At 59.3% G+C, this 53,471-nt stretch carries 69 protein-coding genes and 1 tRNA gene (2 of these 70 cut by a window edge); 14 read left to right on the top strand and 56 right to left on the bottom strand.

Annotated elements, in window-relative coordinates; translation table 11 throughout:
- The 6 genes from LF252_RS02365 to LF252_RS02340 form a co-directional block, all read right to left on the bottom strand.
- A protein-coding gene (locus tag LF252_RS02365; RefSeq protein ID WP_226267012.1) for a curli production assembly/transport component CsgF crosses the window boundary here: on the bottom strand, window positions 1-227 show its 5' portion. Its footprint begins 196 nt before the window's first position; 227 of the gene's 423 nt are visible here — the first part of the coding sequence; the start codon lies at window positions 225-227; its stop codon lies beyond the left edge, outside the window.
- A 30-nt stretch (window positions 228-257) separates the two neighbouring features.
- Complete coding sequence (locus LF252_RS02360; RefSeq protein ID WP_226267010.1) at window positions 258-884, bottom strand: curli production assembly/transport protein CsgE; 627 nt, start codon at window positions 882-884, stop codon at window positions 258-260.
- 317 nt (window positions 885-1,201) lie between these two features.
- Window positions 1,202-2,035: a glutamate racemase gene (gene murI / locus LF252_RS02355; protein ID WP_226267008.1), complete on the bottom strand. Its 834-nt coding sequence runs from the start codon at window positions 2,033-2,035 to the stop codon at window positions 1,202-1,204.
- Between the two features lie 27 nt (window positions 2,036-2,062).
- On the bottom strand, window positions 2,063-3,988 hold the full coding sequence (locus LF252_RS02350) for a RecQ family ATP-dependent DNA helicase (RefSeq protein ID WP_226267006.1): 1,926 nt from the start codon (window positions 3,986-3,988) through the stop codon (window positions 2,063-2,065).
- Window positions 3,989-4,084: 96 nt separating this feature from the next.
- Window positions 4,085-4,885: a hypothetical protein gene (locus LF252_RS02345; protein ID WP_226267003.1), complete on the bottom strand. Its 801-nt coding sequence runs from the start codon at window positions 4,883-4,885 to the stop codon at window positions 4,085-4,087.
- Window positions 4,886-5,256: 371 nt separating this feature from the next.
- Entirely contained in the window at window positions 5,257-5,913 is a 657-nt protein-coding gene (locus LF252_RS02340; RefSeq protein ID WP_110979954.1) for an ABC transporter ATP-binding protein, read from the bottom strand.
- A 269-nt stretch (window positions 5,914-6,182) separates the two neighbouring features.
- On the opposite strand from LF252_RS02340, the gene sucC reads away from it, so the two are divergent.
- Window positions 6,183-7,388, top strand: a complete 1,206-nt coding sequence (gene sucC / locus LF252_RS02335; RefSeq protein WP_226267001.1) for an ADP-forming succinate--CoA ligase subunit beta — start codon at window positions 6,183-6,185, stop codon at window positions 7,386-7,388.
- Between the two features lie 170 nt (window positions 7,389-7,558).
- Window positions 7,559-8,395, top strand: a complete 837-nt coding sequence (locus tag LF252_RS02330; RefSeq protein ID WP_226266999.1) for a transglutaminase-like domain-containing protein — start codon at window positions 7,559-7,561, stop codon at window positions 8,393-8,395.
- Between the two features lie 95 nt (window positions 8,396-8,490).
- Here the strand turns inward: LF252_RS02330 and LF252_RS02325 are convergent, their stop codons facing one another.
- A complete protein-coding gene (locus LF252_RS02325) occupies window positions 8,491-8,985 on the bottom strand; it encodes an organic hydroperoxide resistance protein (RefSeq protein ID WP_226266998.1) in 495 nt (164 codons plus the stop codon).
- Window positions 8,986-9,133: 148 nt separating this feature from the next.
- On the opposite strand from LF252_RS02325, the gene LF252_RS02320 reads away from it, so the two are divergent.
- Both LF252_RS02320 and LF252_RS02315 read left to right on the top strand, forming a co-directional pair.
- Window positions 9,134-9,205, top strand: a tRNA-Arg gene (locus LF252_RS02320).
- Window positions 9,206-9,461: 256 nt separating this feature from the next.
- Window positions 9,462-9,935 carry an RNA polymerase sigma factor gene (locus LF252_RS02315; protein ID WP_226266995.1) on the top strand — a complete coding sequence of 158 codons (474 nt, stop codon included), beginning with the start codon at window positions 9,462-9,464 and terminating at the stop codon, window positions 9,933-9,935.
- Here the strand turns inward: LF252_RS02315 and LF252_RS02310 are convergent.
- Genes LF252_RS02310 through LF252_RS02250 form a run of 13 tightly spaced genes read right to left on the bottom strand, consistent with a single transcriptional unit; the run spans window position 9,932 to window position 17,633 of the window.
- Complete coding sequence (locus LF252_RS02310) at window positions 9,932-10,480, bottom strand: glycoside hydrolase family 19 protein (RefSeq protein WP_226266993.1); 549 nt, start codon at window positions 10,478-10,480, stop codon at window positions 9,932-9,934. The two genes, LF252_RS02315 and LF252_RS02310, sit on opposite strands and share 4 nt — an antisense overlap.
- Window positions 10,481-10,482: 2 nt before the next feature.
- Window positions 10,483-10,737 carry a hypothetical protein gene (locus tag LF252_RS02305; protein ID WP_226266991.1) on the bottom strand — a complete coding sequence of 85 codons (255 nt, stop codon included), beginning with the start codon at window positions 10,735-10,737 and terminating at the stop codon, window positions 10,483-10,485.
- Window positions 10,734-11,051, bottom strand: coding sequence for a hypothetical protein (locus LF252_RS02300; RefSeq protein WP_226266989.1), 318 nt, complete (start codon window positions 11,049-11,051; stop codon window positions 10,734-10,736). Before LF252_RS02300 ends, LF252_RS02305 begins: the two co-directional genes overlap by 4 nt.
- 16 nt (window positions 11,052-11,067) lie before the next feature.
- The gene (locus LF252_RS02295; protein ID WP_226266987.1) at window positions 11,068-11,355 is read right to left on the bottom strand and encodes a hypothetical protein; all 288 of its coding nucleotides are present in this window, start codon (window positions 11,353-11,355) and stop codon (window positions 11,068-11,070) included.
- 3 nt (window positions 11,356-11,358) lie between these two features.
- Complete coding sequence (locus LF252_RS02290) at window positions 11,359-11,637, bottom strand: hypothetical protein (protein WP_226266985.1); 279 nt, start codon at window positions 11,635-11,637, stop codon at window positions 11,359-11,361.
- A 3-nt stretch (window positions 11,638-11,640) separates the two neighbouring features.
- Window positions 11,641-12,126 (bottom strand): DUF6712 family protein, encoded by a 486-nt coding sequence (locus tag LF252_RS02285; protein WP_226266982.1) that lies wholly within the window; start codon window positions 12,124-12,126, stop codon window positions 11,641-11,643.
- On the bottom strand, window positions 12,116-12,484 hold the full coding sequence (locus LF252_RS02280; protein ID WP_226266980.1) for an SH3 beta-barrel fold-containing protein: 369 nt from the start codon (window positions 12,482-12,484) through the stop codon (window positions 12,116-12,118). Before LF252_RS02280 ends, LF252_RS02285 begins: the two co-directional genes overlap by 11 nt.
- Window positions 12,477-13,781, bottom strand: a complete 1,305-nt coding sequence (locus tag LF252_RS02275; protein WP_226266979.1) for a phage portal family protein — start codon at window positions 13,779-13,781, stop codon at window positions 12,477-12,479. Before LF252_RS02275 ends, LF252_RS02280 begins: the two co-directional genes overlap by 8 nt.
- Window positions 13,782-13,796: 15 nt before the next feature.
- On the bottom strand, window positions 13,797-14,267 hold the full coding sequence (locus LF252_RS02270; protein ID WP_226266977.1) for a hypothetical protein: 471 nt from the start codon (window positions 14,265-14,267) through the stop codon (window positions 13,797-13,799).
- 4 nt (window positions 14,268-14,271) lie between these two features.
- Entirely contained in the window at window positions 14,272-14,808 is a 537-nt protein-coding gene (locus LF252_RS02265) for a hypothetical protein (protein ID WP_226266975.1), read from the bottom strand.
- Window positions 14,801-15,250 (bottom strand): hypothetical protein, encoded by a 450-nt coding sequence (locus LF252_RS02260; RefSeq protein WP_226266972.1) that lies wholly within the window; start codon window positions 15,248-15,250, stop codon window positions 14,801-14,803. Before LF252_RS02260 ends, LF252_RS02265 begins: the two co-directional genes overlap by 8 nt.
- A gap of 1 nt (window position 15,251) precedes the next feature.
- Complete coding sequence (locus LF252_RS02255) at window positions 15,252-16,277, bottom strand: hypothetical protein (protein ID WP_226266970.1); 1,026 nt, start codon at window positions 16,275-16,277, stop codon at window positions 15,252-15,254.
- Between the two features lie 42 nt (window positions 16,278-16,319).
- Window positions 16,320-17,633, bottom strand: a complete 1,314-nt coding sequence (locus tag LF252_RS02250) for an XkdF-like putative serine protease domain-containing protein (RefSeq protein WP_226266968.1) — start codon at window positions 17,631-17,633, stop codon at window positions 16,320-16,322.
- Window positions 17,634-17,732: 99 nt separating this feature from the next.
- Here LF252_RS02250 and LF252_RS02245 point away from each other — a divergent pair, with 99 nt between their 5' ends.
- Window positions 17,733-20,528, top strand: a complete 2,796-nt coding sequence (locus LF252_RS02245; RefSeq protein WP_226266966.1) for a coiled-coil domain-containing protein — start codon at window positions 17,733-17,735, stop codon at window positions 20,526-20,528.
- 45 nt (window positions 20,529-20,573) lie between these two features.
- Here the strand turns inward: LF252_RS02245 and LF252_RS02240 are convergent, their stop codons facing one another.
- The 34 genes from LF252_RS02240 to LF252_RS02075 all read right to left on the bottom strand — a co-directional run bounded on the left by LF252_RS02240 (window position 20,574) and on the right by LF252_RS02075 (window position 43,695).
- Window positions 20,574-21,098, bottom strand: coding sequence for a DUF4468 domain-containing protein (locus tag LF252_RS02240; RefSeq protein WP_226266964.1), 525 nt, complete (start codon window positions 21,096-21,098; stop codon window positions 20,574-20,576).
- Between the two features lie 33 nt (window positions 21,099-21,131).
- On the bottom strand, window positions 21,132-21,449 hold the full coding sequence (locus LF252_RS02235; protein ID WP_226266962.1) for a hypothetical protein: 318 nt from the start codon (window positions 21,447-21,449) through the stop codon (window positions 21,132-21,134).
- 81 nt (window positions 21,450-21,530) lie between these two features.
- The gene (locus LF252_RS02230; RefSeq protein ID WP_226266960.1) at window positions 21,531-21,722 is read right to left on the bottom strand and encodes a hypothetical protein; all 192 of its coding nucleotides are present in this window, start codon (window positions 21,720-21,722) and stop codon (window positions 21,531-21,533) included.
- Window positions 21,723-21,857: 135 nt separating this feature from the next.
- The gene (locus tag LF252_RS02225; RefSeq protein WP_226266958.1) at window positions 21,858-24,056 is read right to left on the bottom strand and encodes a hypothetical protein; all 2,199 of its coding nucleotides are present in this window, start codon (window positions 24,054-24,056) and stop codon (window positions 21,858-21,860) included.
- Window positions 24,057-26,036 (bottom strand): hypothetical protein, encoded by a 1,980-nt coding sequence (locus LF252_RS02220; RefSeq protein ID WP_226266956.1) that lies wholly within the window; start codon window positions 26,034-26,036, stop codon window positions 24,057-24,059. It lies immediately after the preceding gene.
- Window positions 26,036-26,548: a hypothetical protein gene (locus tag LF252_RS02215; protein ID WP_226266954.1), complete on the bottom strand. Its 513-nt coding sequence runs from the start codon at window positions 26,546-26,548 to the stop codon at window positions 26,036-26,038. Before LF252_RS02215 ends, LF252_RS02220 begins: the two co-directional genes overlap by 1 nt.
- Window positions 26,549-26,633: 85 nt before the next feature.
- Entirely contained in the window at window positions 26,634-28,766 is a 2,133-nt protein-coding gene (locus LF252_RS02210; RefSeq protein ID WP_226266952.1) for a fibronectin type III domain-containing protein, read from the bottom strand.
- Window positions 28,767-28,770: 4 nt separating this feature from the next.
- Window positions 28,771-29,382: a hypothetical protein gene (locus tag LF252_RS02205; protein ID WP_226266950.1), complete on the bottom strand. Its 612-nt coding sequence runs from the start codon at window positions 29,380-29,382 to the stop codon at window positions 28,771-28,773.
- On the bottom strand, window positions 29,382-29,861 hold the full coding sequence (locus LF252_RS02200) for a hypothetical protein (RefSeq protein WP_226266948.1): 480 nt from the start codon (window positions 29,859-29,861) through the stop codon (window positions 29,382-29,384). Before LF252_RS02200 ends, LF252_RS02205 begins: the two co-directional genes overlap by 1 nt.
- Window positions 29,862-29,918: 57 nt before the next feature.
- Entirely contained in the window at window positions 29,919-30,641 is a 723-nt protein-coding gene (locus LF252_RS02195; RefSeq protein WP_226266947.1) for a hypothetical protein, read from the bottom strand.
- Window positions 30,634-32,085, bottom strand: coding sequence for a phage terminase large subunit (gene terL, locus LF252_RS02190; RefSeq protein ID WP_226266946.1), 1,452 nt, complete (start codon window positions 32,083-32,085; stop codon window positions 30,634-30,636). The genes LF252_RS02195 and terL overlap by 8 nt, the downstream gene beginning before the upstream one ends.
- On the bottom strand, window positions 32,085-32,384 hold the full coding sequence (locus LF252_RS02185) for a hypothetical protein (protein WP_226266945.1): 300 nt from the start codon (window positions 32,382-32,384) through the stop codon (window positions 32,085-32,087). The genes terL and LF252_RS02185 overlap by 1 nt, the downstream gene beginning before the upstream one ends.
- Window positions 32,377-33,186 (bottom strand): terminase small subunit, encoded by an 810-nt coding sequence (locus LF252_RS02180; RefSeq protein ID WP_226266944.1) that lies wholly within the window; start codon window positions 33,184-33,186, stop codon window positions 32,377-32,379. The genes LF252_RS02185 and LF252_RS02180 overlap by 8 nt, the downstream gene beginning before the upstream one ends.
- Window positions 33,179-33,688: a hypothetical protein gene (locus LF252_RS02175; RefSeq protein WP_226266942.1), complete on the bottom strand. Its 510-nt coding sequence runs from the start codon at window positions 33,686-33,688 to the stop codon at window positions 33,179-33,181. Before LF252_RS02175 ends, LF252_RS02180 begins: the two co-directional genes overlap by 8 nt.
- The gene (locus tag LF252_RS02170) at window positions 33,688-33,939 is read right to left on the bottom strand and encodes a hypothetical protein (RefSeq protein ID WP_226266940.1); all 252 of its coding nucleotides are present in this window, start codon (window positions 33,937-33,939) and stop codon (window positions 33,688-33,690) included. The genes LF252_RS02175 and LF252_RS02170 overlap by 1 nt, the downstream gene beginning before the upstream one ends.
- A 63-nt stretch (window positions 33,940-34,002) precedes the next feature.
- Window positions 34,003-34,176: a hypothetical protein gene (locus tag LF252_RS02165; protein WP_226266938.1), complete on the bottom strand. Its 174-nt coding sequence runs from the start codon at window positions 34,174-34,176 to the stop codon at window positions 34,003-34,005.
- Window positions 34,173-34,466, bottom strand: a complete 294-nt coding sequence (locus tag LF252_RS02160) for a hypothetical protein (RefSeq protein ID WP_226266936.1) — start codon at window positions 34,464-34,466, stop codon at window positions 34,173-34,175. The genes LF252_RS02165 and LF252_RS02160 overlap by 4 nt, the downstream gene beginning before the upstream one ends.
- Window positions 34,467-34,502: 36 nt before the next feature.
- Complete coding sequence (locus LF252_RS02155; RefSeq protein WP_226266925.1) at window positions 34,503-34,958, bottom strand: hypothetical protein; 456 nt, start codon at window positions 34,956-34,958, stop codon at window positions 34,503-34,505.
- Window positions 34,940-35,134: a hypothetical protein gene (locus LF252_RS02150; RefSeq protein ID WP_226266922.1), complete on the bottom strand. Its 195-nt coding sequence runs from the start codon at window positions 35,132-35,134 to the stop codon at window positions 34,940-34,942. Before LF252_RS02150 ends, LF252_RS02155 begins: the two co-directional genes overlap by 19 nt.
- The gene (locus LF252_RS02145; RefSeq protein WP_226266920.1) at window positions 35,134-35,394 is read right to left on the bottom strand and encodes a hypothetical protein; all 261 of its coding nucleotides are present in this window, start codon (window positions 35,392-35,394) and stop codon (window positions 35,134-35,136) included. The genes LF252_RS02150 and LF252_RS02145 overlap by 1 nt, the downstream gene beginning before the upstream one ends.
- A gap of 2 nt (window positions 35,395-35,396) precedes the next feature.
- Window positions 35,397-35,885 carry a hypothetical protein gene (locus LF252_RS02140; RefSeq protein ID WP_226266918.1) on the bottom strand — a complete coding sequence of 163 codons (489 nt, stop codon included), beginning with the start codon at window positions 35,883-35,885 and terminating at the stop codon, window positions 35,397-35,399.
- Window positions 35,882-36,805, bottom strand: coding sequence for an ATP-binding protein (locus LF252_RS02135; protein WP_226266916.1), 924 nt, complete (start codon window positions 36,803-36,805; stop codon window positions 35,882-35,884). Before LF252_RS02135 ends, LF252_RS02140 begins: the two co-directional genes overlap by 4 nt.
- A complete protein-coding gene (locus LF252_RS02130) occupies window positions 36,753-37,727 on the bottom strand; it encodes a hypothetical protein (RefSeq protein ID WP_226266914.1) in 975 nt (324 codons plus the stop codon). Before LF252_RS02130 ends, LF252_RS02135 begins: the two co-directional genes overlap by 53 nt.
- 68 nt (window positions 37,728-37,795) lie before the next feature.
- Window positions 37,796-38,365, bottom strand: a complete 570-nt coding sequence (locus LF252_RS02125) for an ASCH domain-containing protein (protein WP_226266912.1) — start codon at window positions 38,363-38,365, stop codon at window positions 37,796-37,798.
- An 8-nt stretch (window positions 38,366-38,373) separates the two neighbouring features.
- Complete coding sequence (locus LF252_RS02120) at window positions 38,374-39,231, bottom strand: DNA adenine methylase (RefSeq protein ID WP_226266910.1); 858 nt, start codon at window positions 39,229-39,231, stop codon at window positions 38,374-38,376.
- 414 nt (window positions 39,232-39,645) lie between these two features.
- Window positions 39,646-40,428 (bottom strand): hypothetical protein, encoded by a 783-nt coding sequence (locus LF252_RS02115; RefSeq protein WP_226266908.1) that lies wholly within the window; start codon window positions 40,426-40,428, stop codon window positions 39,646-39,648.
- A 2-nt stretch (window positions 40,429-40,430) separates the two neighbouring features.
- Window positions 40,431-41,219, bottom strand: coding sequence for a hypothetical protein (locus LF252_RS22740; protein ID WP_262904827.1), 789 nt, complete (start codon window positions 41,217-41,219; stop codon window positions 40,431-40,433).
- A gap of 2 nt (window positions 41,220-41,221) precedes the next feature.
- Entirely contained in the window at window positions 41,222-41,947 is a 726-nt protein-coding gene (locus LF252_RS02105; protein WP_226266906.1) for a hypothetical protein, read from the bottom strand.
- Window positions 41,948-42,016: 69 nt separating this feature from the next.
- Window positions 42,017-42,265: a hypothetical protein gene (locus LF252_RS02100; protein ID WP_226266904.1), complete on the bottom strand. Its 249-nt coding sequence runs from the start codon at window positions 42,263-42,265 to the stop codon at window positions 42,017-42,019.
- Window positions 42,265-42,429, bottom strand: coding sequence for a hypothetical protein (locus LF252_RS02095; RefSeq protein ID WP_226266902.1), 165 nt, complete (start codon window positions 42,427-42,429; stop codon window positions 42,265-42,267). Before LF252_RS02095 ends, LF252_RS02100 begins: the two co-directional genes overlap by 1 nt.
- 31 nt (window positions 42,430-42,460) lie before the next feature.
- The gene (locus LF252_RS02090; protein WP_226266900.1) at window positions 42,461-42,865 is read right to left on the bottom strand and encodes a hypothetical protein; all 405 of its coding nucleotides are present in this window, start codon (window positions 42,863-42,865) and stop codon (window positions 42,461-42,463) included.
- A 10-nt stretch (window positions 42,866-42,875) separates the two neighbouring features.
- Window positions 42,876-43,106 carry a hypothetical protein gene (locus tag LF252_RS02085; RefSeq protein WP_226266898.1) on the bottom strand — a complete coding sequence of 77 codons (231 nt, stop codon included), beginning with the start codon at window positions 43,104-43,106 and terminating at the stop codon, window positions 42,876-42,878.
- Window positions 43,107-43,109: 3 nt separating this feature from the next.
- Complete coding sequence (locus LF252_RS02080) at window positions 43,110-43,463, bottom strand: helix-turn-helix domain-containing protein (RefSeq protein ID WP_226266896.1); 354 nt, start codon at window positions 43,461-43,463, stop codon at window positions 43,110-43,112.
- Window positions 43,464-43,515: 52 nt separating this feature from the next.
- A complete protein-coding gene (locus LF252_RS02075) occupies window positions 43,516-43,695 on the bottom strand; it encodes a hypothetical protein (protein WP_125429059.1) in 180 nt (59 codons plus the stop codon).
- A 129-nt stretch (window positions 43,696-43,824) separates the two neighbouring features.
- Here LF252_RS02075 and LF252_RS02070 point away from each other — a divergent pair, with 129 nt between their 5' ends.
- The 5 genes from LF252_RS02070 (at window position 43,825) to LF252_RS02050 (ending at window position 50,024) form a co-directional block, all read left to right on the top strand.
- Entirely contained in the window at window positions 43,825-44,508 is a 684-nt protein-coding gene (locus LF252_RS02070; RefSeq protein ID WP_226266894.1) for a LexA family transcriptional regulator, read from the top strand.
- A 93-nt stretch (window positions 44,509-44,601) separates the two neighbouring features.
- The gene (locus tag LF252_RS02065; RefSeq protein ID WP_226266892.1) at window positions 44,602-45,960 is read left to right on the top strand and encodes a site-specific integrase; all 1,359 of its coding nucleotides are present in this window, start codon (window positions 44,602-44,604) and stop codon (window positions 45,958-45,960) included.
- Between the two features lie 330 nt (window positions 45,961-46,290).
- Window positions 46,291-46,584: a hypothetical protein gene (locus LF252_RS02060; RefSeq protein ID WP_226266881.1), complete on the top strand. Its 294-nt coding sequence runs from the start codon at window positions 46,291-46,293 to the stop codon at window positions 46,582-46,584.
- Between the two features lie 417 nt (window positions 46,585-47,001).
- Window positions 47,002-47,484, top strand: coding sequence for a fasciclin domain-containing protein (locus LF252_RS02055; protein ID WP_226268702.1), 483 nt, complete (start codon window positions 47,002-47,004; stop codon window positions 47,482-47,484).
- A gap of 212 nt (window positions 47,485-47,696) precedes the next feature.
- Window positions 47,697-50,024 (top strand): endonuclease, encoded by a 2,328-nt coding sequence (locus LF252_RS02050; protein ID WP_226266878.1) that lies wholly within the window; start codon window positions 47,697-47,699, stop codon window positions 50,022-50,024.
- A gap of 223 nt (window positions 50,025-50,247) precedes the next feature.
- Here the strand turns inward: LF252_RS02050 and LF252_RS02045 are convergent, their stop codons facing one another.
- Both LF252_RS02045 and LF252_RS02040 read right to left on the bottom strand, forming a co-directional pair.
- Window positions 50,248-51,135: a universal stress protein gene (locus LF252_RS02045; protein ID WP_226266859.1), complete on the bottom strand. Its 888-nt coding sequence runs from the start codon at window positions 51,133-51,135 to the stop codon at window positions 50,248-50,250.
- A 145-nt stretch (window positions 51,136-51,280) separates the two neighbouring features.
- A complete protein-coding gene (locus tag LF252_RS02040; protein ID WP_226266857.1) occupies window positions 51,281-51,577 on the bottom strand; it encodes a GNAT family N-acetyltransferase in 297 nt (98 codons plus the stop codon).
- Between the two features lie 131 nt (window positions 51,578-51,708).
- Between LF252_RS02040 and LF252_RS02035 the strand changes: the two genes are divergently transcribed.
- From LF252_RS02035 to LF252_RS02020, 4 genes are all read left to right on the top strand, one after another.
- A complete protein-coding gene (locus LF252_RS02035) occupies window positions 51,709-52,173 on the top strand; it encodes a hypothetical protein (RefSeq protein ID WP_226266855.1) in 465 nt (154 codons plus the stop codon).
- A 41-nt stretch (window positions 52,174-52,214) separates the two neighbouring features.
- Window positions 52,215-52,487, top strand: coding sequence for a hypothetical protein (locus tag LF252_RS02030; RefSeq protein ID WP_226266854.1), 273 nt, complete (start codon window positions 52,215-52,217; stop codon window positions 52,485-52,487).
- Between the two features lie 158 nt (window positions 52,488-52,645).
- On the top strand, window positions 52,646-52,993 hold the full coding sequence (locus tag LF252_RS02025) for an ArsR/SmtB family transcription factor (RefSeq protein ID WP_226266853.1): 348 nt from the start codon (window positions 52,646-52,648) through the stop codon (window positions 52,991-52,993).
- Between the two features lie 55 nt (window positions 52,994-53,048).
- On the top strand, window positions 53,049-53,471 hold the 5' portion of the coding sequence (locus LF252_RS02020; protein WP_226266852.1) for a VOC family protein. The gene runs 102 nt beyond the window's last position; the window shows 423 of its 525 coding nt (coding positions 1-423); it begins with the start codon at window positions 53,049-53,051; its stop codon lies off the right edge, out of view.

Below are 53,471 nucleotides of genomic sequence, written 5' to 3'. Positions count from 1 at the left end.
AGGTTGTTGGAAAAATCACTCAGCGGGTCCGTTGTATTCTGAGCGGAACGGGCGGGGTCCTCCTGGGTATTCTGGGCGGTAGCGGCACTTAGCAGCCAGGCATAGTTGAAGCTATTGCCGCCCCCAAAAGCCGGATTCTTAGGCTCATACACAAAATCCTGGGCCTGCGCGGTGTGGCTCATCAGGCCAGCTACAATTCCTATGAGTACAGTAAACAACAGTTTCATAGCTATTTGAAATGAAGGTGAGAATGGTGGTTAGTAGGTTTCCAGCCCGCGCAGCTCTCCTCGTTCCAGCTGGCGGCTCACATTTTGCTGTTCCTGCAGCAGGGCGTAGGCCGCATAAATGGCCTGGCCAGCAGCTTCCTCAATCAACTCATATTTGGGCTGCAACGGCATTTCCAGCAACTCCGTGTCATTCACCGACACGGCCACTATGGCGCTGTTGCCCCTGGCCGGCCGCTCAGATATGACAATGGTAAAATCCTGCAGGCCAGTGGGTGGCTCCCACTGTGCGTAAAAGACATCGTAGAAATCATGCCCGATTTTGGTAATCGTCTGATCAACGACCAGCCCGCTCGATTCGGGGCCACGGCCTCCCCCGGACTGAGTGCGGGCCGAGTCCGCGCGCAACAGCAGTTGCAGGGCTTCTTCCAGCTTCTTGGCCGACAGCGGAGCGGCCGTGGCTTCGCGGGCGGGAACCTGAACTGCTTTGCCATTTTCGTTGGCCCGAGCGGGCCGTTTGCGCTCAGCCTGCGCCCAGGCCTCCGGCGGCATTATTAGAAAGAATAGCACCGAACTCAGGCCCCATACCCACGGCCGCCACCACAGCACCGGGCGCGGCGAGGGTTTCTTGGCAGAATTTTGCTTGGAGGATGGACGCATAAGGCAATACGAAGTCAGCAGCCCCAAAATGTGAGGCTGGCGTACCAGTTGAAAAAGAAGCTGAAGTACTGTAGGCTTTGCCTCCTAACAGTTTAACGGCATAAATGTAATTATTTGAAAGAATAGTGCAAGTAAACAATCGGAAATATTTGTATCAATTTTATTTTAAACTGAATAATACCGACACCACATACACTAAGAGAATCTTCATACGGGCAGTAATACAGCCTTGACAAGAGCCTTACTGTTGGCATGAGGACTTTGGGAAATAGCATACCGGCCAGCCGTCAGACTCAGCCAGAATATCTTCTACTATCCTATTCCCACAGCGGATAGTGCTCCAAATGCACTTCCTGCTCAAAGAAGATGCGCGTGCTTTCCTCAAACGAGCGGGTGAAATCGGACACGTAGAAGTGGTGAGCGGGTAATGAGGCTGTGGGCGCAGCCAATAACTGATGCTGCTGCAGATAGCGACGCACATGGTCGGCTACTACATCCGAGGCATCCAGCACAGCAGTACGACCCTGGTAGAATTCCGCAATCTGCTTTTTGATGAGCGGGTAGTGCGTACAGGCTAGCACCAAGGCCTCAATATCATTCAACGCCGGGTTAGATAAGTAAGATTCGATGACGTTGCCAGCAATGCTATTGTCGAAGAAGCCTTCCTCAATCATAGGGGCCAGCAGCGGCGTGGCCAGGCTGCGCAACTCTACTCCGGCATCTAGGTCATCAATTTTCTTACGGTACACGTTGCTGTTCACCGTCTGCTTCGTGCCGATGAGACCCACGGTGCGCCCGGCGTATTGCTGCCCTACGTGCGCCACAATGGGGTCGATAACGTTGAGTACCCGTGCTTTTGAACCCACGTACTCGCGCACCAGTTCGTAGGCCGCCGCGGAGGCCGAGTTGCAGGCAATCAGAATGACTTTGCACTGCTGCCGCAGCAGCACGTCGCATATCTTAACGCTGTAGGCCTGGATAGCGGCCGTGCTTTTATCACCGTAAGGCAAGTGGGCCGTGTCGCCGAAGTACACCAGCCGCTCGTGGGGTAGTACCCGGTTAACGGCCCGCGCCACCGTGAGGCCGCCAATACCACTATCAAAAACGCCAATGGGGCGCGTCGTCAGGTCAGAGGATGATGTTGATGCCATTACGGGCCTAAGGTACAAGAGAACGAACTAAGCCACTAGCCGCCCATCCTCGGCGTAGCGCAACTGACCAAGCTCCACCAGCTCTCGTAATAGCTCGGTGACGGTGGCGGCTTGACCGGGGGCAAACTGTGCAAGTACCTGCCGGGGCGTTTGGGAGAAAGTTTGCACCAGCGTGAGTAGTTGCGCCCGCAACTCGGGCGCTGGGGTAGCTGCCTGTTGGGCTTTCTTTTTAGCCAGGCACCAGTCGCACACCCCGCAGGCGGGCGCGTCCAGCTCTCCGAAATATTCCAGTAGCAGCTGTTGGCGGCAGCGCCCCCCGGCCGCGTACCGGATTACTGCTTCGGTTTTTTGCAGGGCTAGGTCGCGCTGCTGGAGTAGGCGCTTCTGCTCCAGGGGCAATTTATCAGCATCGTAGCGGGGGGTGGTAAACAGGGCCTGCGGCGACTCATGGCGGGGCTGGAACTGGATGATGCCGGAGCGGTGCAGAAAGAGCAGCATCCGGCGCAGCTCCACCACGCTCAGCCGTAGGTGCTGGGCCAGGCTGTTCTCTGAAATGCGCTGAAAACCAACGAATAATTCGCCACCATGGAACCGTAGCAGGCTTTTGATCAGCTTATCGTGCTGGGCATTGGCTACCTGAAACCGATACAAGTCGGTATGGTCAATGGGGATGTGCACCCGGGCAGGATTGTTCACGGCTTCGTTCAACTGCACAAACCCTTCACGCTCCAGCATACGCAGGCTATTGTGGGCATCCAAGGCCTTGATGCGGTACGTTTCGGCAAACTGCTGGATATCGAAGTCGAAGGCTACCAGTTCACCGCCCCCCACGGCCGTGCGCGAGAAGTTGGCCAATGCTTGGTACACGCGGCGCACCGTGTCGAGAGGCGGGAAGCTCTGCTGGGTGCGGCGGCGCAACTCGTCGGCATCATTAGGGCCCTGCAGCACCACGGCAAAGGCATATTTTTCGTCGCGGCCGGCGCGGCCCGCCTCCTGGTAATACGCCTCCAGATTATCGGGGGCATCGAGGTGCACCACCAGCCGCACGTCGGGCTTGTCGATGCCCATACCGAAGGCGTTGGTGGCCACAATGCAGCGGGTACGGTTTTGCATCCAGTCCTGCTGCACCCGGCTGCGCTGCTCGGCGGGCAGGCCGGCGTGGTAGGCCGCGGCCGCCATACCCTGCTGTTGCAGGTAAGCGGCTGTATCTTCCGTCTGGCGGCGGGTACGGGCGTATACAATACTCGTTTTATCGGCCCCCACCCCCTTTACTACTTCCAGCAGCCGCCGCAGCTTGTCTTCAGTAGCCAGCGCCGAATACGAAAGATTGGGCCGGGCAAAGCTTTGTTGAAATACCCTGTGCGAAGCGCTGAACTGCAGCTTCTCCACAATATCCAGCCGCACGGCCTCGGTGGCAGTGGCAGTGAGGGCAATACACGGCACCCCCGGCAGCAACTCCCGCAACTCCCGGATGCGTAGGTACGGCGGCCGAAAGTCGTAGCCCCACTGGGAGAGGCAATGCGCCTCATCCACGGCCAGCAGGCTCACTTTCATCTTCACTACCCGGGCCCGAAACATATCCGTTTGCAGCCGCTCCGGGCTCACATACAGAAACTTCACGGGACCGTACACGCAGTTATCCAGCGTCTGATCAATTTCCTGGTGGCTCATGCCGGCGTACACGGCCTCGGCTTTGATGCCGCGCTTCCGCAGGTTCTCCACTTGGTCCTTCATCAGGGCAATGAGCGGCGACACTACCACGCACAGTCCGGGGCGGGCCAATGCCGGCACCTGAAAGCAGATGCTCTTGCCCCCACCGGTGGGCAAGAGCGCCAGCGTATCCTGCCCAGCCAGCACTGAACGGATTATATCCTCCTGTAAGGGCCGAAACCGGGTATGCCCCCAAGTATGGCGTAGTACGTGCAGGATATCGTCGGTGGGCTGATCGGTCATAGTGCCGGCAAAAGTACGGCTGGACCGCCGCAATACGCCATGAAAAAGCCCGCTACCTAATGGCAGCGGGCTTTGCGCTTTTGCAACTGGGGCGGGTTAAGCCGCAGCAGCAGCACCGTTTTCACGGTCGTCAATGGCTTTCTTGAGCTTGGCAATGGCCTGAGTGGCCCGCTCTTCGTCCAGACGGTTGATGTTGAGCAGCATCTTCGTTTTCTCAGGGCGGGTAATCACCGGATGGTTTAGCAGCCGGATGATTTCCTCCTTCTGGGAGGCCGAAGCGTAAGCCGGAGCAGCAGCCTCAGCGGCAGCAGGCTCAGCAGCTACGGCTTTCATAGGGGCCGGAGCCTCGGCGGCTACTGTCACCGGGGCGGCGGGCACAGCGGCCATGGCAGGCTGCTGAGCGGCCGGCGTGTTGCCGCCGTATTCCATTTCCTCGGCCGGAGTGGGCTCGTAACCAGCAGCGCGGATAATCCAAGCCAGGATGTTCCGATAGGCTTTGCCAATGGCCCGCGTCTGGGCCATGCTCATGATGGCAAATTCCTGGTAGAACTTCTTGCCCTGCTCTTTATTGGAGCAGATGGCGAAGCCCGCCCCTACCGTGTGGCCGCTGCGCATATCAAACAGCGTCACCTTGGCCTGGTACTTAATTTCCTGCTCGTTGCTGACGTTAATAACGTGGTCCACAATAGGCACAATGCCCAGGCGTGAACCGGCGTACTGCCAGCCCTCAACGTTTACAAATTCTTTACCCTGCACCGTGGTGCTGAGCTTATTGTCTTTAATGAATTTGGCAAGGTCCGTCGCCAGATGCAGCGTTTCATCGGAGCGCGAGATGTCGTAGCTCTCGATTTTGGTTTTGCGAACCTGCTCTTTGGTGGTCTTCGTTGCTTCGCTCATGGCGTCTTTCCTTTAGTGTCCTGTAATACCGTGTTTGTTTACGTGAAGATAACGAACCACCCGCTGAAAAGGTGCAAAAATTCAGCTGTTTTTATATAATTTTTATCCTTGATTTACAGATACTTATAAATAATATTTCCAAAAATTTTAGCTAAGACTGTTTTTTAGCTTTTCACCCACCCCTATTCTTAACGTGAGGGCGGCACAAAGGGTGATAAAACAGAAAACCCGCTGCTCTGTGCCGGTCACAAAGCAGCGGGTTACAACGTGGCCCGGGGCGGTTCGGGCGCACGACCATTGCGCAAAAAAAGTACCTACTCCCGAAGGGGCAGGTACTCAGAAAAACGCAACTCGACTATAGATAGTTCCAATTACCCTTCCCAGATGTTGCCATCCTTCATGGTAATCTTGCGGTCGGCCATTTCGGCCAGTTGGTCATTGTGGGTAACGATGACAAACGTCTGGCCCAGCTCCTTGCGCAGCAGGAAGAAGATCTGGTGCAACTCCTGGGCATTCTGGGAGTCGAGGTTGCCCGAGGGCTCGTCGGCAAAGATGATTTCGGGGGAGTTGATGAGGGCCCGGGCCACGGCCGTGCGCTGCTGCTCACCCCCGCTCATTTCGGAGGGCTTGTGGTCGGCGCGGCGCTCTAGGTTCAGCATGCCAAGCAACTCGCGGGCCCGCACGCGGGTTTCTTTCTCTGAGCGGCCCGCCAGGTAAGCCGGCAGGCACACGTTTTCGAGGGCCGTAAACTCGGGCAGCAGGTTATGAAACTGGAAGATGAAGCCGATGTGGCGGTTTCGGAAGCGGGCCAGATCAGAGCGCCCTAGCGAGCTAACCGACTCACCATCGAAGAGCACTTCACCCGAGTCGGGATTATCCAGAGTACCCAGAATATGTAGCAGGGTGCTTTTGCCGGCCCCCGAGGAACCTACGATTGACACAATCTCCGATTTTTCAATCGTGAGGTCGATGCCTTTCAGGACTTCCAGCGTATTGTATTTCTTGCGGACGTTGATGGCTTGCAGCAAAACGAGCTTCGTGTAGGGAGTGGAGCCGAAAGATTGAAAACAAATCTACGCAAAGTAGGGCGTAGCGGGTTATCCGTTACCAGTTACGGGTGCGGGTGGCCGGCTGGAGGGCGCGGGCGCACCGAGTAAGGGCAGCATCGTTTGAGGCCTGAATTGGGCCGGGAAACGAAAAATCCTCGGCCCAGTAACCGGCAACTGGCAACTGGCAACTGAAAACTGCCTACTTTCGCGCCTAGTTAACCACCCCGAAACCCCTCTTCACTGACTCTATGAACATTCACGAGTATCAGGGCAAAGACATTCTGAAGCGCTACGGTGTGCGCGTGCAGGAAGGCATCGTGGCCGATACGGCCGAGGAAGCCGTGGAAGCTGCCAAAAAACTGACCGAGCAAACTGGCACCGGCTGGCACGTGATTAAGGCACAGATTCATGCCGGTGGCCGCGGCAAAGGGGGCGGGGTGAAACTCGCCAAAAATCTGGAGCAGGTAAAAGAAATTGCCGGCCAGATCATCGGCATGCAGCTGGTGACCAAGCAAACCGGCCCTGAAGGCCGCAAGGTGCACAAAGTACTGGTAGCCCAGGACGTGTACTACCCCGGCGAGTCGGAAACCAAAGAATTCTACATGAGCGTGCTACTGGACCGTACGTCCGGTAAGAACGTTATCATCTACACCACCGAAGGTGGCATGGACATCGAGGAGGTAGCCGAGGCCCACCCCGAGAAAATCTATAAGGAGCACGTGGACCCCCGTGTGGGCCTGCGCCCCTTCCAGGCTGCTAAAATTGCCTTCAACCTGGGCCTGACCGGCGCGGCACAGAAGGAAATGGTGAAGTTCGTAATGGCCCTGTACAAAGCCTACGACGAAACCGACTCGGCCATGTTCGAAATCAACCCCGTTCTGAAAACCTCGGACGACAAGATTCTGGCCGTTGACGCGAAAGTAACCCTCGACGAAAACGCCCTGTACCGCCACAAGGATTTCGTGGAGTTGCGCGACACCAACGAGGAAGATCCGCTGGAAGTAGAAGCTTCGGCCTCGAACCTGAACTACGTGAAGCTCGACGGTAACGTGGGCTGCATGGTGAATGGCGCTGGTCTGGCCATGGCGACCATGGACATCATCAAGCTGAGCGGCGGTGAGCCGGCCAACTTCCTCGACGTAGGGGGTGGAGCCAACGCCCAGACCGTAGAAGCTGGCTTCCGCATCATCCTGAAGGATCCGAACGTGAAAGCCATCCTCATCAACATCTTCGGGGGCATCGTGCGCTGCGACCGGGTTGCCAACGGTGTGGTAGAAGCCTACAAGAACATCGGCGACATCAAAGTGCCCATCATTGTGCGTCTGCAGGGCACCAACGCCGAGGAAGGCGCCCGCATCATTGATGAGAGCGGCCTGAAAGTGTACTCGGCTGTGTTGCTGAAAGATGCCGCCCAGAAAGTGAAAGAAGTACTGGCTGAGCAAGGAATCTCCTAAGCTATCCGAACTTCGACTGTTTATAAAAAGCCCGTCTGATTATCCGGACGGGCTTTTTGTTAATTTAGGCCTCAACCTCAGAGCGGTAGTCTCCGTTGAAAGCAGTTCACTTACCTGGAGCTATGCATTGCAAACCGTTTACGCTTTTGTTGCTGGCCATAGGGTGTAGTTTGCCTGCCTTTAGCCAATCGGCCTCGGTGCTGCTGAGCAGCCCCAAGCTGCCCTATCTCTCCACCGCCGACCCCGTTACCTACCCTTTCCAGTTCAGCCCCCCAACCACCGAATACTTAACCCGCTTTCGGGAAATGTATGGCCTGGATGAAGTGGTAGCCAATGAAACTACCGACCTGGGCCGTGCCCGGGCGCTGTGCCAGTGGGTTCATTTTCGGCTGGACCACGACGGCCACAAGCAGTTTAAGTCGCAGGATGTTTTTGCCATTCTGAAGGCCGCGCAGGCGGGCCAGCAAGTGCAGTGCGTAGAGTTTGGGCTGGTACTGGCGGCCGCCTTCAATGCCATTGGTATTCCGGCCCGGCCGCTGTACCTTAAAGCGGAAGACGTACAGACCCGGGCTTCGGCTGCCGGACATGCCCTGGCCGAAGCCTGGCTGCCCGACCAAGGCAAGTGGGTGATGGTAGATGCGCAAGCCAATTTGATTCCGATGCTGGGCAGCACGCCCCTGAATGCCGTGGAGTTACAGCAGGCCCTGGCCGCCGATACAGAGGGCCTTACCGTGCTATCATCCACTAACGAAAAAGCCCGGTCATACTTTAAGTGGGTGAACCAGTACCTGTTCTATTTCGATACGGTAATGGATAACCGCTACGGGGTAAAATCGGCGCGAACAGGGCTGATGCTGGTACCCATGCACGCGCACAAGCCCGTGGTTTTTCAGCGTACTGAGGCCATTCACAATATCCGCTACACCAACTCCGTAACGACTTTCTACGCGCCGCCTACTCAGTTTGGTACAATAACCGCCAAATCGGGCAGTTCACTGGCCCCATAAGGTTCAACGTACAGCAGTAGAGCAGCCGCTCATACAACGCAACGGCCCGCTTACTTCTGTAGTAGGCGGGCCGTTGCGTTGTATGAGCGGCTGCTCTACTGCTGTACGTTGCTTTTCTCGGCTACGCCGGCGTTTTCTTCGGGCTGCACCGGAATTACTTCGCCCTGCACGCGTAGCTCCACTTCCATGTTGCCGCGGGTGCCTACCGAATACGGACAGATTTTGTGGGCCTGCCGCACCATCTCAATGGTTTTGTTCCGGTCAAACGCTTTCAGGTCAACATCCAGTACTGCCGAAAGTCCGTAGCCCTCGCCCTCCTGGAATAACGCCACGGAGCATTTTACTTCGGTTTGGGGGTCGAGCCGGTCGCCGGCCCGCTGGGCAATTACCAGTAGTGCCTGTTGGAAGCAGGAGGAGTAGCCGGCGGCAAATAACTCTTCGGGGTTGGTGGCGCCTTTTTTGCCCCCCAATCCCTCAGGCACCGACATATCCAAGTCGATGATACCTGTGGCTGAACGAACGTGGCCGCTACGGCCGCCAATTGCCGTAGCTTCGGCAGTATATAAAGTTTTCTTTTCGGTGCTGGCCATACAGAACAGGTTGGTGAAGGAATAGATGGGTATGCTAACTGTGCTGAGCTACGGAAGGTTACTAAAACAGAGTGCAGGATTTTGCAGAAAAACACGCGTGTCGTTTGGCAGCGGCGGGTTTTCTGTCTAGTTTTGCCACTCATTACCGGGTCGCGTAGTACAACGGATAGTATAGGAGTCTCCGAAGCTCTTGATCCAGGTTCGATTCCTGGCGCGACCACACTTAGCAGCTTAAACCCCGATTCTACTTCAGAATCGGGGTTTTGTTTTTCTGGTGTGCGACGCAGTGTGCGAGAGTACATAAAAACGCCCCGACCTAACCGGCCGGGGCGCTGCATTTCCACCTGTAGAGTGCCACGAGAAATATTAAGTACAATTCCCCCAAAGCTGGGCGGGAAGCGGGGTAACTTCAACCTCTATCCCTTCCCATGTCCGCCGAGAAAGCCACCGTATTTTTATCTTCTATTGCTCCTCACATGCTTCGCCTGGTCAGTTATGCCCGGCACGTGATTGGCCACCAGCGGGCCGATGCCGAGGAGCTGCTCCACGATGCTATCCTAACCTGTCACCGTCGCATCGAGGCCCGGGGCTTTACCGGCGAAGACGACGCCATGGTGGGCTACCTCTACCAGCAGATTAAGCACGAGTACGATTGCCAGCGCCGTTCGGCCCGCCGGCATCCGGAGCACGAGCTGCCGGGCCAGGTGCCCGACCATCTGGAGGAGGTCCCCGCTCCGGCCGGGCCTTGCCCCGATGCCGTACACGTATTCCTACACCAGCACTTCTCCCCCGCCGATTGCGAGTTGTGGGAGTATCACCTGCAGGGCGTCACGCTGGAGGAAATCGGCTTTCTTACCGGCTCGACGAAAAGCACCGTACACCGGCACCTCGATAAAATCCGGGAAGCGCTGCGAAAGGAGTTCCGCACCTGGGACGAAGACCAGGACTAGGCCGGCACGACCCCGCCGGGAACACCCAGCGCCTTCGCCGCCACCAGAAAGCGCCGCTCCCGGTCGGCGTAGCCGTTGGTACCACCGTTGATGCGCTTGGTGATGGTGAGAAAGAAATTCCCATCGGCCAGCTCGTTCAGGCTTCGGGTGCTCCAGTACCACCCGGCCGACAGCGCGGCGTACAGTGGCTGCTCCAGCAAGAGCGGGTTGCCCACGAAATCGACACCGAAGGCCTTGCCCAGCGCGAAGTAGTTGGCCCGGCCCGTTATCTGAATAAGGCCCCGGCCCCGGAACCGAACACCGTCGCCGGACTGGGTGTTGCCCAAATCCTTCCGGCCTTCGTAGGCGGCCCCGCTGGCATATTCGCGCACGGCATCGAGGCCGCACGATTCGTGGCCAATCTGAGCCAGAAAGTGGGCCACCCGGAGCGGGGTATTAATCTTATACCTGGCCAGCGTCTGGTTAATCGGCTCCAGGAACTTGTCGGCTTCAGCGGCCGTGCAGCCTATAAGGGCGGCCTGCAGTTGTGCTTTCGTGAGTTGCATACTCAGGTAGTAGGTGAGGCCGGGGTATCGTCGCAAGTGAGTTGCGCCATAGCCGCCACGGCCGTAAAAAAGACAATGCCCCCGCTTACAACTTCCTTCAGCGTGCCGGCATCCAACAGGGCCAGCAGCGGGGTAAGCGTTACCGCTGCAGCGAGGCTCCGCTTCTGGACTTTTCGCCAGAATTCAGGCTTTGGAGCCCGGAGCCGGTACCATACTTCTCGGAGGTGCCGCACCAGGCGGCGAACTAGCTTTTTCATGGAGCGAGGGAGAGGTAGACAAGGGAGCCCAGCACGGTGCTCAGGCCGGCCACCAGCCAGCCCCGCCGGCGGGCCCGGCCCTGCCAGAGCTGGGAGCGTTGCTGGCTCACGTCGAGCCGCCGGCTGAGCAGCTGCGTGGCCCGGGCCGAGGAGTCGGCCGCCGAGCGGAGCGTGGTTACCTGCCGGCGCCGTAAACTGTCGGCCGCGGTGAGCTGCACGAGCAGGCGGGTTTGCACCTGGTGGGCCTCCCGGAGCACGTCATAGCGCCGGAGGGCGTCGGTAACGGTGGCCGCCTGGCTCTGTGGCAGGCACACGAGCGGCTCAGGAGCCTTAGCGGGTTTTACCGTAGGTTGACAGGTAGCGCGTAACGCGCTCAGCAGGCCAAGTAGAAGCAGGAGTGCGGCTAATTTCTTCATTGCGGGTTTGGAAGGTTTGCAGCTCCCGGCGCGTGCGGGCCTGGGCGCTGTCGTATTCGGTGAGCTGAGCCTGTTGCCAGGAGGCCAGGAGCCGCAGGCTGTCGGCTTGGCGCTGTAGCCGCTCCGTGCGGGCAGCTTCGGGGTTGTGCTTTGGCTGGCAGGCAGTGGCCAGCAGTACCAGGGCGAGTAGGGCGTGCTTCATCGGCTAGATATCGGCGGGGTTGGGTGGTGGGATAATGCCCTTGCCGATAAGCCAGCGGGTAAGGGCGTCATGCGACTTGCGTAGGCTGGCATTCTCCTCGTCGATGCGCTCCACGTGCTCGGCCAGTCGGCTCGTTTCGGCTGCATTCTTATTGAGTGCTTCCGTCAAGCTCTTGACGTTGCCCACCAAGTCCTTTGCGTTGTAGGCCAGCAGGCCGAACGTGATGGAGCAGATGGTGCCCAGCAGGCCTAGAATAAGTTTGAGTATTTCGGCAGTGGACACAGCTTAGAGGACAATGCCAGCAGTACGCCGGCGGATGGGAGTATAAGGAGGGGCTTCGGGGTAGGTGGTGCGGCGGGCCTCAATCCACTTTTTCAGGTCGGCGGTGCGGTCCTCGGCTTCCGTCTGAACGGATTTCTTTAGCTCGTTATAGGCCGCCGGGCTTAGCGGCTGGCCACTATCAACGAGGCCGGAGTTCGTGGTGCGCAGGTTCAGGAAGGGCAGCGAGAGCAGGTACACGTACTGGGCCAGCATCGGCAGCAGTTCAGTATGCAGCTCGTCGAGGCGGTCGGGCATCGGTACCGCCGGTTGGGCCTGCTCGGCCTGGTAGGCGTCGCATAGCAGCTCGTAGAGTGGCTGACCTAGAACCGGAACCAGGTACTTCTCCTGGGCCCGCACAATGCGGGGCTCGAAATAGCTCGGTGCCACGTTGGCCTCGACGTCGGTGTGGGCGGCAATGTCAGGCTTAGCCTGCAGTAGTTTAGTTTCCATCGAGGGGGGCGGCGTAATTGAGCACCTTGCCTGTTTTGGTATCCAGATAATTCAGAATGCTCACCACCTCCACCGACCGGAAAGAGCGCCACTGCTTTTTACCGTAGTCGTAGTAGGTTTTCGTGGTGCGCGAGTACGGCCGGAAGGATTTGGGCTGCTTGCTGGCCGGCACCAGCTGGAGGTTGCGCGTGCCCTCGGCCAGCCGAAGCCGGCCCTTGGGGCTCCCTCCTTTGGCCGAGCCATCCGTAACCGTGCGGTACACAAAGCGCACGGCCGTTTTGCCCAGCAAATCGAGCAGGTACTCCTTATTGCCCCACTTCTTGCGCTGGTGGAGCGCTACCCGGAGCGTTTTAACCATTGCGGAGCGCCTCCATCACCGTGCGCTGCAGGCCCTGGCCCCCGTCGTTTTGGTCAATCTGGCCCCCGTCGCCCATCTCGGCCTTTTCGGCATCGGTCAGCTCCGGCTCATCAATCCACTTGCGCAGACGTGAGGGGGGCAGAATCTGCTCGAGCAAATTTTCCGAGAACGTCATGCGCACCGGTAGGCTCGTCGTGATGTCGAGGGCCTCCACTGCTTCGGGCTCCACGTCGCAATGCTCCAGCAGCCGGCGGAAATCTTCCAGGAGCTCCTCCTGCTCTGGCCGGCACTCTGTATTGTAGAACAGCTCGTAAGCATTGCGCAGCTCGTTTCCGTTGCCACCGAGAGAACCGGTACCGGGAATGCCGGCAATCACCGGCGAGGTGAAGCCGTTGGCGGTAAGAATCTTCTGCTGGCACAGGTCCGAGTAGGTTTCGTACAGCGTATCGCCGCTGGCCGTAGTGTAGCTCAGCAGCTTGGTAGCCTCCGGGTCCGTGATACCCGTCATTACCATCAGTGACTTGCCGCGGGCCCCGGTGAACTTGTCCTGAATCTTCTTCTCGAACTTCTGGGCTGCCTCTTCCGGTGTCAGGCCCTCTCCTTCCGGCTCCTCCTTCGTTACCAGGATGGTGTTCACAGCGAAGCGGTTTTGCACGTTGGAGAGGTGAAACTCCGATAAGTCGCGCTCCAGCTGGGCGTAGTTGATAGCCGACCAGTATTCGGGCTCCGGATAATACTCGATGTCGTCGCTCTCGGTGTAGCTGACAAAGAGCTGGCGCTTATCCTCGGCCAGCGTGTCCGGATTGAATGCCTTAATAGGCACCGGCTTGTTTTTGCCTGAAGGCTTGCTCCAGTCGCGCGAAATGAAATACTCCTCTACCTCCCCTTCCTCATTCCACTTGCCTGAGCGCACCTGCTTAAACCGCTGGTAATGCAGCTCCGCTATGCCGGTGCCGCCCTGATTGGCAATCACCTGCACGGCCCACCCCCGAAACGTGCGCTTGTCGAGGGCCAGCTGCTTGAGCAGCTTATGGTGGCTGTTCTTTCCGTCGATTTTCTGGAGCAGAGCAAACAGCTTCGGAGCCTTGGCCTTGTCCACCGAAAACCCGCTGCCAGCAATGAGCCGGGCGGCCGTGTTGATGCAGCGGGCCAGCGTGGTCGAGCCCTTTTTAATGGCCAGCAACTCGTCGAAAAACGTGTTATTGGCTCCAACCTTCACCCAATCACCGGTACCCGTAGTTTTCACCACAGGCGGGGGCGGAATCACGAGCGAGAGGGCAACGGAAACGACTTGCATGGAAGCGGGAGGTACTTAAGAAAGGAGGTTGAGAAAGCCCGGAATCAGAGCGGCGGCTACCCGGTCGGCTTTGCGGGTGGCCTGGCTGGAGAGGCTCACGCTTAGCTCCACGCCGGGCGTGTCGGCTACATCGAGGCTGAGGCCGAACTCAGCCCCGGCCCACCACCAGCGGCCCGACAGGTCCTGAGCCAACGCGTGCACCGGACCGGTGGCCAGGTCGAGGGCGTGGCCCACGAGGGAGCCGGTGGTGTCGGCGGCCGAGAGGCTGAGCTTCTGCGTTACCAGGTCGCCTTGAGCAGTGAGCTGGCCCTGCTCCGAGAGCTGGCCAACGGTGCGGCCCACCAGGAGCAGGCCGCCGGCAACGGAAAGGCCCAGCGTACTCACCTCCTGCCGGTCGGGGGTAGAGTAAAAGAACTCTACCCCCGGTTGGAATGGTGTGAGCAGCAGGGCCCGGATACCCATTGCCGAATAGGTAGCCCCGGCCATGGGCTTAGGCTACCAGTTTGGCTTTGATTGCATCGAAAGCCGCATCCACGATTTCCAGCGGGCGGTTGTTTTCCGCGCCGGACACCGCAATGTCGTAGCCGTTCAGGTCGCCGGCGGCGGCACCAGTGCTACCGTCGTTTTTCTCCGCCTGCAGGCCGTTTTGGATGCCGGCAATCCAGCGCTTACCGCGCCGGTCGGTCACGATGTAGGTGTGCGGCTCCAAATCCATTGCCATAGCGGCGTCGTGCTTCACCTGGGAAGCACCACCCAGCACCAGGCCGAGGGTTTGTTTCACGTAGGTAGAAGCGCCAAACTGCGTAGCAAAGTCAAGTTTTACTTTGTCTTTGTCGGAGTCGAGGGCTACCACCTTCAGGTCGGCGTTTACTACGGCCGTGGCCACGCTCCCGTCCTGGTTGTAAGTGTAGGTTACCGCACGGGTAACACCATCGGCCAGGAACGTAGCAAAGGCCAGCACCGTCACCAGAGCACCGCCCTGGCCATATTTGCTTTCTTGTTTTACCGAGCTAGTGAGCTTAGGCATTGTCAGGTAAAATTTCGGTGATGGAATCGGCGTCACCGCCGGCGGCAGCCAGGGCCGCATTTTCGTCGAAGTAAGCCGCACCGGCTACCACGTAGCCTTTCTCCAGCCCGTAGCGCTGGAGCAGCTCCCGGATTTCGGCGTGTGGGTCGGCGGGTTGCTGCTCCTGCTCAGCTGGAGCCTGCTCGTTGGTGGGCTCAGTGTTCGGGTGGGCCTGTTTGTAGGCGTCGAAATCCTCCTGCAGCTGCTGGAGCTTTTTCTCGGCCTCGATGCGGCCATTCTTTTCCCGGGACACTGATAGCTTTAGGCCCTTCACCTGCTGCTCCAGCTTCACCTCAGCTTCCGGCTTCGTAACAGGCTGGTTCGAATCGGCTACCGTATCGGCTGATTGAATCGGAGCGGCGGCTTCCGTCGCCCCGGTCGTTTCGTTGGGTACCTCGCTCATCTTAGATGTAGAGCACCTTGCGCGAAGAATTGAGTACCGTGGTGTCAGCAGCGGCTACCATCTTGAAAAAGAGGTCGTCGCTCATGTTGTTCACCTTGTCTACCTTGAATTCGGTGGTATCCGATTCCAGGTCGGTCGCGTGCACGAAGTCTCCTTGCTCACCAGCACGGCCAGCGAAACGAGGGCCACCAGTAGGCACAAATTCTACCGGGATGTTGGCGAAGGTTACTACCGTATCCTCGCCCTGACCAGTAATCTTGAATTTGTCCTTGAACTCCTGGTTCAGATTGCACAGCTCCATGGTCTGGTAGTCCTCCAGTGGCGCGAAAATGCGCACGAGGCCTTCCTCCAGCTCGGCTTTGTCGATTTGCGCGTAAATGCGAGCATACTCGGCCACAATGTTTGATGTGTTGACACCACCAGCAACGGCCACCACGTGCTTTACCACGCCACCACCAACAAGCGAGTTGTTAGCGGTAATGAGCTTGGCAATCAAACCGTCGAACTCGCCTTCCTCCTGAGCAGCGGCCCACGCCTTCTGAGCAGCGGGAATAGTGCCGGAGTTGGCAATAGCATCCTTCGTTTCGGCCGTGATGCTCTGGTAAATCAGCTCCTCGTAGCTCTTACCCATGCGGGGAATGAGGTACGAAGTGGTAGCCTGTTCGAACTCGGTGGAGCCAATGTTGGCAGCACCCGCCTGCATGGACTTCCCGAAACGGCTGGAGCGCAGGTTGTCCATCGTCCAGTTATCGAACGCCATTACCTTTTTCGGCAACACCTTCCGGTCGCCGAACTTGATGCGGTCGGGGCCGTTGTTGGCTGCCAGCGTATCCACGTCAGACTCGCGGATTTTCTCTTTGTAGCGCTGCCACTTCACCTTACCAGAGATGGAGGTAAGCACACGCTCGTTTTTGATGTTGTCTTCCGGGCGCAACAGCTTCCGCTTTGCGGTCCGGTTGGCCTCCAGCACAGCAGAGTGAATTTCCTGTGCGGTTTCGCCGGTAAAGTGGATAGGATTGTACTCCATGAGTGATTTGGCCCGAAGGCAGGTTGAAAAAAGGGTTAGGAATTAGTTGGATTGGGCCTTTTTACCGTTCGCCCGGGCCGCACTCAGGCGTTGTTTCCATGTTGGCACTTCAGCGGCTGCCTCCTCGGCTTTCTCGGCTCCCTTGTCGCCGGCCAGCTTCACGGGGGTAGTTGCCGGCTTGGCCTTGAGCTTCAGCTCTGCCTCGGCCAGCTTGGCGGTGAGGTTCTGGATTTCGGCATCCTTACCACTGATAGCCACCTCCTGTGCCGTGATTTGAGCCGACATGGTTTCCTGCGTTTCGTACCACCACTGGTCGGTGGTGACCTTGAACATCACGCCCTTGTCGGTTTTGTATTTGCCGGTTGGCAGCAGCGTACCATCGGCCTTGTAGAGCTTTTTGCCGATGGGGTCGTGGGTGATAACCTCCCCACCTTCCAGCGTAATGCTGGAGGCCTCCACCGCCGTAGTGGCCGGGGCCTCGGTGGTAGCATCGGCCAGCTTCTGCTCAGCCGCCGGCACGGCAGCCGCGGCGGTGGCCGTGGTGTCGGTAGTGGACTCGGCCGCAGCATCGACCTTCTTACCGTCCTTTACTGCCAGCTCGCCACCGCCCTTGAGCTTGTAGGTGCCATCGGCCAGCAGCTCGCCACGGTTGCCCTCCGCATCGAGGGTAAATACCTCGCCGGTGGTGTCGTCAACCTCTACCTGGCTGTCGTCGTCGAGGGTAAGCATGGCCAGGCTAATAGCGCCGATAAAGGCCATAAATCGGGCAAAAATGCCTTTGGGTTTTTGGGGCATGGATTGAGTTGGTTGAATGGAAGAAAGCTGTGCGGAGAGAGTGGTATAGGCCAGCAGGCCCTCCATGGAAAAGCCCTTGACGTTGCCAGTTTCCACCTCATCGGCCCAGAGCTTGGCATCCGTCACCTTGTAGCTGGCCATCCACGTGCCCACGGGTACCTGCTCGGCCGTGAAACCCAGCGCGTAGGCCTTATCCTGGCTGGCATCGGTTACCAGCCAGGACTCTTTGCAGAAATTGCCCTCCAGTGCGGTGTCGTGCTGCAGGTTGGTGGCGTGCGTGTTCTGCTGCTCGTGAAAGCGCTCGTGCATCTGCTCAATCACCTCGGCCGAGAAGGTCAGGTAGTAGAGCTGGCCCTTGTCGTCGAGGCGGGCTATCTGCTTGTCGGGAATGAGTACCGGCCCCGTGAGCACCTGCTTCTTGGCATCGGCCTTCAGGGCCACGGGTAGCGTTTGCTCAGCCGACAAGGCCACGAAATCCACGCCGATAGCGGGCTTATCCACGAACGATACCAGGCTCACTCCTACTTCCGGAGCGGCGGGTGCGAACTGAACGGCGTACACGGGGGGCTTTTTCTGCGGCATGTTGCCCCTATCACGCCGGCCCCTCCGATTTTTCCCACGGGGGCCGGGAAAAAAGCATCCGGCGGCCGTGATAGGGGCATGATAACCAAAGCCTACAAAATCACGATTGACGGGCAGGAGGCTCTCGCCACCACCGGCCAACTGAAAAAGGAAATCGAGCGGCTGGAGGAGGAGCTGGATAAGGTCCAACTCGGCTCGCCGGAGGCCGACGCCTACGTGCGCGAGCTGGGCAAAGCCAAGGCCGCGCTCAAAGGGCTGGAGGAGTCGGTAGACGTGGCCTTTGATAAGGACAAGGCCGGGGCTTTTGTCGATGCTGCCGCCGGCCTGGCTGGTGCATTCGAAGTCGGGACGGTAGCAGCCACCAACTTCGGGCTAGTCTCGGCCGAGAGTGCTGAGGCCTACCAGAAACGGCTCACTGAGCTCATTGCCGTAGTGCAGGGCCTGGAATCCGTGCACAAGCTCACCACGTCGGAAGTAAGTACCGCCCTGAAAGGTGCCTGGTCGGATGCCAAGCGCGTTATTCTCGGCTACCTGGGTATCGGGGAGGCCGCTACGGCCAGCGGCACGGCCGCGGCTACGTCCGGCAAGGTGGCCCGTCTGGCACTGGCCAGCATCGGTATTGGTGTGCTGCTGCTGCTACTCGGCTTGGTCGTAACCAATTGGGATAAAATCACCGGCGCCGTAGAGCGCAACCGGGCGAAAGTGGTGGAAGCCCTCAAATACATCAGCCCGCCCCTCTATGGGCTAATATCGTTGCTCGACGAGGTAACCAAACGCTTCGGCGGCCTGAGCCAGCTGGCCTCCGGGCTGGGCTCCGCCCTGGTAGAGAGCTTTAGCGCCGCCGGCGACGTGCTGGGCAAGCTGCTGCAGGGCGACGTGACCGGCGCACTCAACGAGGCCCAGAAGTTCGGCACCCGAACCTCGGAGGCATTCGACAAGGGTGTTTCCGAGAAAAATGCCGAGCTGGCCGAGGAGCGGGACCGGGCGGGCTCAGCCCAGCGGGCCGAGAGCCTGAAGCGTCAAATTGCTGAGGAGGAAGCCGCCGGCCGGGACGTATACGAGCTAAAAAAGCGCCTACTCGGTGAAGAAATCAAGCAGCTGGATAAGTCAGCCGCCGACTACGCGAGCAAGCTGGCCGATAAGCAGTCTGAACTCCGGGCCCTGACCAATGCCCACAACAAAAAACTGGCCGACGACGCCGAAAAAGCCCGTAAGGAGGAAGAAGCCAAGCAGAAACAGGCCACCGAAAAAGCCCAAAAGGAGGCCGAGGACCGGTATAATAAGCTTCGGGCTACCCAGAAAGAGGCACTGGAGAGAGAAGCGGCTAACAATGAGGAGTACCGGAAACGCCTGGTGGCCACGGCCCGGGCCTACGGCGGCACCCAGCAGGACATTTTACGGGCGGAAATCAATGCGGCGTTAGCTGCTCAGGCCGAACTCGTGGCCAACGGCAAGCGCTTCGGCTCCGAGTACCTTGCCCTGCAAGCCGAAATCCGGGAGAAGGAGCAGCAAATCGTAGACGCCAACCTAGCCGCCGCCAAAAAAGCCCTCGATGACCGGGCCGCGCTCCAGAGTAGGGAGCTGGCCCAGCTAGACGATATGCAGTTTGGCCGCCTCAGCCGCCTGCAGCGGGCCGGAGCTGGTGAGCGGCAGCTCGACCAGCAACGCCTTGAAGATTTGCGGGAGCGGCAAAAACTAATGGAGAAATTTGGGCTAACTGCTACGCGAGCTTTTCAGGAAGTTCTTAACTCCATCGACGAGCTAGAGAAGAAGCTACTTCCAAAAACCCTTACCCTCGGCCAAACTATCCTCAAGGCTCTTTTCGGCCTGTCCGACGATGCAGCCCGGGCATTGGCCGGGGCTTTAACCGAAATATTCGGGCAAGTCTACCAGGCTGCTCAGATTTTCAACGACCTGTATTTCCAGCAGGCCGACGAGCGCCTGGCTCAGCAGATTCAGAAGTACGACGACCAGTTGGCCGCGCTGCAGGACAGAGGCAAGGTTATCGAGCAGGAGCTGGCCGACGCTACCCGCACGCGCGAACAGCTGGAGAAAGACGTAGACGCCCAGCGCGGTGCTCGTCGGGAGGCTACCGTGGCCCGCATTGCGCGTGAGCGTACGGAGGAGAACCGCCTAGCTCGGGAGAAGGCCCGCAACGACACCGAGCAACTCAAAGCGGCCAAGCTAAAGGAGGATGCCGAGAAACGCCGGCAGGAGCTCCAGAAGAAAAGCCAGATACTCTCTGAGTCGGCCCAGCTCGCCGCCAACGGTGCCACGGCCGCCGAGGCTATTCTGGCTGGGGTGCGGGCTGTGTCCGGAGCCAACGCTATTCCATTCCCGGGGAACCTGGTAGCGGTGGTGTCTGCGCTGGCTGCCACGGCCACGGCCATTGCCAGCGCGAAGAAGCTGGGCGCAACTATCAAAGGTGCTAATGGCGGTTTGCTGGAGGGCCCTTCGCACGCCCTGGGTGGTATTCGCGGTACTGGTCGCTTTGCCAACGTAGAGGTGGAGGGCGGCGAGGCGCTAACCAACGCCCGGGCCACGTCCAACAACCTCGGCACGCTTGCTACTATCAACAAGTATGGGCACCGGATTCAGTTTGTCGCCATTCCGCGGGCCCTAGTCAAAGGTGCAACCGGTGGCCAGCTCTCGGCAGATGGTGGGCTCAACGTGGCGGGAGCCGATGCCGGCGGCATGGTGTCGGTACCGGTGGGCCAGCTGGAGCGCACGAACCAACTGCTGGAGCAGCTCGTGGGCCACGCTGCTACCACGGCCGCTAAGGAGCCATTCGTGTTCGATGGGCCCAACAGCCGGCGTATTACCGACCGGGCCGACCAGGAGAAGGCTGATGCCGGCGGCGGCCGGTTGTTTTAAGCATGAAAAAGCCCCCAAGTGCTGTACTTGGGGGCTTTTTCGTGCTTAAAAGGATGCCTCTCTTTTCGTTACCGAGGCTCTTAGCTCGGTAGTGAGTGCTTGAAAGTCGCTATTGAGCCGCTCCCACCACATGTCGTAGGTCTTTTTCGACACCGGATTGGCCGGAATTACCTGTTCTAGAGGGGTGCCACCCTCCCGTATATCGGTGATTTCATAGCGCATTTTGCCCTCTTTAAACTGGAAATTGAGCATGTGCTGGTAGTTTGAGGGGGCTCCGGTAGCCACGTTCCGGAAGTTGAGCCGGCCCTGAGCTACTAGTTGGCTGTTATTAGGGTCTTCTACCTGAATAACTGCCTTCGCGCTATTGTAATGGCTGGCCAGCCATGCTTTCGTCTTGAGGTAGAGCTGGGCTTGTGTAGCACCAGGCACCTCAATAACACCTGTATAGCTCACTTTATGCGTGCTGCTATCCACAGGAAAATTTCGCAGGCCCTTATACTCATACTTTTGAGCTGAAGCAGCGCCAGCGAGGGCCAGCAGGCACACGAGCAATACGGATAGTTTTTTCATGGCTGCGAGTTTAGCAAAAATGCTACCAACAGGCTACTCCTCAATAATTTTGGAAATAGTCCCTCGCCAGCCAGTCAACCCATTACCTGCCACATCAAACGCCGCTACAACGTTTCGTGGATAATCTATATCGACCGTATAAGAGTGCGCCTTATTACGAATACTGGCCATAGCTTCCTGCATATCGTAATCTGGATGGTAGAGTACATTCTGCGGCAGGTTCGTAATTATTGGCTCACCCGTTTGGGTATGAAATCCAAAAAAGGAATCCTGAAAACCTGATTCTTCAATCAGTAGCTGCCGAATCTCGGCTTGACGGTATTCGAGTTCGAACGTTAAGATTACAGCCATTTGCAATTGTGTATTTGAGCCCCAACGATACGAAAAAGCCCCGACCAAATGGCCAGGGCTTAATAAAGGCCAGAATGCCTATTAACCTTTTTGAAGGATGAAGGTCAGATTTAACCCAACCCAACTATTATGGTGTACAGGAGAGGATATAACATCCTTAACAAAGAATCCTTGTTCTAAAGCCTCATTAACTTCAGGAAAATTGAGTGCTTGACTGTCCTTATCTCTAGGACCGTTTATGTTGACATTCAAACTAATTACTTTCTGTTCCATTCTGTAAAGTGGTTATGTTCTGACGGTACCAACATACAAAAAAGCCCCGACCTCATCAGTCGGGGCTTTTTGTAGCAGAATGGCAACAGGCCAGAACCTGCTTGGCGGCCACCCCGCCAACACGGTAGGCCAAAGCTAGTAGAATTCTTCCACCAGGTATTCCTCGCCAAAGAACTCGATGCCCTGAGCCTCGCCGCCGGGAGTGGTCGGAGCCGGCACCCCGCCGCCCACGGCCACCGGCACGCGTAGCAGGAGCTCCAGCTGTGTATCTCCCTCCCCTCCTACCGTGAAGCTAGGCACGTTGCCCAACCGGTAGAGGTTACCGCCCATTTGCACGGAATGTGCCGGCGTCAGCCGAGCATACAGCCCGGGCGTAAGCGCTACCCCGATGCGTAGGCGATGGCCCCGGAGCAGCTCCTCAAACAACCCGGCGTAGTGCCGCTGGTAGAGGCCGCCGGGGCCGCTGAACTGCCAGGAGGTAGGGAAGTCAGCCAAGCCAAATAAGGCCGTAGGCTTGAACGCGAAGCTGAGTACCCGGCTAGCCAGTGGTGCAACCCCTCGATACACGAGCAGGCGGGGCGCGTAGGCATAATTCCAGCTTACCTCACTTTGTGGCGTCTGGAGCGCGTCGGGACTGGCCAGGCAGGGCAAGAGCACCCGGCCGCCGGCCTCGTTACGGTATTCCCGGTTGAGCGTTGGAGCCCATGGCAGCCGAATAGCCTGCTCCTCCTGCTCAACGCCCACGGGCACGCGGGCCGGCTGGTAGGTATAATCGGCAAAGCCCTTGCGGCCCTGCAGCAGTGCGTCGCTTTCGTCATCGGCCCAGCCGAGCACAATGCGCCGGGCCGGCAGCGCCGGCAGGTACTCGCCTTCTTCCGGATTGCACCGACCGGTTAAGTCCACGGCCAGTGCCGCCGGCAGCTCGTACCGTTCCCGGTAGTGGAAAGTAAGGGTACGAGTGGTGGCATCGGTGGTAAAGCGTAGGTTGCGGCTACTCACGAAGCCCCGTACGAAGTCGCGCTGGCTCATCGCCGGCAGCAGCTTGGCCACGTCGAGCCTCGTGGGCCAGGCCTCCCGCGGCTCCACTTCGAACTCCCACGCCTCGAAGGTGAGGCGTAGCCCCTGGGCCTCCTGGCTGGTGATGGGCGGCTGGAGCTGCGTACGCACCACGGCTACTACCCGCTGGCCCGTTTCCAGATACAGGCCGTTTTCGCTCAAGGTGTCGGTATCGAGGTCGAAGGTGCCGGCACCAGTCAGCTCCAGCTCATGGAGCACCTCGCCCTCGTCGAGCGTCTGGCCGGCCAGCAGCCGCACGAGCTGGAGCAGCACGGGCTCCACCGGTCGGGGCTTTACCAGGCTCAGCACCTGCAGGCGGGCCCGCAACCGGTAGCCTCCATCGAGCCGAACCTCATACACGTTCCGCTTTGCGCCGTTTGCTCCAATAGCCAAGCTACGCCACCGCGCGGCCGGGTTGTAGCTTGGGGTGGGCTGGAGACCCCAGAAGAAGGCCAGCGCCCCCGTATCGGGCTGGGTAACGGGCACGAGCAGCCCGCTAGCACTCAGGTCAAAGATGTTGAAGGGAGCCGCCGGCACCCCGCCGGCACCGCGCACCTTCAGCAGCTCACCCCAATTCCAGGGCACCTCCGAGCCGGTGAAGGGCAGCAAGGCCTCGCGTACCTCCTCCTGCTCCAGCACCTCGCCCCTGATGCTCCAGCCCACATCGGCAAAGATTTGCCGGAGAGTGCGCACGAAGCTCACACTTGGCAAATAGTCGTCTACCTCCAGCGGGGCTCCGACCTTGTTGGAGGGTGGCACCGTCTGCTCCTGGCCCTCGACCACGGCCCCGCCCTGGTAGAAGTTGCCATAGGCCACGAAGGGAAATTGCACGTCCGTAGCCGAGGCCGACAACGCCAGCCGGGCGTCGAAGCCGTGCCGGCCCTGGTACACGAACGGGGCAAAGGCCAACTCCTGCAGGGTTTTCGTACCGATAGCCTGAAACACGTCTACCTCGTCGGAAACGAGCTTGCCCTGGTAGCCACCCTTGATACTGGTGAGCTGCCACAGGCCCCGAAAGAACAGGTTGCCATTCACATACAGGCGGGCCGCATAGGGCACCAGCGGCGCGAACTTATCGAGGGTTTGCGGGTCGCGGTGGTGGGCAAACACCCGGTCGTTTTGCCGGGTGTAATCGAGGCTGAGCGTGTAGCTACTCTCGGCGGCCCGGCTGTCGAGGCTGGCCACGTCGGTACCAGGCTTCTGCATGCGCAGCAGCTTGCCCACGTTCAGCGGTAAATCTACCGGCTGGTCGTTGAGAAAAAGGCGGATATCCTCCATTTAGTTGCTGAGCGTGTACGTGGGCGGGGCCGGGGCCACGTCGAGGGTAAGACTGTACTTGTTTTCGGGCTCGTTGTAGTCGGGGCTGAAGCCTGTTACCACCACAGGCTCCCGCTCCTCGCCGGCGAGCAGATACACCTCCGGCGAGGCGGCCAACTCCTGGCACAGCCAGTCAAGCCCCGCGCGGGTAAGCGGCCCGCTCGCGAGCTTGCGGGCCTCCTCCAGTTCTACTCGGCGCACGGCCTGGCTCGTACCACGGCTAAAGAGTTGGGCGGCACGTTTTGGCGTTGGCTCAGTGAGGCCCTGCAGCCAGACCGTTTCGTAGGCCCCGCGCCGGCTCAGGAAGTGCAGGCAGGCCCGGGCGGGGCCGTGCTCTAGCACGGCCTTGAGCTGCTCCTGTCCATCCACCGACACGGTATAGGTGCTCCGGAGCGCCGCGGCCGGGAGTTGGCTAAGCAGGTCCCCCCACTCCACCGCCTCCACTCCGCCGGCGGCTACGGCATCAACGGTGATGGTGCTGAGCACGCCGGTGCTCGTGCGCGTGGCCAGCTGGGCCCGCACGGCCGCGCCTTCTTCGCATAGCACGTAGGCCCGCTCCAGATACACTGCCCGGCCAACCGGCACCCGCCCGCCCGGCATTGGGACCGACAAGGCCAGCACCGACGCCAAGGCCGGCACCGGCACTACGCCCTCCAGCCCCCAACATACCTCCGTATCGGCTACCACGAAACGCCGGCGCAGGCTTTCCCCTTCCGGCTGGTAGGCCTCACCGAAGCGCACGAAGTAAGCCACCAAGCGGTCGGTAGTCGTAGCCCTGCTGTGCCCGACGAGCGGGAGCAGTGCCGGGCTCAGGTCGAACTCGTAGTGGTTGCCCGTGCGGTAAAGCTGCTCCAGCCTATCGACGAAATAGGCGCTGGCTACCTCTACAACTCCGCCGAACGTGGCTACCGGCACTGCCCAGATTTCCACGTAGCAGCCCCACGCGGTTTTCGTCTGGCTCCGGAGCGCATCGACGCCGGGCGTGTTGGTGAGCGTAAGCCCGCCCTGCTCGTCGGACACCTCAGCCTCAATGTTCAGGGCCGAGCCTTCGACGAGGGCCACCAACTCTATTCGGCCTGGGTCGGGCTGGCTTACCCGGTACCGGGCGCTAATGACAACCGAACTGGCCAGCACGGCCGCCAGGGTAATAGCCGAGTTGAACTGGCCCGGGCCAGGCGTAACATCTACGGCCGTGAAGGTTTCGCCCAACACCGTCAGCACGGTATCAGCGACCAAGCTCTCGACCTCCACTACCAGGCGGGCCCGCACCGGCGTACGGCCGGTTTCGGCCGACTCCATGGCAAAGAGCAACGGCCGGCCCACTACAGCCAGCCGGGGTAGCGTGCTTGCAACGAGGCGGGGCACGTAGGTACACGTCCCGTCGTCTTCGGTGGCGTCGGGGTCGTAATTGGTGGCGTCAGGGTCGGTGCATCCGGGAACGGGTGCTGCATCGTAGCCACATGCCGGGCTGTTGGCCTGCACAAGCGTAGCCACGGTGCCACCGCTACCGTTGGCCGTGATGCGGTACCGGTCGTAGCTATCAGCCTGGCCCGTTTGGCCACCAGCGTTCCGGCATTCATAGCGTAAGAAAGTGCCAGCAGAAGGCGGGGGGAGCCAGCCACATGTTTCGCTGTTTTCAATCGGCTCGATACGAAAAGTACCGTCGCCGTTGTGGTAGAATCCGCGGTACGTTGTGCCTTGGCAATCATTGTGAAACTCCTCTGATGAAGGGAGGCCACCGGATTCAGGCGGTGGTGGAGCGCCTTGGTATCCACCAGCATACAGCACATCGGTTTCCTGCGTGGCTACTACTTGGCCGGTTTCGATATCGAACTCGTAGCGAGTGGGCTCGTAGCGCGCGGTATAGACTCCAGGATTTTGCGGGTCGTCGGTTTGGTCAAATGGGCCAGCAAACGACCGGTAGAGAAAAATCTTAGCCATTAGGCAGGGCGTTTTTTAAATACCTGGTCAAGCTCCAGCGTGATGCTCGAAAGCAGGTCTTCGTTGAGGTAGATATCGAGCAGCTGCTGGCCTTCATCGAAAGCCGGCGTGAGAAAGTGCCGGCCGCGGATACCATTGCGGTAAATGGCATTCTGAATAATGAAAGCCAGCTGATTCGCGCTTTTGAACTGGCCACCCTTGCGCCGGTTGAAAATCTTGCGCTTGCGCATCCACGAGAGTAGCGCATCGAGAGGCACCTTCTTGGTAAACTTCGGCCGGCCCCGGTCGAGGTATTCCAGGTAGTCGAGGGCGTAGAGCTCCAGCGCAGCCGAGGCCGTGAACTGGCCACCGGTGCTCCGGGCCTGCACGGCGCGGGCCTGCAGGCTCTTGAGCAGTGGAGAGGTGCGGCGGTCAAGAGGGAAGCGGCCAGACTCCAGCACGAAGTAGATGTGCTGAACGATGGCCTCCCCCACCGCCTCCAGTACCTGTTTTATGTCGCGGTAGGTGGGCATGCAGGTATCACGCCCGGCCGGGTAGTTTTTCCCGCCGGCTATAAAAAAGCCCCGCTGGGTGGAGCAGGGCTTTTTGCATGATGAGTTACGCGCTTATCACAATGGATGCGTTTCGATTATTGCCGCTTACATCGGGCAGAACTGAGCTGTCAGCTGACGCTCCAGCCAGGTCGTAGTGAAACAAGAGGCTATCTGTCGGAAGGTTAGCTGACAGGCTGGCTTTCTCAGCAGCGGTCCAGGGGCGGGAATAGCCCCGAATATCAGCAAACTGACCCTCGGCTGAATAGTAATTTGTGCCGACGGGTGACCCGCGTCGGAACAGACTCAGCGCGAAGCTGGCCGCTTTTGCCTCGTCGGTGAACTCCAGTACAACCAACTGCCAATTGCCCGTCGCAATCTGGTTCAAGCCGACCTGCGTAACCTGCGTCACAGCCTGCCCATTGGAGAGAGCCGAACAACCGGGCTCGTACAGCCCCTCTACCCGGTCGATGTAGGCCCACAGAACTGATTCCTTGCCAGGAGAGCGAGAGTCCCATAGCAGGAGGTTGAAATCGTAGTTAGAAACCGCCGGGAAGGGGTCGTGCTTATACCAGAACGCCACCGTCTTGATGTTCGTCAAGTCGGGCAGGGTAACGCCTGAACCGTTCCCCGATAGCGTGATAACGCGTGAGGTGGGGCCGACCGTCTCACCGGGAGGAGGCGTTACTGTGCAGCTAATAGCGGCAATGGCCGCCGTTTTAGCAGTTTGGGTAGCCAGCGTGGTAGCTTCCGTGAGGGACGTGTAGGAAACGGCCTGACGCGTTTTGGTAACGGAGGCTCCCGTGCCACTGCCGCATTTGGTGGTGTAGTCCTGTGCCGTGGTGGTGTAATCCGTAGGCGGGCTGACGTAGCTGGGTTTGCTACGGGGCAGCCCGTACAGTTCTCGGTAGATGTCGTAGCTGCCGTGCTGGTAGAAACTGTATCCGTCATAGTGGGCGGTATCGGCCAAGTTGTAGTTGCCGGCATCGACGTACACTACTCGGCTATCCAAGTTCTGCAATGACAGCACGTTGGCCCGCATCTGGGGCACGTTGTTTTCAATGCTGGCTTTGGGAATAACTACGATAATCTTGCTCTGCGGTGTCAGAACGCCATCGGCGGTAAGGTCGTCGAACAGCTGCTTGGTTTTGGCAGGCCAGGTGTTGGTTGAGCCGCCGGTTTCACCCTGGTTGTGCAAATAAGTGGGATTCCAGGCGATGCCTTCAGAGGCGTAGATAGCCTTCAGTGCCAGCGCGGCTGTTACAAACTGGCTGTACCAGGTATCGGGGCTGGTGTTGTAGCCGTTTTGGGTGCCAGTCTCTCCGCCTACTTTAGACAGTTGTTCAATGGTGCGTCCGCCTACGCCCAGCTTTACGATGTCCAGGGTTTTGCCCGGTTGGTATTTTTCCACTGCATCCGCCAAGCCCAGCTCAAAGCCAAAACTGTGGTCCTCTGCAAAACCCAATGGTACATTTCCCCCGTACTGGTTGACTCCAAACTCCAATTGAGACAGGAGCATGTGTTCCCGATGGTACATGTTGGTGTTCAGGAACTTTCGCACCAAGTTCAGCGGCAATAATTGCTCGGAATATAGAGACGCCTTTTTCTCCGGGCCTTCCAGGTTGGATTGTCCATAGCCAAGCAATGCACCGCGGTTGACTATGCTTGCCGCCGGCGTAGCAGTTGCCACGGCTCCCCCGGTCGAATATCCCACCGAGTTCTGGGCCTGGGCCCGGAAGTTGTACGCAGTGCCATTGGTCAGCCCCGTATAGGTGTACGAGAGGCTGCTGCTGCTGCCGTGGGTACTCCATGTGCTGCTGCCCTGCGTACGATACTGGTAACGGTAGGAGTTGATGGTCGCGCCTCCGTTGGCCGGCGCTTCGATGACAGCGGCAACCTGCGCGTTACCAGGTGTCACATCAATTTGGGTCACGTCGGCGGGGACGGTAGGCGTGGGTGTGGTACCGGCATCTATAACCGTTACCGGGCCGGGCCAAATAGCCTCGATAGAGGGCATACTGCCTGCTAGCCGAGCCTTCAGGTTCGTGTAGTTGCCCGCTGGAATACCGGTAAAGACGATGCGAAACGAGCCGTCCGGCTGTTGCAAACCAGCCTGCCATACCAACGTAACCGGGTGCTGGAATTCAATGGCCTTCGTTGTGTTTGCCCGCGAAGCGGACAGTGTAAGCGTGTTGCCCATGGGGTTAGGAAGCGGTTACGGTGAAAGTTGAAATGGCATCAGAGCCCTGCACATCTAGGAAGGTGATGGAGCCCGTTTCGGCGACGGGCCCGGTGAATGGCTCCTTGTTTAGCACGAACGGCCCTGCAGGCTGGCTACCCGAGGCCGCTACCCGGAAGCCTACCTCACCAATACCTATTGGCCCGGTAAGCCCCTTCAGATATATGCGCCCGTTTTGCATGTAGGCATTCTCGCTGGTCAGTGGCACGATGCCGGCCACACCAGGCCAGCCGAAGCCCTCATATTGCACCAAGGCAATGAAACCCGGCACGAGCAGGGCCGAGAAAGTATTAGTCACATCATCCACCTGGCCCTGAGCAGGCTGGCCTGGCGCTACTGGCGCCAGGGTCTGTAACTTCCGAAGCACGTACTCCCAGGCCTCGGCAGAGGTGGCTAGGCCCGGGTGATTGCCGAATTGATTGGTGACAATGGGTGTAAATCGGAAGGCAGTTACCATCTTCTCCAGCACTTCGCGAGCCTCCTCTGCACGAGTCGGCCCGTTTGCGGTGTGCTCTGGCGTGCCCTTGGTCCGGAACTTGGCCCGGATAAGAGTAATTAGTGGGTCAAGTAGGGGCATCAGACAGGGGTATAGCGCGTGCGCAGTGCGTCGCGGTTGACAGCAGAGGGATAAGTGAAGCTAATTTCGGCCCGCCAGCCGCTGGCCTGGTCGGTGCCCGCGTCGGTAAGGCTTACCGCCGAAACCCGCTTTACATCGGTAAGCACCTCCTCCAGCCGGAGGATTTCCACCAGCTCCTCCAGGTAGCCGCCGGTGGTGGCCAGGATAGCCGCTTGCCGGCGTGTGCCTTCGTTGGTGCCGTGCTCGTCGGGCATGTCGAGCACCTGCAGGGCTACTTGGTAGGCATCGAGGCCGGGCTGCTCCTCTCCTACCTGCATTTCTGCTTCGAGAAATACTTGGGGGTACGGGTCGGCCCCGCTGGCCTGCTCGTCGGGGTAGCCGACGTGGAAGTGGGCAATGGGCCGGTAGCGGCTCACCACGTCTTCGAGGTAGGCGAAGATGCGGGCGGCTCCGGAGTCGAGTGGTGGCTGGTCGGACATGCCCGTATCACGCCGACCGGGCCGGCATTTCCCGCTTCAGCTCGTAGGCCATATCCTCTAGTAGTTCCTCAATCGGCCAGCTACGGAGCGCACGTATCGTTTCGCCAATCCGGCGGCTATGCCAGAGCAGCGCTGCCGTAAACCCGCCTTCGCTGGCTGAACTGAAGTCAGGGCCAGCATCTGATTCAGCGCCGTTTCCGCTTGCGTCGTCGCGAGGGAAGAGGCTTGGATGCGAAGCGCGGGCATCATCCAAGCCGACAGAAAATTTAGCACGTACGGCCAAGCCTGCTCCATGCTCAGGCTGGCCAGCGCCTCGGTTGCCTCCCGTACTGCCTGAGCATCCTGCTTGCCGCCCGTGCGCACGAGCAGCACGGCCAGCAGGTTCGGCGCCGCAATGGCAGCACTCCCGCCGGCGGCGTCGAGGAAGGATAGCAACGCTTCAAACTGGCCGGTATTGAGCCGGGAGAAATCCCCCTGCCAGGTGTACTCAATGCCGCGGTGCACGAGCGTAGCCGCCGGCGTGGCTTCCGGAAGGCCGGCAAAGAACCACGGCATTTGCTGGCCGAGGAAAACAGCCAGGCTCACGTCGGCCTCCAGCACCTCACCGGGTAGAGCCGTGAGGGCCTGCACGGCCGAGAGCATGCTCAGCTCCGGCCGGCGCTCCAGCTGCAGGCGGGCAAACTCCTGAAAAGCCGACACCGGCACCTCGTGCCAGCCGGTCGGAATGTGGCCAGCGTACACGGTGCCCGTGCCCTGGTCGGTGATGGTGATACTACGCATAGTTGAATTTCTTTTTGCTCTGATTGCGGGAAATGGCTTGAGTAAGCGTATCCAGCATGTCGTCGTGGGCAGCCGTGGGGAAGGCCGCGCACTGATTGATAAAGGCCTCATTCCAACTCCCGTCGATGAGTACCACGCGCTGGGCCTCGATGAAAGGCGAGGCCGCCTGCACCCGCTGGGTTTTGTCTCCGGAGGGTGGCGGGGCCTCCACGATGTTGAGCTGAGAGTTTTTCCGCAGCCAGCTCACAATGTCCTTACCGTTGGCCTTGGGCTCGATGTGGAGCTTACTCTGCCGGCCGCACCCATGGGTTTCGGCCAGCTTCGGCAGCAGCTTCACCAGCTCATTGAACTCCTCCCAGTATTCGCCAGCGTACCGCACGTAGAGCGTCTGGCCCACGTAGGCGGTGATGAGCACGGCCGAGGGGTCGTTTTTCTGGTTGTCGGTGTAGGCTCCATCGTAGTCGAGGTGCCAGACAGCCGCCCCCGCCTCCGGCAGCTTGAGGAACTCGGCAAACGTGATGGTCTTAAACCAGGCCTTTTTCAGAATGCCGCCCTCATCGGGTGCCGGCATCTGCAGGATTTGCCCAGCGTAGCCGTAGCTGCCGAGGTCTTCCTTCATCGTGGCCAACTCCACTCGGCCGAGGCGGTTGGCATCGAGCAGCCCATTGGTGTAGCGGGCTACCAGCTCGACCGGCCGCACGTTCTTGCCCAGCTCACCGGTTTTGCTGTCCGGGGTCAGCTCACCCGGCAGGCAGATGTGGCGAAGGGTTTTCTTCTTCTTCAGCCACAGGCCCGCCGGGTCGAGCTCGTGTACCCGCTGCATCACCATAATCGACACCGTGCGCTTCTTATCAGTTTTCCGGCTCGACACCGTTTGCACGTGCTTGGCCGACTGCTTGCGGTGCTTTTCGTTCTCAGCCTTCTCCGGGTTAGTGGGATCGTCGATAATGATAAAGTCGGCGTGCACACCGGTTACGCGGGCCCCGCTGGAGGTAATGAAGCGCTGGCCGCCGGCGGTGTTACGGTAGTTGGTCTTACCGTTCTGGTCGGCCTTGAACTCGATACGTCCGGGAAACAAACGCTGGAACTTGGGAGAGCTCAGACAGTCGCGCGACTTCAGGCCGTGGCCTATGCTCACGTCGGAGGCAAAGCTGGTGCTGATAATGCGCATGCTCGGCTCCATTAGCCACAGCCAGGCCGGGAAGAGCTGAGTAATGGTGGTACTCTTGGAAGTGCCCGGTGGTATGTTTACCAGCACGTCGCCTTGAGCCTCGCCCCGCTTCCACCGCTCGTACACCGCCTGCATTTCGTCGCACAGGTACTCAATATGCCAGTTAGGCACGAGCTCAACCGCCTCGATGGTTTCCCACATTTCGAGGAAAAACCAATAGAAGCGCTGGTAGCACTGTGCGGCTATAACGGTATCGAGGGGTAGCAGCTCCACTACTCAGTCTTCAGGAAGTCGGCGTAGGGCTGCAGGTGCTTCACGAGGGCAGGCTGGCCACCACTGCGGTACACCTGGCGCAGCTGCCGCAGGTGCCGGCGCTTGGTAAACTTGGTTACAATGAGGTAGAGCTTGTGGCCAGCCAGCGGCTTGCCCTCCGTAGTGAGCAGGCCCGGGTATTCACTGGCCAGCACCGCGCCGGTTGTAGGCTTTACTTTGAGAAACGCCGGCTCCGGCATCCGGGCGGCAAACTGGCGTAGTGCGTCGTCGAGGGCGGGCGTGATTGTGTGCTTAGCCATTGGAGAGAATTGCATGTGCGGCACGCATAGCGGCCAGCTGTTCGGGGTTGAGTTTCTTGGCCAGCTCGGCCGGGTCATATGTGGGAGCCAGCGACTCACCGCCGCTGGTCACGTCTATTTTGCTGGTGAGCATGCCGCGGTGCTTGGCCAGGTTCACCAAGGCGGCGTCCTGGTCGCGTAGGGTGAAGGAGGTACCACGGGGGCCGCTGGTGATGCTGGCCACCAGGTCGAGCAGGCCGAGCGCCTCGGCTTTGGCGAGGTCGAGCTGCATCTCCCATTTCCACTCGGGCGGGCCTTCGACAAAGCGCACGGCTTCTGGTTCCTTTTCTAGCTCCACCTCCAGCCGGAGCAGCTTCATCTCGCGCCGCTCGTGCTCCCGCTTCTCCTGCTTCCGGAACTTCTCCCGCCGCTCTGGGTCACGAATAAGCTCCTCCGACCGAATAGCCACCTCCTGCTCGAACTCCACAGTCTTGCGGTACTCCTCCACCACCTGAGCCAGCTTCTTCTCGATGCGGGGCTTATACTCCACCTTCGCCCGGGTGTAGAAGTCGGCGAGGTTGGCCGTGGCCAGACGCTGCCAGCGGGCGGCCACCTCCTCCGGGCTCATGCACTCTTTGAGCAGGTGCTTGATTGCCGCTTGGATGTCAACAGATGTTAACAGGCGGGAGCCCTGCTGCCTTGCCGTTTTCTCGCTGTATCCTGCCTCCTGTGCCGACTTCGTGGCATTGAACGATAGCACGTACGCCTCCACGAACTTGCGTCGCTGAGGGGACAGATTTTGCACGGGGGATTTCTCAGCCATGGCACACCAGCGTTACAGCAATACCCACACACCACACCAACACCCCTCCGATTGCCAGGAGAGTGCGCTGGGTGCCATCGAAATCATTGCGGGCCGTGGTGGTGGGGCTTTGGTAGCCGTAGCGGTACTCACGCCACGCCATTCTCAACGCCAACTGGTCGAGGTTGCCCCAAGTGGGAATTCCCGCCGCCTCGTCGAGTGTATCCGTGCGCTGGTAATATTCTGCACACGAAATCCAGAGCCGGGTGAAGTTGTAGGCCTCATCGTGCACCATGGGGAAACACAGCACCGCCGCGGCCAGCTCGGCCCCGACGTACCACCAGCTCCCGCTCCAGCCATATACCAGGATAGCCGCCGGCACCAACAGCAGCACAGTCAGGCGCTGGGCCACCATCTCCGCATGCTCATTGCGCGAAAACGCTTCTGCTCCTCGACGGGAATACAGAACGGCCTCCACCACTCCAGACAGAGCAGCGAAGGCCGAGTACAGTACAACAAGCATTATTTCGCCTCCTCCTGCTCTGCCTTGGCCTCTTCTCTGGCCAGTAGGTAGCCGAACACCATACAGCCGAGGGCACCGACGAGCAGGCCAGCAAAGCCGCTCCTGAGCACCATCTGCCAGGAATAGGAAGCGGGGGCCCCGTACTTCAGCCACCACCAACCGGCCGAGCCGACGAGAAAGTGGTAGCCGCCTGCGAAGGGGTACGGCACGGGGTAAAACAAGAACGAGGCAATGCGGAGCAGCTTACGCATAATACAGGAAGGTTTGGTGAAACTCTTGGACCTGTATCACGCCGGCTCCGGGTGGATTTCCCGCTACAACCGGGGCCGCTTTAGTAATTCGCGGTTGCGCTTGACGAATTGGTAGAGGCTTAGCTCAGTGCGGCCGAGCAGCTTGGCCAGCTGGGCCGCCGGCGTGGTGGAGTAGTGGGCCTGAATGGTGCGCCGGTCGGCGGTGGAGAAACTACGACGGGTAGAGACTGGGCTCATGAAGCAGTGACGATGGAAATGGCTTGGTCGATGGTTTCGACGACGTGGTAGGGTGAACCCTGCCAAGTGCGGCGAAATTCCTCCTCCCCCTCGGTGAGCTTGCGCTTGCTGGGCGGTTGGGAGGGGTCTTTGATTTCCATGATGAAGGTCTGGCCACGGTAGCCGACCAGGATATCAAAGCAATTCTTGAGCTGGTGCGTTAAAAGCACCGTGCAGCCGATGCGGCGGAGGCCGGCTACGATGGTGGATTGGTTGCCATCCACGCGGGAGGCGGTGCGAAAAGTGGACATACCACTACACGCCCGCCTCCCGTGGATTTCCCGCAATCAGTCTTCCTTCTTCTGCTGACACACTCGGCAATTTTCTGGGTCGCACACCGGAATGCGAGTCGGAGGCTCGCTGGGCACGCCGAAGGCCAGCAGGGCGGGCCGAGAGTAATCACGAGGCCGGCGGCCGAACTCGGCACTGATAGCAAAGGCCCGCCGGCGCAACTCATCCGAGGGTACGTTGGAGAGGTCTTCTGCTACCTCAACTCCTAGCTCCTTCAACCGCTTGCGGCCCTCCGTCAGCGTATGCTCAGCATCAGACATGCTATCCTGCAACTCCTGAATTTCCTCATCCCGCTCAATTTCTTTCTCCTCCTCCCGGTGGCACTTCTTGCAGATAACGGTACCATGATACCACTTCTCCGAGCCGCTACCGTCGTGTAGATCGAACCATTCACCGCAATGCTGGCAAGGGCATGGGCATTCCATTTCTTCTTCTAATTCGATGTAGGGCATTGTTTGCGTAGTTGGCGGGCCAGCACCACATGCACGGCCCCGGTTTCAAATTGGACTAGCATGGAGCCGTTGCGGCCCCGGATGCACTTGCCGCCGGCGGTGCGCACGGCCTGGCAGGACTGGCCCCTCAGCTCGGGAGTGGTGAGCCGGTCGCCCCGGTAGGTATAGCTGCTCATCAGAATGGTGGTAAATCAGGCTTGGGGCGGTATCTCAGACCTATCATTAGGCAGATGATTTCGGCGGCAGCGTCCTGGTGCTTCGTCAGCCGGTAGTCTTGGCGGTTGCAGAGTTGCTCATCGGTGGCAGTAGCAGCCCAGGTAGTGAGTGGGGAGTTGGTGTGCTTCAAGTGCCAGCGGATAAGCGTGGCCCGTAGCCGGTCATCATCCTCGGCATCCACCCGGAAGGCGAGGCAGGAGTAGCAAATACTTTCTGGCATGGCTAGGTGAATGCTTTGTACATGAGGCTGATGGCCAGCTTATGCACGAGATTCTTGTGAATGGTTTTGTGAATGCGTGGCGCCTTTTTCTGCACGACAGCCACGTTTTTGCAGTACCAAGTATCAGAGCCCGGGTACTGGTAGCGGTGCTGCACGATATAGATGAGGCCAGCGTACTCGGGCACCTCATCCAGCTGTATCAGGCCCTCCTCGCAGGCAAACCAGAATTCATTGGCGCACCACTGGTGACCAGCCTTCAGGAAGTCATGCTTGCTGAGCTTCCTGAAATCGGCTTTGAAGTCGGCCCGGCTCACCTTCACCTCGTACTCGGCCACGTAGCCAGTTTTGCGCAGCACGAGCACATCGGCTTCGTGGGTGAGGGCGCAGCAGTTCGGCACCACAACGGAGCCTCCTTTGTGGTAGGCCTCAAACAGGGCATGCTGAATCTGCTTGCAGGTGAGCGGCTTTGGTAGTAGCTCCAGCTGGCTCATTTCCGGCGGTCGGTAGCAGTATCCGGAAAACTGATGACGTTGAACATCTCCCGAATCCGGGAGCGGCACCGGGCCCCGTAGATGCTCTGAATGCCCTTCACCTGCACCTCGTTGGTGGCCTCGTCCAACACGTCATTGAAGCGCAGGTTGGTGGTCAGGTGGGTAGCGTGCGAGGGCAGCTGGCCCGTCAGGAAAACCCCATTGTAACGGGCATCGAGCACGGCCTCCATCACGTTCAGCTCGTTGGCAAAGTGCCGGGCCTGCCAGTTCTCGGTACCCAAATCATCGAAGCAGATGCCAGCCTGGGTACGGTAGTTGTACTTGCGCATCGGCGGGTCGGGCAGGCTGATTACCTGCTTGTAGCCGACCAGAGCATCCTCTCCCCCATCCTTGGCCAGGTACTCGCTCACTACCTCCCGGCAGGCATGCACGGCAAACGGCATGCGCGGATTCAGGGCGAAAATGCGCATGATGGTGGTCTTACCACAGCCAACGGCCCCGCGCAGCATGAGCCCCTTCTGGAGCGAATAGCCCGCCGCCTCAAAGGCCGGGTCTTCGGCGTAGTACTGGCAGAGCAGGCGAATGATGCCCTCGTTGTTGGCGTCGATGTCAAAGGGCTTGCCCAGCACGCGGCTGGCCTCGGCCTGAAACCACTGGTAGAGCTGCTCGGCCGAGTACGACTCCGGAGCGGTCGGCCGGTTGGCCTGCCAGGCGTACCACTTGCCGTAGGCTTGGCTGTATTTCATCTCCCGGGCGGCGAGCAGGGCCTGCTCCGTCACGTAGGCCTCCTCCTCCGGGGTGAGCGGCAGCTGGCGCAGCGGGTTTTGCTGAAACGCCGACGGCTCCGGCAGGGAGAAGCGGAATGGCTCAGGCTTCGTCGTTTTCGAAGCTGAGGTTGGCCGGGAGGTTGAGACGGCCACGTGCATCGTTGCTGCCAGTGGAGCGGTTGCGGGTTGAGGCTGAAGCATTGGATTCGAGGAATTTGAAAGATTTGATGAGGGCTTTCCAGTTCTGGCAGGGCATCCGATTGCGGCCAATCACCCAGCCCAGCGGTTCGTACCAGTCGAAAAACAGGTGGCCTTTGCCGGCCTTGGGGTGCTTGATGCGGGTCAGGTACTCGTCCACCATGGCCGCATCTCGGGGCCGGGCAATCCAGCGGTGGTACTCGTCGTCGGGCTGGCTCTGGTCCACCGCCACCGGACGGCTGGGCAGCTCGTCGGCCTCCATGTTGGCCGGGGCCGGCCCGCCCCCCCTGGTGTGCGAAGCCCACGCGGTCGGCTCGTCAGGGGCTAACTCAGAATTGGACCACTCAACTAAGCCAACGACAGCCAAGGCCGGCGACGCGGCGACAGCCGCCCCACTCTCTTGCTCGTCATTGCTCGTCATTGCTCGTAGACAACTCTTAGCAGTTTCGCTAAGACCCCCTTGACGTTTTGCTAAGAGGGTCTTAGCGTTTTGATAAGAGGGTCTTAGCGTTTCGCTAAGAGGGGTACTCTTAGCAGTTTGCTTAGAGCCATAGCGTTTTGCTAAGAGGGCCTGCGCGGCTTCGCTGTTCTGCTCGGGGCCGTACACGCTGCGCGTGGCCATGGTGGGCACCAACTCCCGGCGGTTGCCCAGGTCGGGCCGGTGGCGCACGTCGAGCAGGCCCGTCTCGTACAACCAGAGCAGGTTGCGCGAGACGGTGACAGCATGCGAGCCGAGGCGTTCAGCCAAGCCATTGTTGGTAATCCAGCAGCTCTCCTTACCGCCGTTCTCATAGAGTTCACACACCTCAATCAACGCCGCCTTGGGGCCGGCGGGGAATTTCTTAAGCGAGGAAAGGGCTTGGCGAATCGGGAGCATACGGCGGGAGGAAGCGGAGGCGGAAAGGGATAGCCCCCCGGAGGAGGCCATCAGAAGCGGAGCAGCACTCATGGGCGGGGTTTCTTTGCCGGCGGCATTTCCCAGTAGGAATTCTCACGCGCCGGGCCCGGGCCGACGTAGAGCTGGGCCTCCACATCGTGGTAAGCCTCCTCCGGAATCCGCCACAGGCTAAGCGCCCCGGTGCACGGTACCGGCTGGGCCACCGCCGCTATTTGCTCCAGCTTCCAGGCAAAGCGTTTATCGGCATAGTCGCCGGCGGCCACCTCCATCTCACTCAGCCCGAAGGCGGGCACCTGGTACTCGCCGGAGCCTACACGCTGCAGGCCGGCCGCCGAGCCACAGCCCACGATGGCCAGCGTATCGACCAGCTCACAGGTACCGAGCAGCACCCCACGGGGCAACGTGTCGAAGGTCAGGCCGTGGCGCTGCAGTGCCTCCTGGATATACTTGTTATTCTCACACACGTCGCGGGCCCACTCCGGCTTACCGAGGCTGGCATGGATGCCGAGGTAGCCGCGGTGGCGCGTGTTCCAGGAGCGGGTTTCGTACTGCTTATAGCCCAGCATAATTAAGGTAGCGTAGGGCTGGAGCAAGGAAAGGGCTTTCATCTGAGCCATTGGAGTAGTTAGTTTGAGGTTGTGGCATGGCCACAGAAAAGAGTCGGCGTGGCCATGGCCGCGCGCGGATTCAGCCACAGGCTTTCGATGCGAGCAGCCGAGGCTTTCTTGGTGCGAGAGGCCGAGGCGTTAGCCACGGTGCCGTAGTCACGACGCAGCCAGCCATTATCTTCCAGCGCCTCAGCGTACAGAGGATTGCGGTAGCCGGACAGCAGCAGGGCACTTTTGGCCGTCAGGCTCCAGTCCAGCAACTCTTGGTGCTCCTTGTCCGATAGCTCATACACGTAGCCGTACTTGCCCGTGCGGGTGCTGAGCACATAGGGCGGGTCGAGGTAGATGAGGCTGTTCACCCCGTCGTGCTGCCGGCACACCGTCTGCCAGGAATGATTCTCAATCATCACGCCGCGCAACCGCTCACACACAGCCGGAATCCGGTCCTGTCCATTCCGAAAGGTATCGGCCACGCTACCCTTGAAAGCGGCACCACCGAAGCTGAAACCTTTCGCCAGTAAAGAATTGTCCCGACTCTGGGCCAGGCGCACGTAGGTACGCCTGGCCCGTTCCACAGCATCAGCCCCCGCGGGCATCGGCTCGCAGGCATCCTTAAACTCATCACGAGCATAGGGGCTCAGCGCCAGGGCCTCACGCAAGGCCTCCGGCTGCTCACGCACCACCCGGAACAGATTTACCAGCTCACCGGCCCGGTCATTATAGATTTCCACCTTCGCCGGCGGCAGCTGCATAGAGACGCTGAACATGCCACCGAACGGCTCCAGGCGCAACGTGTGCGGAATGTTGATAATCTGTGAGGCTATCCAGGAGCCAACAGCCCCCTGCTTCCCGCCGTAGTATCCCAAAAGTGACATTGAAGTAGTTGTTAGAAGAGGGAGAGTTGTTGGGGCTGAGTAAGCCGGTTAAGCTCAGTCCGCAGTAGCTGCTCGGCAGTCGGTGAGAGGTAGGGGCACCAGCTGCGCTCATGCCTTCCCAGTAAATAGCGTATGGCATCAGCCGCCGCAGCTTCCTGAGTAGCGCATGGCGGTGCGGTGCCGCCCTTGCTTCCGAGGCTGGGAAAAGAGCCGCCGCCCCCGTCCTTGTATTCGTATTGGTAAGCACCATACCAGCGCACTTCGCCGGTTGTCGGATTGCGTTTGGGTGCTACCAGAATAGCGGCCTCATCCCGGCGGTTGGCTTTGTGCTGGATATAAATAGAGGCGTTGATGCACACCGCATGTTCATTCCAGATGTATGCCTCTACTGGGCTGCCGAGGGGTAGATTATCCCTACTCATCCTCGTCGAGCGTCTGGCCATTGTAGGAACGCGGGGCCTTGCCCTTCTCCAGCGTCACGCTCCCGGCATTGCTGGAAATGGTGAGCGAGGTAAAGCCGGCGGCCGAGTCCACGATATCCTGCAGAAAGTGTTCCTTCGGCTCCTCATCGGGCTGTTTGCCAAAAAGGCTGAGCTGGTCACCACCGGCGCCATACTTGCCCTCCAGATAGGCCCGGGCTTCCAGGTGGAGGCTGGCCAGCGTGTTGGTGAACTGCTCGAAAAACGGGTAGGAGCCCTCCTCAGCCTCATCCAGCGACACACCGACAATGGGCGGGGTTTTCAGCTCCATGCGCTTCCCAAAACACTTGTACTTACTGCGCCGCTCCCCGACCAGTACCGTGCCTTTATTGCTAAACTTCACGGCCAGGCAGCGGAAGTTTTCGAGCAGTGGGTGCTCATACACCTCCCCCGTTTCCACACCAACAGACAGGGCCCGCTCCATGAGCAGGGAGTTGGGAGCATACAATGCCATCTTCGCCGCATCCGGATAAAGGGTCTGGGCGTCGAGCTGCTCGGTGAGCATTACCAAGTGAAAGGTGAGCTTGCGCAACACCAGGAGCAAGTCGGGATGTGGGTACTGGTTTACGACCAACTGGAACTCCTCGACAACCTCGCCTTTGAACCGGGTGCCAGTGAGCTTGAGCGTCAGGTTTTCGGTAAGCGTTACCGACTCAAAGTGGTAGATAACTACCGGCTCCTCAGTAGAGCCGGTAGTAGTGTTGGTGGGCGTCTCCATTATTAGGCTGCTTTGCGCCACACGGTAGCTGTGCGGCCGTTTTCGTCGAGGATGGTTTCACGCTGCTTGCCGGCGACTGTGGAGGCTAGCCAGGCTTTGTATTCGGGCGAGTGCATCGGATACTGCCAGCCCTTTTTGGCCGGCTCCGGCTTGTGCTTCTTCTCCTTTTTGGCCTGGGCCTTCTGCCGCACCAGCTTCTTTAGGGCCTTCTCCTCCTCACTGAGCACCGGCTTTTTGGGCTTCGGGGCGGGCTTCACTTTGGTCACTGGAGCCGGCTTAGGGGCCGGAGCCGGTTTGGGCTGGGACGCTTTGGGCACCGAGGCGGGCCGGGGCGCGGCCGTTAGCCGGTTGAGCTTGAACTTGGCGGCCCGGCTGCGAATGGCATCAAGGTTGCGGCCGAGTTTTACCATCAACTCCGACAGGGAGCCCGTAGGGTATTCCGCCTGCAGCAGCGCATCCTCGGCGGGTGTCCACCGCTTAGCGCCGGGTGGCTTACCTGATTTAATACGCAGGCGCTTGGCTTTGGAAGCCACTGCCTTCCGGGGCCGGCCGGTGAGTTCCACCACCAAGTCAGCACCTCCCACCGGGTAGTGCCGGCGCAGCAGCTCCAACTCCTTCTCACTCCACTCCTCGGCTCCCGTGCTGGTGAGGTTCAGCTTCCAGGCCTTGGCCCGCACCAAGTGCACGGGCCGGCCGGTTTGCTCGGCTACGTAGTCCGGGCCGGCCGTTTGGTAGTGCTCCAGCAGAATAGCCAGCTCCGCCGGCGACCAGATATTTTTCTTGGCTCCCATGACTACGCAGCTAAGGTTTGGTTGCGCTTCAAATGCTCTTTCCGCTCCTCTTTGGCCGAATACACAGCCAGCTCCTCGGCTACCTGCTTGGGAATAGCCTTCCAAGTGGCCTGCAGCTCGTCGAGCGTGTTGGCCTCGTTGATGGAGTCGATAGCCGTAGCAATGGCCATAAAGTCGTCGGCATCAGCTTCCGGGGCGCTGCTTGGGGCGGCACCAGCGGAGAGAGCCGGGGCGGCGGAACTGCTCCCGCCGCCGGTCATAGGGCGCTGCTCAGTGGCCTGCTCCAGCGTGGGGCTGGCCTGGTTGTGGGCCCGGGCGAAATCGTCGGCCTCCTCCTCCCCGTACACGCCCAGCTTTGAGAAGCCCATCAGCTTGAGCACGGCCCGAACGATAGCGCGTTTCTCGGCCATTTCAGCGTAGTAGCTGATTTGGGTACACGTCTTGGGGTTGGCCGAGCCCAGCGTGCGAACGGTGAGCTTCTTGCTCGTCGTCTTGCCCTCCACCTTCACGGTGCGGGTGGCTATTACCTTCACAATGGCATAATCAATGCCGGCGGCCGCTACCTCTACATCGATGTCGATGTTGTTACGGCCTTGGAGCTTTTCAGCCCCGACCTTGGACATAATCCAGCTACCAGATTTAGGATGCTGCCACAAATCGAGGCGCATATCAATACCGTTTTCCTGGCAGAGCTGGCGCAGGTCGGCGAGTTGTTCGGAAGTTTGCATAAGTTTGCAGTGTTCTGAAGTTTGAAAGTTTGATAGGGCCGCCCCGGGCAATGGGGCGGCCCTATCGTTTTAGAGGGTCTGCCAGGTGTAGGGCGAGTAGCGTGGCGCGGACCGCTCCACGTCGCGGATGCCGAGGCCAGTGGGCTTGCGGTGGGCGCGGGGGCCGTAGGCCACGCAGCCGTAGGCAAGCCAGGCCAAACCGGCCAGTACCACCATGAGCAGCAGCCGGCGACGGTCGCGGGCAATCTGTTTTTTGCGCTGCCGGCCGGTCTGGGCCTGCTCCAGTGCGTAGAGGCGGGGGTGAGAGAGGCGCTGCATTAGAGGCTGCTGGCAAGGGCTCGAACGTCCTTCTCTAAAGCGGCCTTCACGCGGGCACCCGTGCCTTTCCGGGTTTCCGAAATCAGCTCCCCACGCTGCGAGTGGATAGCGGCTACGGTCGTCTCGCGGCGTATATGGTTGACGGTGGTGTTGTACTTAATCACAGGGCAATTGTGGTTGAGTGTGAGAAATGAGTTAAGCGGCTTGGTCTTCGTGGGCCTTGTGCATCTGCTCGTCGTAGCGGGCTTGTACCACGGCCCTAAGGCGCTCCTGGTGCCAGGCAAACTCCCGGGCGGTGCCTACCCAAATCCGGCGGCGCACCAGCAGCACCTCGTTGGCGTCGAGCTGGCCGCTCTGGAGCAGCTCCTGGCAGAAAGCCGTTACCTCGGCGGTGGTGGGCTTTGCGGCCTTGTCCCGGATTTTGCCAAGGAATAGGGTGAGGTTGAGCTGGCACTGAGCTAGGCGGCTGCCTAGCATCGAGGGCAGTGCGGCCTCAGTTGCAGCGCGTTTGGCGGCGGGCACTTCCGGGCTTTGGAGCCAGAAGCGGATTTGCGCCTCCATGGATAGGCTATTAGGCCAGAGCTCAGTCGAGGAGTACATAAGGAAGTAGTTAGCGGGTGGCAATCATCAGCGGCTGAGCGCGGCGGCGGGCTTCCCGCTCCACCACGTAGGCCGTTTCCTCGGCGTAGCTGGGATGGTCGAAATTGATTTGCCAGCGGCGGGCCTCCAGCTGCTCCAGCGGGGCCGCGGCCACCACGGCGGCCGGCATGAGCTGCTCCACTCGGGCCAGCTCGGTGAGGTTAATGATGGGCTTGGGGGCGGTGGTAGATTTCCGGAGCATGAGCTAGGCGGCTTTGCGGTGGCTCACCTGCATAGGTGCATCCCCGAAGAATTCGAGCACCGCTGCTTCCGTCACGATGTATTTGGCTCCGATACGGATATGCCGCAGGCCGCCGGCTTTATTCTCCTCGTAGCGCTTGAGCAGCTCGTAGGCTTTGGTTTTGCCGCAGCCGAGACGGATATGCAACCGGTCGTCGTACTTCTTGTCCGGGCTTTGCTTGGGGCTCTGCACGTAGGTGCGGGTGCTTACTTCGGCTTCGGCCTGGGCCTTGGCTTGGATTTCCAGCATGGTTACCCAATCCTGGGTGCTTACACCGCCGGGCATAGCGGTAAGCGTGATGTTCTGAAGGTGAGACATAAAAAGTGAAATGTTACTATAAGGGAAAAACGTGAAATGCAGGGCAAAAAAATTAGGCCGCTGCTGCCTGTCTGGCGCATCGGGTAAGCCACATGGCAACGACCTCACTAACACTAGGCCGCTTACCAGTTTCTTCCTGAATCTTGTTCTGCTCTGCTTTGAGAGCTTTTTCCGTTTCAGCATCAACTACAGAGCGAACGGCGTAGGTTTTGGGGGTTTCTGCTACTTCCATGGCGGTAAAGCGTGGTATGATGTGACAAATATATGTTACAATACGTGTTAAAGCAATACTAGTTGTTACTATTTATCACTACCTGTTACAGTTTTCCGTTGCTTTGTTCACGGAATTCACTCTTATCACATGTCCAGTACACGAGCCTCCCGCCTAATTCGCCTTCGTGATGATGCAGACCTGACCTTGGAGGAGGCCGCAGCAGCCATCGGTATGAGTCGTCAGACCATTTACCGGTATGAGTCTGATAATAAGAGTAAGATTCGCGCTTCGGTACTGGAGAAGCTGGCGAAAATCTATAAGACCACTGTTGAGTATATCGAAACCGGACGCGCGGCCACTGTGAAGCCCGCCCCCGGTCTCTTGGATGAGTTTATGTTTATTGACCAGAACGACGCAGAGTTTATCGACCTGCCTTTCATTGAGCCCAAAGCCTACGGCACCTTCTCCAACAGCTGCCACGATAGAAATTACGGTGACTTTGCCACTATCCGGATACAACGCCGCCCTGGCAAGGACTACACCAATGCCGCCGTTATCGAGGTGCGCGGCAACAGCATGGCCGACCGTTACCCCGACCGCTCCCAGCACGTGGTACGGCCCGTATCGGATGGTAATTTTCAGTACGCCACCGGCGTACATGCTCTCTCTCTGCGCAGCCCGGCGTTTCTCATCAAACGCATTGTCAGCAATGTAAACGGGACTATTCGTCTGCGCTCCGACAGCAACGGCGAGGAAATGGAAATCACGCTGGGCGACATCAATTGCTTGTGGAAGGTGGGCGAGTCCGTGTACATGCCGGAGGAGGAGTAAAGTGATAATGTGTGATAATGTGGAGGCGGCCAACCATCCTCTACAAGCCCGATTTCCGGTAATTCCCGCACACCTACACGGCCCTAAGTGATAATGTCCATCCGGTTTTACCTGCATAACAAGGCAACGGCCGGCATGCACCCGATTTATATGGAGGTGCGCTGGGCGCGTCACCCCGCGGCCGAGCCCGGCACCAGCCCGGCCGTGCGCCTAGGCGTGCGCGCCACCGTGCTCAAAAAGTATTGGACTAAAAAGCAGCGGGTTTCCACGCAGGACGAAGGCCGCTGCCTGACTATCAACCGCCGGCTGGGCAAGCTGGAGAAAACGGCTACCAAGCTGCTCGACGATGCCGAGGCGGCGGGCCAGCGTGTGAGCACCGAGCAGATGCGCTCGGCCCTGCTCGTGGTGCTGGGCCAGGCCGAGGCCCCGGAGCCGGCGGCACCAGCGGAGCCGGCCACCCTAGCCGTGCCCACCATTGCGCAGGTAGCCGAGGAGTGGAAAGCCTTCTACCGGGCCAAGTACAGCCCCAACTACCTGCGCAAAGCTGACCCCATTGTTACCCACTGGGAAACCTTCCGGCCGGGCACAACCCTGCAGGAGCTGCTACCCGACCCCAAAACCCGCCGCTCCGACTTGGTGGAACAATGGTGCGAGTACCTGGTGGAAGAGGCCCCCAACCGGAGCACCGGCGAGCTGGGGCTGGAGTCCAACAGCATCGGCCGCTACGTGGGCGGGCTCAGGGCCCTGCTCAAGTTCGCGGGCCTGCCCTGCGAGTGGCTTACCGACGAGTACACCTACGAGGTGGAAATCGAGCCGCTGCTGTTCGAGGAGGTAATGGCCCTCTACGAAACCCCGCTCCCACCCGGCCACATCAGCCAGGCTCGCGACGTGTTCGTGTTCAACTGCTTCACCGGCCCCCGCTACGGCAACCTAAAAGCGCTGCAGCCCGCCGACGTGGTGATGATGGAGGGCAGCCACATTCTGGAGTACGTGCAGATTAAGGGCCGGCGTAAGAAAACCAAGGTACGCGTGGCCATGGACCCGGTGGCTGTGGACATCTGGCAGCGCTACGAGGGCCGGCTGCCGGTCTTCTCGAATCAGAAGATGAACGACTATATAAAGGAGGCGGCCCAGCTGGCCGGCATCGAGCGGCCCGTGCTGCAGGTGCGCCAGCGCGGCCCCCACCGCATCGAGCGCCGCGGCCCGCTCTGGCAGTTCATCACCTGCCACCTGGCTCGGCACACCTTCGCTACCCTGCTGCTCGACGGTGACGCCGACTTAGGCCAGGTGCAGAACAGTCTCGGCCACTCCGGCATCAATACCACTCGGCGCTACGCCAAGAGCCGGGAGCAGAAACGCCACGTGGCCACGCTCTCCGCCTTCGACAAATTGCGGGCTTCGCACACTGAGGACTCTAGTGTGCGACGAGCCCCGGTAAACTATGATAAATAGCGGCAAACTATGGACTGCCAAAGCTGGGTATAAACGGCCCTATTTGCCACGGTTTGCCGTATTCTATTACATCTTGCCACAGTTTACCGCAACGGTCGTCTTCTGGCGCGACCACCAAAGCCCTTTAGCCGCAGCTGAAGGGCTTTTTCTTTTGCCAGTGCCGTTTAAGTGATCTGTTGTTGAGCATCTTCTTTCGGTGCTTGTTTGCTCCCTTGGGCGTGAGCTGTTGAAACTCCTGGGCCAATGCACAGCTAGGCTCGACTAATAGGAAAGCGAAGAGGTAAGCCGGCTCGTATATCTGAATATGACTCCGCAAACTACCACACGCCTATGCACTCAGTTTTTTCTGCCGAACGGTTTCTGCCTGCGCAGGCCAGAGCACACGATGCGACCATGACGGAGCAGGACGTATTGCTGTTAGAAAGCAGCGTGCGAACCGCACTCGAAAATATGGCTGCCTACCAGTTGGTATCGGCCACGCCCACGCAAATGCAGGATTATTTCTTTTTTCTGGAGGCCTACGCCCATGACCTTAGTATGCAGCCGCTAGGAGCCCGGTACCAACTGGTGCAGGAGGCCTGGCAACTCTGTCAGGCCCTGACGCGCACTGCTACTCTGGAGTAAATCTTCGTTGTGTTTACCGTACAGCTTACGGGTATAAAACCCGCAAGCTGAGCCTTTACATTCTGTTGGCTGGTACAGGCGGCAGGCAAGAAGAACAGTACATTACTGTTCAGCCTATATCCTTTAGGCGGCGGTTGGCGTACAAGGCGGACATTTCTCTCACCGGGTCCCCTACCCTCAACCTTTTGAACCATGAACAAATACCTGCTCTCCACCCTGGCATTGGCTTTCACCCTCACTACCGGCTCGGCCGTAGCTCAGGGCAAAATGAAGTCGGACGACGAGAAGACGAAAATGAAGGACGGCGACATGACTACCAAAACCAAGGTGGCTGACGACGGCAAAACCAAAGTGAAAGGCAAAACCGAAGACGGTGCCAAAATCAAGGCAACCACCAAGCCCCGCGAAGGTGCCGACATGAAAAACATGAAAATGTCGGGCGTGATGGTGGGTGGCGCGATGATGACGCCCGATAAAGACATTGTGGACAATGCCGTAAACTCCACCGACCACACCACGCTGGTAGCCGCCGTGAAGGCAGCTGGTTTGGTAGAGACGCTGAAAGGCACGGGTCCTTTCACAGTATTTGCCCCCACTAATGCGGCTTTCGACAAGCTGCCCGCCGGCACGGTGAATACGCTAGTAATGCCTGAAAACAAGCAGAAGCTTACCACTATTCTGACGTATCACGTGGTACCCGGCCGCCTGCTGGCCGCCGACCTGCGCGACGGCCAGACGCTGACGACGGTGGAAGGTGAAAAGCTGACGGTGCACCGCAACGGCAACATGGTGATGCTGCACGATGCAAAAGGCGGCATGGCCAACGTAACCATTGCCGACGTAGTATCGAAAAACGGCGTTACCCACGTAATTGACACCGTGTTGATGCCGACTAAATAGCTCCGGCTCTTATAGCATCTGAAAAGCCAGCCCATAAGGGCTGGCTTTTTTTGTTTACAGGCAGCTTTGCCTATAGGAAAAGTGTCCTTGGGCCGCGTGGGGTTACCTTTTTGTTATACTGGTAGCCTCACTAAGTGTCACGCGTTTGCGTGTGGCAAAAGAATACGACATTTGTTTTTCACTTCATTCTTCACACACCTTCCCCCCTGTTGATGAAACACTTTTTCTCTTGGGTACTGGGTGCAGCTCTGAGCTTGGGGGCCCTGACGGCCTCAGCTCAAACCCTGCCCCCGGCACCGCCCACCAACCTGCAGGGCCAGAACCTGAAAGACTGGCTGCGGCAAAACTGGTATGATGGCAAGCGGGTAGTGCTTAGCTACAACGATGCCCGTGGCAAGATGTACAACTACGTGGATAACCAGAATGGCCGCGTAGTGTGCGTGTATTCGGGCTACACGGAGAACGTGCGGCTAGACTCCAGCAGCACCAGCACCGGCGGCGTAACCCGCATCAACTGTGAGCATACCGTGCCGCAGTCTTGGTTTAATGAAGTGGTACGGATGCGCTCCGACATTCACCACCTATTCCCAACCTACGACACCTGGAATTCCAACCGGGGCTCGGACCCGTTTGCGGATATTCCGGACAACCAGACCCAGCTCTGGATGCGGGGCACCTCCAGCCAAACTACCATCCCAACCAGCAACATCGACGAGTACAGCGAGGATACCAACTCGCAGTTTGAGCCCCGCGAAGACCACAAGGGCAACCTGGCCCGGGCTATCTTCTATTTCTACACCATGCACCAGGGCCAGACGTTTGACCCAGGCAAGGATGTAATTACGGCCGCCGCCGACCTGAATACGCTGTATAAGTGGCATATGCAGGACCCAGTAGACGCCCGGGAGCGGGAACGGAACCGCCGTGCCGCCAAAAGCCAGGGCAATTTCAATCCCTACATCACCTACCCCGATCTGGTGGCCCGCGCCTGGGGTTTCCAGGTGCAGCCTACTTTCTCCTTCTCGGCCGCTACGGCCAGCATTGCGGAGGGCAATTCGGGCACCAGCACCTACACCGCTACCGTAAACGTAACGCCGGCCCTTACCTCCACACTCACCGTGCAGGTGGCATTGGATGCGGCCAACTCAACGGCTACCAACGGCTCTGATTTTGCTTTCACCTCGCCCCAGACGCTGACCTTTACCGCCGGCCAGACCTCGCAAACTCTTACCGTTACCATCAACGGTGACACGCAGCCGGAGGCCGACGAAACTGTGGTGCTCACGCTGAACAACCCGTCCTCGGGCGGCGCGGTGGGTGGCCCGGCTTCGCAGGAGCTTACCATCACCAACGATGATGGCGCGGCACCGACCATCAAATTTGCTTCTGCTACCGGTACTATCACCGAGGGCAACTCCGGCACCAGCACGTACACGGTAAATGTAACGCTGAGCGGCAGCGCGCCTACCGCCGCCGTAACCATTCCGGTAACGGTGAGCACCAGCGGCACCACGGCCACCTCACCAGCTGACTATTCGCTGACTACTACCTCGGTGACTTTTGTTGCTGGTCAAGCGTCGCAAACAGTACCCGTAACCATTTCGGTGGTGGGTGACACCCAACCGGAGCCTAACGAAACGGTGCGGCTGGTGCTGGGCACGCCCACCACGGGCGGGGCTGTGCTAGGTACGCCCTCGGCCCACGTGCTCACCATCACCAACGACGATCAGGCCCCGGCCGGCTCTCCCTGCACCGATCTGTACTTCTCGGAGTACGTGGAGGGCAACACCACCAACACCAAGGTGGTCGAAATTTACAATCCCTCGCCGGCTCCTATCAGCCTGACGGGTATTGAGGTTCGCCTGTTTGCCAACGGCTCTACCTCGCCCACTGCTACCCAGGCGCTTACCGGCACTATTGCCCCCGGCGACGTGTACGTTATTGCCAATACCGGCGTAGCCTCGGCCGACGTAGCCAAGCAGGCCGATCTGCAGTCGAGCGTGTGCTTCTTCAACGGCGACGACGCCCTGCTACTGATGGACGGCACCGATACGCTGGACGTAATTGGCGTGATTGGCCAGCAACCGGCCGGGGGCTGGCAGCTGCCCGGTGGCGGCACCACTACCAACGCTACGCTGGTGCGTAAGGCCTCGGTAACCGCCGGCCAGAAGCGCTGGAGCATGGCGGCCGGTGAATGGCAGTTTGTGGGTACCGACGTGTACACGGGTGTAGGCAGCCACACCAGCGGCTGCATTACCACGGCTACCACTAAGGCCGCGCCGCTCAACTTCGGCATTGACGTATTCCCGAACCCCGCCACCGGCAGCGTCCAGATCCGCCTGCCCGAGCTACGCGGCCGCCACGAAGCCAGCATCAGCCTGTTTAATGCGCTGGGCCAAGAGGTGCTGCACCGCACGCAGCAGGTTTCCTCCCTCGACGCTGGCACCCTGCCCGTCCACACGCTCAGCAATGGCTTGTATACGGTACGTGTAACCGTAGACGGAGTGCGCTACAGCAGCCGCGTGGCTGTACAGCATTAATTAGCCCGTAGCGGGGCCGGCCGGTATTGGTGAGGCCGCCCCCCTGGACACACAACGGCCCTGGTTCCTACTGTAGGAGCCAGGGCCGTTGTGTTTTGGCTGAGTGCTAGATGATTCTGCAACCTACCGGATACGCAAACGGGCCCGCATTGCAGTGCGGGCCCGAACTCACATGGGGCACTCTACTAACTTATTAATGTGTGGGAGAGGATATGACCGAAGCTCAGCACTCCGGAATAGTTAAGACGGGAATACGGCTGTGAACCAGCAAGCCGGCCGTGACGCTGCTCCGAAAATGAGTACCTGGGTACAGACGCTGCCGGGTAACAAACGTGAGCATATCGGCTTGGTGACGGGTGGCGGCATGGCGGATGCCCTCTTCTACCGATGAGTGCCGTGTGGACATTACCGTGTGCGCTACGCCCGCCAATAAGCCACTTTGCCGGATACGGGTGGCTACGTCGGCCAGCTCGGGTGAGGCAGGCGTGGTGTACACGTGCAGTCCAAGCACCGAAGGCCCTACCCGCGCCAGCAGCTCCTCTACCGCACCAAGCTGCTGCCCCAGGAAAAGTGGCTCGTCGGTGGCGGTGAGCTGCTCCAGCAAACGGGGAATGGTGGCGGCCGTAGCAGGCAGCCGCACCGCTCGGCGGTCGGTATCCAGCACAATGCGCTTGGGCAGGGTGCCAGCCCGGTAGGTAATGGGAACTATCAACAATGGATGCGCCAGGGTACACACTAGGTGCAGCGCGAGGCTGTGCTCCGTGTGCCGAACATTTTTGGCGGGGTTGGCATTGCCCACAACCACTAGCTGATCGGGCCTGCTGCCCAGGCTTGCAGCTAAATGCGCAATACTATCTTCCGTCAGGATGGTCGCCTGGCAGGGCACGTAGGCTTGCACGTGCCGCACTTGGTCCTGCAGACTATGCTGGGCTTTTTCCAGGCTCCACTCCGCCCCCATCTGCCGAAACAGCAAGGCCTCGTCGGAACCTTTGGCTGGTTGGACGTGCCATAAGTGAACGGCTCCTCCTACGCGGCGGGCCAGCACCACTGCGTAATGCAGTGCGTTGGTCGCCGCGTCGGAGAAGTCGGTAAGGACATGGAACGTCATCATACAACGGGGCCCAAAAGCGTTGACTTTCAGGTAAGCCAAGGTATCGGTTTAGTAGACGCAAAAAATTAAGATCTTATTAAAAATCAACTATATAGGCTATCTTATTGATTATCAAGCTCAACAATAACCAGATAGGTTACCCATCTCATTCTTCAGAGCTGGCAGGTGCCCGCAAGTCCTCATATTCGGGGTGGGAGTCCAGGAATTCGCGCATGAATGGGCAGCTGGTTCGCACTCGTAACTGCTGGGCGCGGGCGTATGCCAGGCCGGCCTGGGCCAGCTCTTCGGCCAGCCCCTGCCCCCGCAGCGGCTTATCAACGTAGGTGTGGGTGAAATCTATAACGCCGGCTTCCGGTGTGCTGTAGGCCAGCTCGGCGGAGCCGCCGTCCTGTTCAATTACAAACTCTTGGTCTTGGGAATGATGCGTAACTGCGCCCGACATACGCGGTAAGGTTTGGTGAGAGATACGGCGACGGATTTCGCCATTTGCTGAGCGTTTACGTATGCAGCACAGAAGTGGCTACTACAGCCTTTGCTTCGTTTCCCTGCATCTTACTCTCCTACCCGTTTCTTATGCAAACCACTCCCGAAAATTCTAACCTCGCTCCTGACGCCACCAATTCTGCCCAGGGCAACCACACGCCACAGTACGGTGACTTTGGCAAAACCACGCCGACCGAGGCCCAGCAGAAAGCGCACGATGAGCACAGCGTAACCGAAGGCGGGCAGGCCGCCCCACCCGTTGCTTTCCCGGAACAGCGCGGCAGCACGCCGCAAAACGTAGACCCCGCAGCGGTGCAGCACGTAGAGGACGCCGAATATTTTGAGCAGCGTGAGGGTTGGGCCAAGGACGACCCGCGCTACGGCGGTGGCACCCGCAACTGGGCTACCAACGAGCCTGCCAACCACACCACTGCCCCGGCCCCCGAGCACGGTGAGCACCCCGAAAACCCGAACGTGGGTAAAAACGACAACCCCGACGAGTTCAGCGCATTCCGCCCTGATGAAGGCCGGGGTATTCCAGGCTCGGGCAAATAGCCGGGTTGCTTCCTGATTTCTTGCTCTCACACACTACTGCCATGGCTACCGATAAAAACCAGGACCCTGCTGCCGCCCTCGACCCTAAATCGGGCGCAAACCTGACCGATGAACAACGCAAGCACCGTGAAGAGCTGTATAGCTACAAGCGCGACGAAGAAGGCACGCTAGACACCTCGGCCCGGTTGGAGGCCGAAACCACCGGTATTCCAACCGACAGCGCTACTACCGGCCCCGACCCCGACAACTCCAGCATGACCGATGAGCTGATGAACCCTGGTTTCAATAACCCCATCGACGATAACAACCGCTAGAGCACCTACATGGTGCAATGCTCAACAGAACGCCCCGTTGCAGTAGCAGTGGGGCGTTCTGTTGTTCAGGCGAAATATCCAGACGAAAAAAACCAGGAAAGTAAGTATCAATTTATTGAAGTGTGTCGTATGTTTACGTCATACTATATAACCACTTTATGACGTACGCCAAACTCGCTGAATTTACTGCCGAGCAGCAGCAACTGGCCCGCTTTGCCAAGGCCTTGGCTCATCCGGCCCGAATAGCCATCATCCAGCTTCTGGCAAGTAAAACAACGTGTATCTCCGGTGATATTGCGGCTGAACTGCCACTATCCCGCACTACCGTGTCGCAGCACCTGCAGGAGTTGAAGGCCCTGGATCTGATACGCGGAGAAATTGATGGGTTGACGGTGTGTTATTGCCTGAACACTGCGCTGTGGCAGCAGGTGCAGCAACAGTTTGCCCGCCTTTTCTCCCTGGCCACTACTGCCGCGTGCAGTCCGGATACTACCTGCCCCTGTTAACTCTTCATCTTTCCACTTTCATCCGTTGTAGTCATGAGCACATTTCCCCGCATGCATGTGTCGCTGTACGTCACTGACCTGGCATCAACCCTTAATTTCTACAGCATTTTTCGGACAACCGGCCGATAAAATCAAGCCTGGCTACGCCAAGTTCGTGCTCGATGAACCGGCACTGATTATTTCATTCGTCCAGAATCCGGCGCGGGTGCACAGCAATTTTGGGCACCTGGGCTTTCAGGTAGAAACGCTGCCGCAACTGGAGGAACGGCTGGCCGCCGCTCGGCAGGCTGGCCTGGTGCAGCGCGAGGAAATGGGGACCAACTGCTGCTACGCCAAGCAAGATAAATTCTGGGTACATGACCTCGATGGCACGGAGTGGGAAGTGTATTACTTCCACGAGGACGCGGAATTTAACGACCCACGCTACCAGCAAGAGTACGATGAGGCTGCCACTAGCCAGTGCTGCATTGCTCCCACT

Source organism: Hymenobacter pini (assembly GCF_020421205.1).
Taxonomy (GTDB): Bacteria; Bacteroidota; Bacteroidia; order Cytophagales; family Hymenobacteraceae; genus Hymenobacter; species Hymenobacter pini.
Note: the sequence above shows the minus strand (reverse complement) of the source record. Positions and strands in the feature narration are given on the sequence as shown.

Coding starts and splice junctions, on each gene's coding strand:
- LF252_RS02130 (WP_226266914.1), bottom strand. CDS start 37,727: ATGCTCCCGATTCGCCAAGCCCTTTCCTCGCTTAAGAAATTCCCCGCC.
- LF252_RS02115 (WP_226266908.1), bottom strand. CDS start 40,428: ATGGAGACGCCCACCAACACTACTACCGGCTCTACTGAGGAGCCGGTA.
- LF252_RS02055 (WP_226268702.1), top strand. CDS start 47,002: ATGAAAAACATGAAAATGTCGGGCGTGATGGTGGGTGGCGCGATGATG.
- LF252_RS02275 (WP_226266979.1), bottom strand. CDS start 13,781: ATGCAAGTCGTTTCCGTTGCCCTCTCGCTCGTGATTCCGCCCCCGCCT.
- LF252_RS02050 (WP_226266878.1), top strand. CDS start 47,697: ATGAAACACTTTTTCTCTTGGGTACTGGGTGCAGCTCTGAGCTTGGGG.
- LF252_RS02270 (WP_226266977.1), bottom strand. CDS start 14,267: ATGGCCGGGGCTACCTATTCGGCAATGGGTATCCGGGCCCTGCTGCTC.
- LF252_RS02030 (WP_226266854.1), top strand. CDS start 52,215: ATGGCTACCGATAAAAACCAGGACCCTGCTGCCGCCCTCGACCCTAAA.
- LF252_RS22740 (WP_262904827.1), bottom strand. CDS start 41,219: ATGGGAGCCAAGAAAAATATCTGGTCGCCGGCGGAGCTGGCTATTCTG.
- LF252_RS02035 (WP_226266855.1), top strand. CDS start 51,709: ATGCAAACCACTCCCGAAAATTCTAACCTCGCTCCTGACGCCACCAAT.
- LF252_RS02045 (WP_226266859.1), bottom strand. CDS start 51,135: ATGATGACGTTCCATGTCCTTACCGACTTCTCCGACGCGGCGACCAAC.
- LF252_RS02160 (WP_226266936.1), bottom strand. CDS start 34,466: ATGTCCACTTTTCGCACCGCCTCCCGCGTGGATGGCAACCAATCCACC.
- LF252_RS02075 (WP_125429059.1), bottom strand. CDS start 43,695: ATGGAAGTAGCAGAAACCCCCAAAACCTACGCCGTTCGCTCTGTAGTT.
- LF252_RS02205 (WP_226266950.1), bottom strand. CDS start 29,382: ATGCCCCTACTTGACCCACTAATTACTCTTATCCGGGCCAAGTTCCGG.
- sucC (WP_226267001.1), top strand. CDS start 6,183: ATGAACATTCACGAGTATCAGGGCAAAGACATTCTGAAGCGCTACGGT.
- LF252_RS02170 (WP_226266940.1), bottom strand. CDS start 33,939: ATGCGTAAGCTGCTCCGCATTGCCTCGTTCTTGTTTTACCCCGTGCCG.
- LF252_RS02105 (WP_226266906.1), bottom strand. CDS start 41,947: ATGCAAACTTCCGAACAACTCGCCGACCTGCGCCAGCTCTGCCAGGAA.
- LF252_RS02350 (WP_226267006.1), bottom strand. CDS start 3,988: ATGACCGATCAGCCCACCGACGATATCCTGCACGTACTACGCCATACT.
- LF252_RS02285 (WP_226266982.1), bottom strand. CDS start 12,126: ATGGAAACTAAACTACTGCAGGCTAAGCCTGACATTGCCGCCCACACC.
- LF252_RS02200 (WP_226266948.1), bottom strand. CDS start 29,861: ATGTCCGACCAGCCACCACTCGACTCCGGAGCCGCCCGCATCTTCGCC.
- LF252_RS02305 (WP_226266991.1), bottom strand. CDS start 10,737: ATGAAAAAGCTAGTTCGCCGCCTGGTGCGGCACCTCCGAGAAGTATGG.
- LF252_RS02260 (WP_226266972.1), bottom strand. CDS start 15,250: ATGAGCGAGGTACCCAACGAAACGACCGGGGCGACGGAAGCCGCCGCT.
- LF252_RS02090 (WP_226266900.1), bottom strand. CDS start 42,865: ATGTACTCCTCGACTGAGCTCTGGCCTAATAGCCTATCCATGGAGGCG.
- LF252_RS02310 (WP_226266993.1), bottom strand. CDS start 10,480: ATGCAACTCACGAAAGCACAACTGCAGGCCGCCCTTATAGGCTGCACG.
- LF252_RS02125 (WP_226266912.1), bottom strand. CDS start 38,365: ATGGCTCAGATGAAAGCCCTTTCCTTGCTCCAGCCCTACGCTACCTTA.
- LF252_RS02150 (WP_226266922.1), bottom strand. CDS start 35,134: ATGAGCAGCTATACCTACCGGGGCGACCGGCTCACCACTCCCGAGCTG.
- LF252_RS02185 (WP_226266945.1), bottom strand. CDS start 32,384: ATGGCTAAGCACACAATCACGCCCGCCCTCGACGACGCACTACGCCAG.
- LF252_RS02085 (WP_226266898.1), bottom strand. CDS start 43,106: ATGCTCCGGAAATCTACCACCGCCCCCAAGCCCATCATTAACCTCACC.
- LF252_RS02280 (WP_226266980.1), bottom strand. CDS start 12,484: ATGGTTAAAACGCTCCGGGTAGCGCTCCACCAGCGCAAGAAGTGGGGC.
- murI (WP_226267008.1), bottom strand. CDS start 2,035: ATGGCATCAACATCATCCTCTGACCTGACGACGCGCCCCATTGGCGTT.
- LF252_RS02070 (WP_226266894.1), top strand. CDS start 43,825: ATGTCCAGTACACGAGCCTCCCGCCTAATTCGCCTTCGTGATGATGCA.
- LF252_RS02165 (WP_226266938.1), bottom strand. CDS start 34,176: ATGAGCCCAGTCTCTACCCGTCGTAGTTTCTCCACCGCCGACCGGCGC.
- LF252_RS02140 (WP_226266918.1), bottom strand. CDS start 35,885: ATGAGCCAGCTGGAGCTACTACCAAAGCCGCTCACCTGCAAGCAGATT.
- LF252_RS02220 (WP_226266956.1), bottom strand. CDS start 26,036: ATGGCTAAGATTTTTCTCTACCGGTCGTTTGCTGGCCCATTTGACCAA.
- LF252_RS02295 (WP_226266987.1), bottom strand. CDS start 11,355: ATGAAGCACGCCCTACTCGCCCTGGTACTGCTGGCCACTGCCTGCCAG.
- LF252_RS02360 (WP_226267010.1), bottom strand. CDS start 884: ATGCGTCCATCCTCCAAGCAAAATTCTGCCAAGAAACCCTCGCCGCGC.
- LF252_RS02315 (WP_226266995.1), top strand. CDS start 9,462: ATGCTTCGCCTGGTCAGTTATGCCCGGCACGTGATTGGCCACCAGCGG.
- LF252_RS02245 (WP_226266966.1), top strand. CDS start 17,733: ATGATAACCAAAGCCTACAAAATCACGATTGACGGGCAGGAGGCTCTC.
- LF252_RS02025 (WP_226266853.1), top strand. CDS start 52,646: ATGACGTACGCCAAACTCGCTGAATTTACTGCCGAGCAGCAGCAACTG.
- LF252_RS02255 (WP_226266970.1), bottom strand. CDS start 16,277: ATGGAGTACAATCCTATCCACTTTACCGGCGAAACCGCACAGGAAATT.
- LF252_RS02240 (WP_226266964.1), bottom strand. CDS start 21,098: ATGAAAAAACTATCCGTATTGCTCGTGTGCCTGCTGGCCCTCGCTGGC.
- LF252_RS02080 (WP_226266896.1), bottom strand. CDS start 43,463: ATGTCTCACCTTCAGAACATCACGCTTACCGCTATGCCCGGCGGTGTA.
- LF252_RS02145 (WP_226266920.1), bottom strand. CDS start 35,394: ATGCCAGAAAGTATTTGCTACTCCTGCCTCGCCTTCCGGGTGGATGCC.
- LF252_RS02210 (WP_226266952.1), bottom strand. CDS start 28,766: ATGGGCAACACGCTTACACTGTCCGCTTCGCGGGCAAACACAACGAAG.
- LF252_RS02040 (WP_226266857.1), bottom strand. CDS start 51,577: ATGTCGGGCGCAGTTACGCATCATTCCCAAGACCAAGAGTTTGTAATT.
- LF252_RS02060 (WP_226266881.1), top strand. CDS start 46,291: ATGCACTCAGTTTTTTCTGCCGAACGGTTTCTGCCTGCGCAGGCCAGA.
- LF252_RS02265 (WP_226266975.1), bottom strand. CDS start 14,808: ATGCCTAAGCTCACTAGCTCGGTAAAACAAGAAAGCAAATATGGCCAG.
- LF252_RS02180 (WP_226266944.1), bottom strand. CDS start 33,186: ATGGCTGAGAAATCCCCCGTGCAAAATCTGTCCCCTCAGCGACGCAAG.
- LF252_RS02175 (WP_226266942.1), bottom strand. CDS start 33,688: ATGCTTGTTGTACTGTACTCGGCCTTCGCTGCTCTGTCTGGAGTGGTG.
- LF252_RS02155 (WP_226266925.1), bottom strand. CDS start 34,958: ATGCCCTACATCGAATTAGAAGAAGAAATGGAATGCCCATGCCCTTGC.
- LF252_RS02225 (WP_226266958.1), bottom strand. CDS start 24,056: ATGGAGGATATCCGCCTTTTTCTCAACGACCAGCCGGTAGATTTACCG.
- LF252_RS02215 (WP_226266954.1), bottom strand. CDS start 26,548: ATGCCCACCTACCGCGACATAAAACAGGTACTGGAGGCGGTGGGGGAG.
- LF252_RS02195 (WP_226266947.1), bottom strand. CDS start 30,641: ATGCGTAGTATCACCATCACCGACCAGGGCACGGGCACCGTGTACGCT.
- LF252_RS02230 (WP_226266960.1), bottom strand. CDS start 21,722: ATGGAACAGAAAGTAATTAGTTTGAATGTCAACATAAACGGTCCTAGA.
- LF252_RS02100 (WP_226266904.1), bottom strand. CDS start 42,265: ATGCAGCGCCTCTCTCACCCCCGCCTCTACGCACTGGAGCAGGCCCAG.
- LF252_RS02235 (WP_226266962.1), bottom strand. CDS start 21,449: ATGGCTGTAATCTTAACGTTCGAACTCGAATACCGTCAAGCCGAGATT.
- LF252_RS02120 (WP_226266910.1), bottom strand. CDS start 39,231: ATGTCACTTTTGGGATACTACGGCGGGAAGCAGGGGGCTGTTGGCTCC.
- LF252_RS02345 (WP_226267003.1), bottom strand. CDS start 4,885: ATGAGCGAAGCAACGAAGACCACCAAAGAGCAGGTTCGCAAAACCAAA.
- LF252_RS02065 (WP_226266892.1), top strand. CDS start 44,602: ATGTCCATCCGGTTTTACCTGCATAACAAGGCAACGGCCGGCATGCAC.
- LF252_RS02325 (WP_226266998.1), bottom strand. CDS start 8,985: ATGGCCAGCACCGAAAAGAAAACTTTATATACTGCCGAAGCTACGGCA.